Source organism: Pseudoalteromonas sp. P1-13-1a, from assembly GCF_001401875.1.
Taxonomy (GTDB): domain Bacteria; phylum Pseudomonadota; class Gammaproteobacteria; order Enterobacterales; family Alteromonadaceae; genus Pseudoalteromonas.
Window position 1 is genome coordinate 1 of sequence record NZ_LKDV01000026.1, and the last position, 57671, is coordinate 57671.

The window sequence follows — 57671 nt, forward strand, 5'->3', positions numbered from 1 at the left end:
GGAGTGGCGGAATTGGTAGACGCGCTGGATTTAGGTTCCAGTATCTTAGGATGTGAGAGTTCAAGTCTCTCCTTCCGCACCATGTTCTTAATTAGAACTAAAACTCATCCAAATTTAAAGTTGGGATATCGCCAAGCGGTAAGGCACCAGGTTTTGATCCTGGCATTCCCAGGTTCAAATCCTGGTATCCCAGCCACTTTCTAAATTATCCTGTATTTTTCCTCATTAGCATATTTGTGTATAAATTCATTTATATTAACTGGCTTGCTAAAATAATACCCTTGTAAATAATCACAATCCATTAGCGTTAATGTTTGTTTAAGATCGTTATTTTCTATTCCTTCTGCAACTACTTTACAATTAAGCCGTGTGGCTAAAAACAATGTCGACTCAACAATCGCATAATCAGCTATTTGTGTAAGCATATCTTTTATGAATGATTGATCTATTTTTATTTGGCTTACAGGCAACTCTCGCAGTAATACTAAAGACGAAAAACCAGTACCAAAGTCATCTACACTAAATTCAAACCCTCTATTATTTAAATTTTGCATCATTGTGCGAGCGGCTTCTAGGTTTGTCATCATAGCGCATTCGGTTATTTCAAATATAATCGCGTCGCTTAGTGTTGGGTCATGCTTTACTAGCTCTTCAACAAACTCGTAAAACTCTGGGCTTTCTAAATCTTTAGTTGAAAGATTCACGTGCAACTGCCCTATAAAGCCAGCTGCTTTTAACGCTTTTAAATGTTTTATTGTTTCGAGCAGTACCCATTTTGAAATATTCAATATCAGCCCACTTTGCTCTGCAATACTAATAAACACTTCAGGGCTGATAAACGAGCCATCGCTTTGCGGCCAGCGTATTAATGCCTCTGCACCATGTACCTCGTTAGCTTTAGCATCAAAAATAGGTTGCAAGTAAAGCTCAAACTCATGGTTCTGAATCGCTTGTTTAATACGCGAGGTCATATTTGAAAGCTCGTTAGCACGAGCGCTCAGCGCCTCAAAGTAATGTACGTACAGTTGGTGCGTAGCTTTGGCTTCATGCAGTGCTAAGTCAGCTTGTTTTAATAACTCATTAGCATGCGACGAATGATTAGCAAAGGTGGTTATCCCGACAGTAACGTGGACACGTAAGCTGTGCTCGTAAATGTGAAATGGATGCTTGGTTGATTTTTTTATCGCTTCAATGCATAAATCAACAGTCTCATTAGTTGAGTCATCAATAATAAGTGCAAATTCATCGCCGCCCAAACGATATAGCTTAGCTATGCCGATAATATTATGACTGAGAGTTTTCGAAAAAATGCTGAGCAACATATCCCCTACTTTATTGCCGTATGAGTCATTAACAGACTTAAAGCGGTTTAAATCTATCAGCATTAAATAAAACGAAGGCTCGTACTTAACGTGTTTGTTAAGCACTTGGAAAAACTTTTTTCGATTAGGAAGGCCGGTTAAACTGTCGTTTTCGGCAAGGGTTCGTTGGCGCTTTGCAAAGCGGTCTATTTTTAAAATACTTTTATAACTAAGCTGAATAACTAAATATACAAAAGCCCCGCCGCCAAACAAAATGAGTGATACACTCGTTGCAATAAAGCCGTCAATATCGTTATTTACAAAATAATAAAGCACATACCAATAACCCACTATAAAGCTAAAAATAAGCGCTAGTAACAAAATCCACGATACACGGTTAGTTTTTTTACAAATTTTTATTGTAGGCACAATACTAAGCGTTAATAGCAAAGCGCCAACGATGAGTATAAAAATAAAAAAATTATCCACAAACACACTACTTTTATTTGATTAGTAGTTTGAGTATGGCAAAAAAATGTAATAACGGAATAAATTAATAGCAGATGTTCTAGTTACGTCAGAAGGGGAGTGATTGGCTGTGCATTTGTGCAGTTAGCCAATCACTTAAGTTGATTTAATTAAGCTCTCCACTAATGGCATATTTTAATACCCAGTTTTTTAAAGGGCCGGTATTGTTAGCCATTTTTAAAAACTGACTACGCGCCCATTTAAGCGGCGTAATGTGATTAGAAAAACCAAAATAACACGCATCCATCATGCTCATCATTAACAGATTAGCCTTACGGCGGCTTCGCTCGTACTCTTTTAGCTTTATCGGGCAGCCAATATCATCAGCACCTTCAAGCTCCTGTGCCAGAGCAACCACATCTTGAAAACCTAAATTAACGCCCTGCCCTGCTAATGGATTAATTGTGTGTGCTGCATCACCCACTAGCACTACTCGCCCATTAGAGTAATTATTTGCATGCTGGCGAGTAAGCGGAAATACCGCATGGCTTTGTACCTCAAAATCGCCAGCAAGGGATGGAAATTTATTTAAAATATGCGCCTTAATTTGCTCAGCCGTTAATCCTTTAAACTTTTGTAAGGTGCTAGCGCTGTCGTACCAAATTAAATTTGCGTAGGGCGCCTGCATCGGTAGAAATGCTATAGGGCCTGTAGGGGTAAATTGTTGCCATGTTTTTACTTGCTGCGGCGCATCAAGCTTTATTAGTACACCCATGCAATGCTGCTGATATTGCCACCCCGTTACACCAATATTAGCTTTTGCACGTAGCTGTGATTGCCCACCATCAGCTGCTATAACTAAATCAGCAGTATAATGGGTATCGCCATAAATAAGGGTGATTGACGCACTATCTTGCTTAATAGCCGTTAAGGGAGCTGATTGCTCAATAACCTCAATGTTATAATGTGCAAACTGCTGCCAAAGGCTTGCTTGTATTAAATTGTTTTCAATTAAGTGGCCTAGGTGCGAGGTATTAATATCATCACAATCAAATAATAGGTTGTCGCCACCACGTTCAAACGCTTCTAACTGCTGATAAGGCGCTAAACGGTTTTGCCTTAAAATAGGCATAGCCCCTAGCTCATCCAGCAAGTTTTCTGAAAAACGATTAATAGCCGATACTCGAATATCTACTTGTTCACTTGCTAAAATAGCGTCGGCGTTTATCAGTTTTTTTTCTATTATTTGTACTGATTTTCCTTGCTGAGCAAGCTTTATTGCCATGGCCGCTCCGACCATCCCTGCGCCTACAACAATCACTTTGTTTTTAGTCATGTTTTTCATCATTTGGTTAATACGTGAAACTGTTTTGATTGTACCGTAACTCACAGGATGTATGCGAGAGTATATAACTATCACGCTATTAAACTGCCTATGTATTGATTTGAGATCACAAACATGAAAACTATACTTGGATCTGGGCGGGTATCCAGCTAAAATACGCGTCCTTTAAGTGAGCAACCTTGCTCCTTAATCCCGTTTTAAGCACATTTTTGTGCCACTACCGAATTGAACACGAGGCTATATTTCAATGAGCAAAAAGCTGCATATCAAAACTTGGGGTTGTCAGATGAACGAGTACGACTCTCAGAAGATGGCTGATCTTTTAGATTCAACCAACGGCTACCAGCTAACGGAAGAAGCAGCAGACGCCGACGTTATTTTACTTAATACCTGTTCAATTCGTGAAAAAGCGCAAGAAAAAGTATTTCACCAATTAGGCCGCTGGAAGTTGTTAAAAGACGACAAGCCAGATTTAATTATTGGTGTAGGTGGGTGTGTTGCCTCACAAGAAGGTGACTCTATTCGCCAGCGTGCCCCCTTTGTTGATGTTATTTTTGGCCCGCAAACTCTGCACCGTTTACCAGAAATGATTAAACAAGTGCAAGGCGACAAAGGCTCATCGGTGGTTGATATTTCGTTCCCAGAAATTGAAAAATTTGACCGCTTACCAGAGCCAAAAGCAGAAGGCCCGTCTGCATTTGTATCAATAATGGAAGGGTGTTCTAAGTACTGTACTTTTTGTGTTGTACCTTACACCCGTGGTGAAGAAGTTAGCCGCCCATTAGATGACGTATTATTAGAAGTTGCACAACTTGCTGAGCAAGGCGTACGTGAAGTAAATTTACTAGGCCAAAACGTAAATGCATACCGCGGTGAAACACACGATGGTGAAATTTGTTACTTCTCTGATTTAATTCGTTACGTAGCAGCAATTGACGGTATTGACCGTATTCGTTACACCACTTCGCACCCGGTTGAATTTACGCCAGATATTATTGATGCTTACGCCGATGTACCAGAGCTTGTAGATCACTTACACCTACCTGTGCAAAGTGGTTCAGACCGTATTCTTAATTTAATGAAACGTGGTCATACAGCGCTTGAGTACAAATCAACAATACGTAAACTACGCAAAATTCGCCCTAATTTAAGCATGTCGTCAGACTTCATTATTGGTTTCCCAGGTGAGAGCAAAGCCGACTTTGAAGCCACCATGAACCTGATTAACGACATTGGCTTTGATATGAGCTTTAGCTTTATTTACAGTGCGCGTCCAGGTACCCCTGCCGCCGACTTGCCTGATGACGTATCAGAGCAAGAGAAAAAAGAGCGCTTATACCTACTACAAAATCGCATTACGCAAATGGCACAGCAAATTAGCCGCCAAATGTTTGATACAGAGCAACGTATTTTAGTTGAAGGTCCTTCTAAAAAGAACCCAATGGAATTACGTGGCCGCACCGAAAACAACCGTGTAGTTAACTTTGTTGGCCCACACACAGTGATCGGTCAGTTTGTTGATGTACGTATCACCGAAGCGTTACCAAACTCTTTACGTGGCGATTTAATTCGTACAGAATCAGAAATGAACTTACGTCGTGATGTTGCTCCTTCAGCTATTTTAACAAAAGCGGCAAGCGTGGAGCCAAAAATCGATACAACCAACGAAATTGGCGTAGCTACTTTCGTACCGTAGTTGTATAAATTCATTGCGCCAGTAACGCTTACTGGCGCACCCGAATAGGAAGTAATTTTGAGTAATCAGTTAAAAACATTAGAGATTTATTTAGAACCTGCCGACAACAAACGCCTTTCTTCTTTATGTGGACCGTTTGACGAAAATATCAAACAAATTGAACGCCGCCTAGGTGTTGAAATAATCCACCGCGACAACTTTTTTAAAGTAACAGGTAAATTGCACTCAAGTGCCGCGGCCGTAGAAATTTTAAAAAACCTTTATGTTGATACTCAGCCTGTTCGTGGTGAAATTGGTGAAATAGAGCCCGATGACGTTCATTTAGCCATTACCGAATCAAAAGCCCTAGAACAAGACGTGCCGCAAAGTGCCTACGGCAAAGAAATGTTTATTAAAACCCGCCGTGGCGTAATTAAACCCAGAAACGATAACCAAGGTTTGTATGTTGCTAATATTTTGCACCACGACATTACCTTTGGTATTGGCCCTGCCGGTACAGGTAAAACCTACCTTGCTGTTGCCGCCGCAGTTGATGCCCTAGAGCGCCAAGAAATTCGTCGAATATTACTTACCCGCCCTGCGGTAGAGGCCGGCGAAAAACTAGGTTTTTTACCAGGCGATTTAAGCCAAAAGGTCGACCCATATCTGCGCCCGCTTTACGATGCGCTATTTGAAATGCTTGGCTTTGAAAGAGTAGAAAAACTGATTGAAAAACACATTATTGAAATTGCCCCACTTGCATACATGCGTGGACGCACATTAAATGATGCATTTATTATTTTAGATGAAAGCCAAAATACCACCGCTGAGCAAATGAAAATGTTTTTAACCCGTATAGGCTTTAACTCTAAAGCAGTAATAACGGGTGATATAACACAAGTTGATTTGCCACGCGGTGCGCGCTCAGGCCTTCGCCACGCAATAGAAGTACTTAGCGATGTTGAAGAAATTAGCTTTAACTTTTTCCAATCGCACGACATAGTTCGCCACCCTGTAGTTGGTCGTATTGTAGAAGCCTACGAGCGTAATGACGAAAGCGAGCGACTAAAGCGTATAGAAAAGCAAAAAGCCAAAGAGCAACTTGCCGCTCAACAGCCGCCGTCGACTAAAGAGTAATATTGTGAGCACCGAATTAGATTTACAAATAGCGTGTGAGTTTGACAACCTCCCAAGCGAAGAACAATTTGCACTGTGGGCCGACAAAGCCCTGAGTAAGTTTCGTGATGAGTCTGAGCTGAGCATTGTTATAAGCGATGAAGCCCAATCACAACAATTAAACAACGACTACCGTGGTAAAAATAAACCAACTAATGTGTTGTCGTTCGAATTTGAAGCACCGCCAGGCATTGATTTGCCATTAGTAGGTGATTTAATAATTTGCCCAGCCATTGTATTGGCCGAGGCAATCGAGCAAGAAAAGTCATTTCATGACCACTTTGCCCATATGGTTATTCATGGATGCTTGCATTTACTTGGATTTGACCATATAAAGAGTGAAGACGCTTTTGAGATGGAAAGCATAGAAAAGCAATTACTTGCAGAGCTAAACATAGCTGACCCATACCGGGACGAAATTTAAATTAACGGAGCATTTAGACGCAATGAGCGACGATAACTCGCAATCTAGCCAGGGTTCTTCTGGCAAAACGTGGATGGGCCGCATAGCCCAAATGTTGCAAGGGGAACCCCAGAATAGAGAAGAGCTGGTTGAAGTAATTGCCGACGCGCAAGAGCGTGACGTAATCGACCCAGAAACCAAAGAAATGATTGAAGGTGTGCTTGGTGTATCCAAGCTTAAAGTGCGCGATATAATGATCCCGCGCTCACAAATGGTCACACTTGAGGTCGACAGCCCCCTTGAAGATTTGATCCCCATGATGGTCGACTCCACCCACTCGCGTTTTCCGGTGGTGTGTGAAGACAAAGACCACGTTGAAGGTATTTTGCTCGCAAAAGACTTGCTGCCGCTTATTTTAAATAAAGATGAGCACCTACCCTCACTGCGAGAATATTTACGCCCTGCCATGGTAGTGCCTGAAAGCAAGCGCGTAGATACCCTACTAAATGAGTTTCGCCAGCAACGCTATCACATGGCAATTGTCATTGACGAATACGGCGGTGTGTCGGGCCTTGTCACCATTGAGGATATTCTTGAAATAATCGTTGGCGAAATCGAAGATGAGCACGACGAAGAAGAGGATCAACAAGACATTCGCCAACTTGCTAAGCATGTATACGTAGTACAAGCGCTCACCCCTGTTGATGACTTTAATGAGTACTTTAAAACAGGTTACAGCACCGATGAAGCCGATACCATTGGCGGCACGGTACTACACGCATTTGGCCATATGCCAAGTCGCGGCGAAACAATTGAAATAGACGACTATCAGTTCAAAGTAACTAATTCTGATAACCGTCGTATTTTACAACTGCAAGTCACCGTTCCTAAGGTTGATGAAAACGACAGTGAAGAAACTACTAACTAAACTCACCCTGTTAGTAAAAGATAAAAAAGCATGGCTCGCACTGGTTGCGGGCCTTATTTTAACTTTTGGCTACGCCCCTTACCAAATTTGGCCCATCGCATTTTTTAGCATTGCCGCCATTATTTTTTGTATCAACCCAAACAACACAGGTAAAGCGCACGCAAAAAGCGCCGCTAAATATGGCTTTATATTTGGCTTAGGCTGGTTTGGCGCAGGTATTAGCTGGGTGCATGTATCTATTGCCACCTTTGGCGGCATGCCGCTTATAGCATCGATCTCGTTAATGGCTTTACTGTGCTCATATTTAGCGCTGTTTCCAGCACTCGCGTTTTGGGCTGCAACTCGCTTTGCAAGCGGCCCTAAAAGCATGGGTGCACTGCTCATTGCCACCATAGCCATGAGTGAATATTTACGTGGGCACTTACTAACTGGCTTTCCGTGGCTAAGTTTTGGCTATACACAAACAGATGGCCCGCTCAGGCTACTTGCGCCCTTTATTGGCGAATTTGGCTTAACGCTTACCTGTGTAGCTATTGGTTTTGCCCTTTACAGGCTCACCCAAAAAGAGTTTAAAACCCCACTAATAAGCGCAGCCGCTTTAGCGTTACTCGTTATTGGCGCATTAAATACCGGTAATAATCGCTACTCTGGCAAAGAAATGTCGACCTTATTGGTGCAAGGTAATATTAAACAACACCTGCGCTTTGAACCCAGTGAGTTTTGGACCACCATGAGTAAGTACCAAGACCTAACGCGCCCACATTGGGATGCTGATCTTGTGGTATGGCCCGAAGCCGCGGTGCCCGAAATAGAAGCCCTGGCCGACACCTATTTAGCCAATTTAGACAGCGCGGCCTCGTTTAATAAAACCGCGTTAGTAACCGGTATTGTTGACTACCAGCTCGACACCAAAACCATTTACAACACCCTTATTGTGGTCGGTAATAAAGAGCACAACGACGAGCACGGCCATTACCGCTACCTAGACAAAAACCGCTACCGTAAGCACCAGTTGTTACCTATCGGCGAATTTGTACCATTTCAGGATATACTACGCCCTATAGCACCATTGTTTGATTTACCTATGTCATCGTTTACCCGTGGCGATAGAGTGCAAAACAACTTACGCGCCAATGGCTTTAACCTGCTGCCAGCCATTTGCTACGAAATCGTGTTTGCCGATTTAGTGCGCGGTAATTACCAAAGCGACTCAGACTTACTCTTTACGGTAAGTAACGATGCCTGGTTTGGCGACTCCATCGGGCCATTGCAACACATGCAAATAGCCCGCATGCGCGCATTAGAGTTACAACGCCCGCTGGTACGTGTTACCAACAATGGCGTAAGCGCCGTATACGACCCAATAAGCCACACACAGCAAACCATGCCACAGTTTGAAGCGGCGACCATGAAAGCCAATATAAAGCTTATACAAGGCGACAGCGTATACAGCCAATATGGCAATGTGTTTGTATGGGGATTTGTGTTGTTATTAGTGATTGGTGGATTTGGGGTTAGATTTAGGAAATAAAATAGGGTTGATAGCTGTGTGAAAACAGCTATTGAAAGAAAGGTGTCCTGTTGGGGTTCGCTTCGCTCTACCCAACCTACACAAATTACTTTTTAATCCAACCTATGCTTAAAATATAGCGAGTACCTTGCTCTATTTTTAATACTTGGTGCCGCTCAATATCAGGCCTGAAAAGTTTAACTCGGCTGTAATTCATAATTGGATTTTCACACAAAAACTCACCACCTTTCGCAGCATGCTTCAATACAATATTAAGCCTAAAATGTCTGCCAGTTTTAACTTTATCGGTATGCGGTTTTATTTCACTCCCCTGCGGGAATTTAATTAAGTAAGCATCAAATTTAAAAGGGAAGAGCATGTAGCACAATAACATTTTATCGTAGCCCGACTTTTGTCGGCCACGTTGCCAACTAAATAATTTATTTGCCATAAACTACACTTTCACTTGTTCTTAAAATCCCATAGAAAGAATATCAAAACCACTTAACTTTTAGTTCGGCGAAGTGCACTCTTCTTGCTTGTGGGCTCAGTAAATTACAGTGAATATCAATATAGCTACTCTTACTTGGTTCTATAAACATGTCATCGCTTTTGCCTAAACAATTTCCAACAAACTTTCCGTTTTCATCAAATGTGGACGCAATAACACCACCAGCATAAATGCTTTCGTTGCTTATATTTTTTAACTCTGCAGTAATTCTTACGCGCCCATTTTCTTTAAAAATATCAGAAAGGGTAAGTTTGTAATCATTACTTAAATCAGACGCGCTATCTAATGCTTTATTAGAAACCAGCTCTTTAAATCCACTATCCACCTCAGCAGCTATGGTAAGCGCGTATACACTGATGCCACCTAGCGTTGCTATTACAAACCCTACTCCCCAAAAAAAGCCTTTTAAAGTCTCATTAAAATTAGTACTCATTTAGTTCCTTTTTAATTTTTTACCACTGAATTTCATTAACGATGTATCCAAAGTAACTTTTTTCACCGACTAAGTTTATTCTCTTATTTCTAATTTTTTGTAGCTTGTGCGTATCTAAGTACCATCTAAATGAGCGTTCCTCGCCAGAGGATAAATCAATAAGGTTCAACCTTATACATTGCTGCTCATCATTTATAGTACAGGCACTTACATCGGTTAATAAATATTCTTTAGAGCATGGTTCCCCTAAATTATTTTCAGCATAATATAAGATGGGAACTACGCTTAAATTCCATAACGCTGTATATATTAAACAAGGGTACATCACTATCAAAAAACCTTTTACTAACTTACTGCCTTTAAAAAAGTGATTAGTCATTAAATAATTAAAGTTGTCATCACACCCATACTTTTTAAATAATGTATATATTACTGCCATGCTTAATATAGGTAATACTATCACCTCTATAATATGTAATTTTTTATTTGCAATGAAAGACGGATCGTTAAACTCGTACCACGTAATAAGTAACGCTAGATAACTCGTTAGTACGCATACAATTAATAAATATACAAAGCTTTTATGAAGCTCTTTATGCTTTACATTTAACAATTAAAGTCTCATTTAATTTTTATGGTGAAATTATCTTTTAAGTATGCTTTTAAACCCATAATACCAGCTAAGCGCTGCGACTGTGCCATGAGTTTCATCTTCAAAGTAGCGTTGATTTATAATTAGATTATCACTTGAGTGTGCTTTTAACTTTTTAGCGAATGCTAAGCCCCACTGGTAATTTGTTTTACCAATTTCGCCAAACGCTTCGCCGTTATTTGCAAAGGTAAAATATACATTGCCATTAAGCGGCTTATTTATAAGCTGTTTCTCATCAAAATAACGGTTTAGGTAGTTGTTATCCCACAGGTAGGTTGCATCAATAATTAAGTAATCTGTAAATAGCGCATGATTGCTAAGCAATACATAGCTGGCAAACAAGCCGCCAAAAGACTCACCTATTAATACGCGTTTAGTTGATGTTCGGTAATTTTTATTAATCAGTGGAATAAGTTCTTTTTCAAAAAAGGCGCTGTAGTTTGCAGCGTTGCCAATATTTTCAAACTTTTCGAGTAGCATCCCGTTAAATGTCCAATCAACATTGGTTGGGGTAAAATCTCGCTCTCTTATCGCATTTTTACTATTTGGAATGGCGACTATAATTGCTTGCTGTATTTGCTGCTCAAGCCGCTGAGTACTAAGTGCCTCGACTAGCCCGGCTACGGCTTTTAGATGTGTGTGGTCACCATCGAGCAAGTAAATAACTGGGTATACCTGGTTGGGGCTTTGATTGTAGCTTGGCGGTAAATAAACGCTAAAGCTGCGTTGTTCACCTAAAATAACGGACTTAAGCTGATAGGTTTTGGCTAAAGTAATAGGCTCTGAGGCATTTACATTTATTGTAAAAAATAAATATAAAAATATTATTGATAAGACTTTCATACATATCCTTGTATTAAATTAATAGCAAACCAAGAAGAAACGCCCTTCTTTCAACAATCAAAACACCGCTTTTATCACTATGCTATTCCTTAGCTCTTGAGGCTAACTTTTTATATATTGCATCTTTATCGCGTTTACCAATTGCGAGTACATACACCACAACTTCGTCATCAATGACTTCATAAGCAAGGCGGTACCCTGCCGTACGCAATTTTATTTTATAAACATTATCAAAGCCGCGTAGCTTTGAGGCTGGCACGTGGGGGTTATCTAAGCGCTCAGCAAGTTTCTTTTTAAACTGGCTTTTAAGTGATGGCGCGAGTTTTTCCCACTCCTTTAAGGCTGCTGGTAAAAACTTTAACTTATAAGTCATCTATATTAACTTCAACCGCTTGAGATAAATCGCCTCTGCGGCTCTCAACAACTTTAGTTAATTCATAATCATCCAATTGTTCCATTAGTTGCTCATACATTTGTGCAGGCACTAAGTACGCTGCAGGCTTATTATGATTTAATATGGCTATTGCAGCGCCATCTGCTTCATTTAAAAGCGCGGTTGGGTTTTTTTTAAGTTCTGAAATACTTGCTGAACAATCAGCTAAAACCTGTCTCATATAACACCTATAAAGAACTAAATTAAGATCTTATTTTAGCCCTTTTTTTATCTAAAGCTATATATTTTATAATTACTTATTTTCTAAGTAGTTTTTAAAGTCTCTTCTAGCGTTTGTGTATTTACAACCTGGTTCACACTGCCCTGAATAACCACTGTCGCTGATATTTTATCTTGAATGGCTTGCCTGTTTGGGTCCCAATATACTTGTAAAAAGCCTAATAAGCCCGTGGCAAAACCAGCGCCGTAACCGCCGTATCGGCCAAAGCAATCAAGCATACCTAACGGCTCACCGCTTAGTGCTACTACGCGGATATTACATACTTTTTTACCTGGTGTTTGTCCGCGCCATAATAACGAGAACAACGTAAAATAAACGGCGGCCCAACCAAAGCCAAGGCCTAGGTCTTGAATAATGCCTTTGCCCCACTGCAAAATGCTGGTGACAGGTTTGGTTTTCTCGCTTTTAGTGTCTGCTTTTTCAGTGATATTGCTTTTATGAGTTATTTCGCCCGAAATACTCTTTAGCTCTGTCTCATTATTTTTAAAATCATCTGCCGCAACGGGCTCATCATCAGATATGGCCATTAAGTGCAATAATGTGCGCGTAACTTCAATCCCTCCTACGTTTTGCATTTCAGCAAGCGCTGGCAATTGGCCAACTAAATTAGCACGAGCAACGCTTTGGCAAACATCATCGCAGTTTTTATTGTCGTCTGTTTGCGTTAAATAGGTGCGTATTATTGCTTTATCATGCACGCTTAGCTCATCGTTTTGCTGTGCTTTTTCTATTTGAGATGTTTGTATAGCGGTATCGCCTTCAAAAAAATCTATCGCTAATGAGAGCACGGTGAGTGCGCTTACAAATAAAAAGCTCGCTGCAAAAAGTTTTAGGGCTCTGCGCCAAAACGATGACATTTTTGGCAGGTATTGCTGCGCAGTGCCTTTATAAAAAGCCATGGCAGCCACAAAGGCAATTAAAGTGGCGCTTAGCTTAGCGGCCATAAATATCAAAGTGACATCAATAGTCATCGCCATTGCACGTTTGCCTGGGCTCGCTAATGGAATACCTAATAACGCTTGGTCAATTTTAAAGGCATATGGGGTGATCACGTCTTTGGTTTCAGAGTCTGATAACGCGAGTTGCTCTATCTCTTTGGTTTTCATTTTTATTTTTATGTTTTTAAAGTGGGTAAGCTATTTAACTTACGCGCTTTTTATTTTTATATCAATCCGCTTAATTAAGTGATCTATTTTGCAGATTGGTATTAGCTCAAGTTAAAAGTATTGATTTACCGGCATAAAAAAAGGGCTGCATACATGCAGCCCTTAAAATACTTTATTTATAAATAATTAAGCGGTTGGGTAATCGGTATAGCCTTGCTCTGCGCCACCAAACAAGGTGTCGGGGCTGTGGCTATTTAGCGGTTTACCTTGCTCGAAACGTGCTGGTAAATCTGGGTTAGACACAAACGGGCGGCCAAAGCCAATCATGTCGGCCCAGCCTTGTGCTAGGGCTTCATCGGCGCGCTCTTTGGTGTATTTACCTGCATAAATTAATACCCCGCTGTACGCTTTACGAATAGCCTGTTTAAACTCCACACTCATTAAAGGGGCGTCATCCCAGTCGGCTTCAGCAATATGCATATAACCTACGCCAGCATCATTTAGTGCGTGTGCCACGGCCAAATATGTTTGCTCTGGGTTATCGTCAACCGTGCCGTTAAGCGTGGTAAGTGGCGCAAGCCTTACACCTACTTTTTGACTGCCAATTGCATCACTTACTGCATTGACTACTTCAACTAAAAAGCGCAAACGGTTTTGTACACTGCCACCATATTCATCAGTACGCGCATTTGATTGCGAGTCTAAAAATTGGTTAATTAAATAGCCATTAGCGGCGTGTAGCTCTATGCCGTCAAAGCCTGCGTCTACTGCATTTATGGCCGCTTGGCGAAATTCGCCTATTACGTGTGTAATATCTTGCTTGCTCATCTCACGCGGTAACTGAGTATCTACAAAGCCAGGCTCGCCGTTAGTATCTACAAATACTTTTACGCCTTTTGCTGCAATGGCCGATGCTGATATTGGCTGCACGCCCCCTGTGTTATCGCTGTGTGTTACTCGCCCTACATGCCAAAGCTGAGCAAACATAACGCCACCAGCGTTATGTACTTTATTAGTTACTTTACTCCAGCCTGCTACTTGCTCGTTTGAATAAATACCCGGTGTCCAAGCGTAACCTTTGCCAAGTTTACTAATTTGTGTGCCTTCGCTAACTATTAACCCAGCACTTGCGCGTTGTGCGTAGTAAGTGGCCATTAAATCGTTTGCTATATCGCCGGGCTGCGTGGAGCGCGAGCGTGTCATTGGTGGCATAACAATGCGGTTTTTTAACGTTTTACCTGCAAGTTCTATTGGTGAAAAAAGTAATGTCATAATGCCTCCTAAGTTTGATGGCGCTCATAGTAACGCGTTTGAATAAATTCAAAAACAACAAAAAATGCAAAATAGTTTTGTCGAATTTGCAATAAAAAACGAACGGTTACTAATCCTCCAAAATTATATCTATTTCCTTACAAGTACCTAGTAAAACTACATTCATTAAAAAAGCATACTACGGCTAGAATATTTAATTGATACAATATAACATACCAATAAATACATATTAGTAAGTAAAATTAAATGATAAATAAACTGCCCGTCACAGTGTTATCAGGCTTTTTAGGCGCTGGTAAAACAACCGTTCTTAGCCACATTCTTAACAACCGCCAAGCTAAAAAAGTGGCTGTTATAGTTAACGATATGAGCGACATAAACATAGATGCCGCCACTATTAAAAACGATATATCGCTCAGTCACAGCGATGAAAAACTCGTAGAGATGAGTAATGGCTGTATTTGCTGCACGCTGCGTGAAGATTTACTGTTAGAGGTAAGCAAACTTGCAAAAGAAGGTCGTTTTGATCATCTCGTTATTGAGTCAACCGGTATTTCTGAGCCACTGCCTGTTGCCGAAACATTTACCTTTGCTGATGAAAATGGCGTATCGCTAGGAGATATTGCCACTCTTGATACTATGGTAACGGTGGTTGATGCGGTTAATTTTTTAACTGATTACGAGCAAGCTAACGACTTACAAGATACAGGTGAATCCCTTGGTGAAGAGGACGAGCGAAGCGTTACCGATCTACTTATTGACCAAGTTGAATTTGCCGATGTAATTTTAATAAGTAAAACCGACTTAGTCACCAAAGCACAATTAAATAAACTCACAGCTATTTTAAACACACTCAATACCCAAGCTGAAATCATCCCTATATCAGCTGGAAAAGTTGATATTAATAAAGTAATTAACACCGGCCTTTTTGACTTTGAACGCGCAAAACAAGCCCCTGGCTGGCTTAAAGAAATGCGCGGTGAGCACATCCCTGAGACTGAAGAATACGGTATTAGCAGCTTTAATTACATTGCCCATCGCCCGTTTGACCCTGAAAAGTTTTATACGTTTTTGCACGGTACTGAGCAATTTGGCAAGCTCATTCGCTCTAAAGGCTACTTTTGGCTTGCCACACGCCCGCTATTTTGCGGCCAGTGGAACCAAGCAGGCGGCATTGCCCACTATGGGTTTGCAGGCATGTTTTATAAAGCCATCCCTAAAAAAGACTGGCCAACCGATCCTGAGCTACTTGCCGATATAAACAGCAAATGGGTAGAACCCTTTGGCGATATGCGCCAAGAGCTGGTGTTTATTGGTCAATCATTAAATAAGCAAGCCATGATTAAAGCGCTAGATGACTGCCTACTGCCTGAAGATGCCGTACTTAAAGGTAAAGATTTTTGGAGAACCTACAACGATCCGTTTCCAATTTGGGAGGAATTATAATGAACGCCCTAGCTCCTTTATCAGCGCAAGTAAAACCCACCGAACCACTACATAGACGTGCAGCTATAAATAGTGATGCCAACGTGCTACCGCAAATTTATAACGAAAATATCAACATTGCGGTTTGGCAAAGAAACCTCGAAAGCACATTAACAGAGGCGGTTAATACGCTCATAAATACAAATGCATTAAAACCACTTGAACTTGCACTATCGCCCGATAATGCGTTTGATCAATTAATTAAAGCGCTAAAGCCAACAGAACAAAATTACAATGAAGCTAAAGCGCTATGTGAAGATATAGCCCTACTCATTGAAATGTTTTGCTGCTTGTTTGATTTAAAACGTGCGGGTTTAAGGCTAAAAGTGTTAAACAACCCCATGTGCCCGCGTTTTCATGTAGACAAAATTCCATGCCGACTAGTAGCAACTTATCAAGGGGTTGCAACGCAGTGGCTAAATCACAGCGATGTAGACCGCTCAAAATTGGGGGCTGGTAATTTAGGTAAGCCCGATGAAGAGTCTGGCTTATTTACATCAACCAGCCATATTAATCAGCTAAATCAAGGCGATATTGCCCTACTTAAAGGTGAATACTGGGACGAAAACGAAGGCGCAGGCTTAGTGCACCGTTCACCACCGGTCGCTGCAAACGAGCAACGCTTATTGCTCACCCTCGATTTTATTTAAAATTTGCTTCGGTGATAAACTAGTGCGCGTTTATCACCCTGGTGATTACATCATACAAGCCTTGCGTATTAACCGGTTTAGAAACAAAGTCATCCATACCTACGCTTAAACAACGCTGCTTATCATCTTCGTAGGCATTAGCAGTAATCGCCACAATAGGGACATGAGCTTTAGTGTTTACCTCATTAGCCCTAATCGTTTGGGTACATTCGTAGCCATCCATATTAGGCATTTGGCAATCCATTAAAATTAAATCAAATCGGTTGCCTTCAAGTACTTTCAGCGCTTCTATACCGTCGGTTGCCATTACTAAGTTTGCCTTAGTGGGCTCTAACATTTTTGCAATTACTTGACGATTTATGGGGTTATCTTCAACTAATAATAGTGTTTTATCGTTCAAATTTGGCAGCGACTGTTGTTGTTTAACGGGCTTTGGTTTGTTTGACTGTGCTTTAGGTGCACTCACGTAAAACTTGAGTATGCTGCCTTTGCCAGGCTCGCTATTAAGGGTAATTTCACCCTGCATTTTTTTTATTAACCCTTGGCTAATCGCTAACCCTAATCCTGTACCGCCATATTTACGTGCAACACCTACATCTGCTTGTGTAAACTCGCTAAATAACAGCGCTTGTTGATCTTTTTCAATACCAATACCGCTATCGGCTACACTTACTAAAAGTTGCCCATTTTCATAATCAAACGATAAACGCACAAAACCGCGCTCAGTAAACTTATACGCATTAGAGAGCAAATTAATAATCACTTGGTTTAAGCGAAGATCATCTACTTTTACGCAATCTGGCAGTCTGTCACTTTGCTCAACAATAAACTCGACTTGATCCGAACTTACAATAGGCGAAAACAACGATTTTATATTGGCAATAAACGGCGCAAGATTAGTAGCCCGCGGGCTTATTTCCATTGCGTTGGCTTCTATTTTAGAAAAATCTAAAATGTCGTTTAAAATTTTCAGTAAATTTTGTGCACTTTTTTGCTGTGTATTTAACAGCTCACGTTGCTCATCAGTTAATGAATTATCGCGCAGTAACACCTCTCCCATGCCCAAAATACCATTCATAGGCGTACGCAACTCGTGGCTCATGTTCGCTAAAAACTGCGATTTAGCTACATTGGCTAAATTAGCCCTATTCACCGCTTTTTTAAGCTCTGTAGTTTGCTCAGTTACTTTGCTTTCTAGCTGCTGATTAAATTCGCTAAGTTGAGTATTTAATCCTTGGTTTCTGGTATTAGATGCTTGCAGGTTTTCTATTGAACGCTGGAGAGCGTTGGCCAATAGTTCAAATTGCTGCTGCAATTGTAATACTTCATGCCAACTGGAGTCTGTATTAAACGTGTGCGTTTTGGTTTTACTAAAACTTTGCATTAACGTAGTTAAACTAGTAATTGGCTGAACTAATAAATTAGCAAGTTGGTGTATAAAAATAACCACTAAAATCATCAGTATCGCACTTAGCAAAATGGTAGGAAGCCACGCTTTTGCCACCGCCATACTTAAATGTTTACGGTTGTAAAAGGTAATAACTTGCCAATTGTTTTGCGAGTCAATATACCGAGAACTATGGTACACCTCGTTTTTAGTTGAACGAAATAAGTTTTTATCACCTAAATTACTGGTGTTAAAGCCTTGTTCGCTAAAATGGCTCAGTATTTTAAATTCATCAAGCGAGCTAAATACCACCTTTTGATGCGCATCTAGCACCACTAAGTCGCCCGTGTACTCAAATAAGTTGGGTATAAATCGCTCCAAGCGATCTAGCTTTAAAGACCCTTCTACTACACCATAAAACGTGTTGTTACGATAAATAGGCGCAGAGAGCGCTACAATAGCCTCATTACCTAGGCCGCGCCCTTGAAACACACCACTGGTGTAACCAAGTGGATGGTCCTGCGCTTGAGTAAAATATGCTCTGTCTTTAACGCTGCGCTGCGCAAGGCTAAGCCCTTTAATTAAATCGTTAGGCGAACTAAGCTCTACAAAGCCATCGGGGTTTGCATACAAGCTGGTGGTAAAACCTGGGAATAAAAACATGAGTCGCTCAAGCTGCATCTTGCTGGGGGTCCCTGCCCCTATGGCATCGCTACTCATAACAATGGCGTTTCTATGAAATGCTAAATAATCATTTAATTGCGTGCTAATAGACTCGGCTTTTTCTTCTAGTTGTGCGTTTACTTCATACTCTAAGCGCGCATGGTGGTCGTTAACTAAAATAACACTGGTTAGCAATACCACTAAAATAATAATGACACTAACCACATAGCTTAAAATTTTTGCCAGTGGCCGCCCCTGATACGCACGGCTAGCGTAAGGTACAAATACGCTAAATAAATCAACCACTGCTAAGCTTATTAGCGCATTAATTAAGTACTTTGATATGGCGACTATGAGCGTTAACCAAGCTAAGCCAATAACAAATTGGCCTATAACCCATACAAAGGGTAAACCTATACATAACCAAAATACGCTGCCCAGAGGAAGGATAGGTTTAGAGCGGCGTAAACAAAAAACATAAAGCCAACAAAGCTCGAGTAAATACACAATACTCGGCCAACAATGGCCCCACCTATAAAGTAAAAAGCCAGAAACAATGGCAAGGCTTAAGCACGCGTAACGCAGTCCAGTAAATACCAAGCTGCATAAAACAAACAATTGCCCAAACAAAAATTCGGAGCTGTCGAAAAAATACAATGGCGAGAGATTTACTAACCCGCCTAATAACCCTAATAAAACAGCGAGTGTCCACTTACTTCTTTGTGGCATTAATTAACCTTGGGGCACTTTGTTAACACTTTACATGTTAAAATTAATGTAATTTTTACATTATTACGTACAAGACAAAGGTTGTCTAGCTGCAATAAATCAGGAACAGGTAAACATTACACCCTATAAAAAACAAACAACCTTAGGTAGCAAAATTATTTAAAAGAAAAGGTGTGCAATTAGCCGGCAACACATAGGTAGGTTATTTAGCGCTTATAAACACCATCAAAAAGCGTGTTATATGTTTTTACACTTACTCTTGTTATGACTTCCACTTAAATTTAACTTAATATCTTTAAGCAGAGGTTTAGCATTCGCGATTGCTAAATAGGCATTAGCTAATGTTTCTGGTCCTGCACAATAGTCTACATCGAGAATCACCGTTGAAACATTTACTGACTGTAATTTATCCTCTAGCTCAGAAAAAGTGAGTTTCGCGTTGGAGTTGCTAGTTAAATAATTTGATTCTTTTACATAAATAGTGATTGTTTCATCTGCTAGTGCGGTAAACGGCAAGAATAAAAACAATGTGATTGTAAAAATGATCCGCATAAAGCCTCCGTGGTGTACTACGCCTAAAAGCACTAAGCAACAATTGGATTTGTGATACTATAAAAGCCGTTGCAATTGGTAAATAAGCTAAAATGCTTTACTACCCAAAAGTAGGAGAAAAATGAAACACAGAGTAACAACAAAAACACTTTTAATACTTTAAGTAAAATAAACAACTCACCGATTACTTATGTTTATAACGTTCTGTCAAACAGCTTATTATGTGTTTAATTCACTCATTCTACTTTTTATACTTTCTGTATTTATATGCTTTTTAATATAGGGCCACTGTTTTAAACTTGCTTGAAGTGATGAAATAAACCCAATGACTAAACCAAGTAAAGATGAGCACGCAACAACCACAATTGTGCTGATTTCCTTGTTTTCGCCGAGTTGAAGTAAAATTAGTATTACAAGAGCTAACATAAGCCATAAGGCTGGGTTAAACCAAGCACGCATACATAAAGGTGGTCTATCATTTTCTATTTTAGTTAACCAACTTTGGAGAATTAATTTTTCTTTATTCATTAACTAGCCTCAAAAAAACACCCAACAACTTTGTCTCGACATTTGTCGTTTTATAAATTGAAAAATGTTCATATATAATAATGCATTAATCTTAGCTCTCGAATAAGTACCTGTAAATAATAAGTTAATACAGATTCAAAAGTTACTGATGTAGGAATACCCCCAAATGAAGAAGCAGTAATATTAGATAAACAACAATCGTAATGCTTAATATTTAACGGTGTTAGTAATAGATAATTTAAAAAGGAATGTATTTTCACCCAAATGAGGAATTTGGGTGGCAGTCTTACCAGCCACATCTCGGCACACACGTCACAAACTGTGGCTGCTCCCTTCCGGGCCTGACCAGGTTCGCCTGCTAGTGTTGCGAGAGGACCAATAAGACTACCATTGAGGGCCTTGGTTGGCGCGGGAAGGATTATCTCTACTTTTGGAGTGTTATTCAAGGGATAATCAAAAAAGAAAGTGCGATTGCATACTTCATATACAATCGCGGTTAAAAACAGCCTTTAATGCCTATTAATTACGCTCTAACTCGGCTTTAATTTTACGCAGTGCTGCTTTTACTTTTTTCATGTTTTCTGGGCCCATACGTAATAGCTGTTTTTGTGCAGCCGGTAATTGCTCCCATTCAGAAAACGCATACTGATAAGTAACCGAGTCACGCAGTAGCGGTAACTCGCCTTCTGGCTCCGGTGTATCGAGTAATAACTCAATAGCATCTTCTAGGGTTTGATTAAATTCATCATCGCCGTAACCAATTTCACTGTACGCGCTGTTGATTAATGGCTTGTATTGCTCGTACATGCGCACAGCTTGGGCGGCGCTCATGCTCGTAAATACTTTTACATACGGGGTGTAGCGCTCGTAGCTATTAGGGTCAATAGTTAAAATATCTCCTTCGTTCACGCTAAATTCTTCTTCTGGCTTAACTACGGGCGTATGCTTTTTAGCAATTTTGCCTTTGGCAATGTTATCTATAAATACAACACCACGGCGAATTACATCGTCGGTGACCATTAGGCTCATTACAGAGTCGCTTAGGTATTCATCCATTTTAGCAACCACTACGGTGTCGCTTTCATCAAGGGTTGGTAATGGCTCAACTTCAGGCTCTGGCTCAGCAGGACGCTGCGCTGGAACTGCAAGTTCAGCTGGTTTTTCTGGCTTTACCGAAGGCGCTTCAACCACAGGATCGTTTTCAGGTTTAAGCTCCATTACCGGTTGCTCTTTAGGTGTTTGCTCTACCTCTGTACGAGTTTGCGGCTCATCAGTGGGCGACAGCAAAACGAACGCAGCGGCACACACTAAAATGATTAGAATAATAACGGCGAATAAAAAATTGTTTTTAGGCGGACGTTTTTGAACATCTGACGCTTCTGGTTTATCTGACATACAAACTCCATAAATTTAAATGCATATTATACCAATCCGCAATAATACTTAATCATTTTGCGGGGCTAAACGTGTCACTACCTGCGTTAAAAAATTCTCATTTAGAACAACTAAATAGCAAATTTTTTGCCTAGCTATCAACACGTTTTTCCAGCCTCAAAATAGATCACTTAATTAAGCGAATTGGTATTACTCAGAGTACCCTGAGTGGAAAAAATTCACTATTGGTAATCACTATTACTTTTAATATAGGCTTTAGTATATAAACCTACACTTACTAATTAGAACAACCAGCCATAGTAACTCAGTTATTCTTTGATTCTTCTAGCTTAAAGACTTAAAGTTGATAAATAAAGAAAAGACGTTAAGCAGTTCAAGCATCACTATGAAAATCCAGCAAGTTGACCCACATAAACCTAAAATAGCCCTATTACTTACAGGTGGTGGCGCTCGCGCTGCTTATCAAGTAGGCGTACTCAAAGCGCTTGCCCATAGTATGCCCCGCACCGCACCATTGCCCTTTAGAATTATTAACGGCACTTCTGCAGGCGCGATCAATTCTGCAGCTTTAGCCTGCTATGCCTCGTGTGCGCATTTGGCGGTACGCAAGCTTGAGTCGGTATGGAAGAACTTTTCAACGTCTATGGTCTACAAAAGCGACTTTTTAAGTGTATTTGGCCATATCGCACGCAATATATTAACCAGTTTTCAGTCTGAGCACATAAACCATCCACCTGGCAGTTTGCTAAATAACCGCCCTTTACGTGGTTTATTAAACGAAATTTTAGACCTGCACCGCATTGAACGGAATTTACACCGCAATTATTTAGAAGCGATTTCTATTACGGCTTCAAGCTATACAACCGGTGACTCCGTTGCGTTTTTTCAGTCAAACACTAATAAGCCCTGGCAACGCGCTAAGCGAGAAGGGCGCCCAATGCGCATTAATGTTGAGCATTTAATGGCATCAAGTGCTATTCCTATGGTGTTTCCAAGTGTGAATGTGTTTAACCATTATTTTGGCGATGGCTCTATTCACCAACTTTCACCACTCAGCCCATCTATTCACTTGGGCGCCGAAAAAATATTTATTATTGGTGTAGACCAGCCAAAAGAGTCTCACCCTGCAGGGTATTCGCCCCACTACCCTGGGCTTTCTGCTGTGGCTGGCCATTTACTCGATAGTGTATTTAGCGACACCATGCAAGCCGACCTTGAGCGCCTTGAGCGTGTAAATCGTACTTTGGGCCTGCTTCCGGCGCGCGACAAACATCAAGAGCTAAAACAAATAGAAACCTGTATTATTAACCCATCAAAAAACTTTAACGATATTGCCGCGCAATACTACAGCGATATGCCGTGGGCTATTAAGTTGCTGCTGCGAACAATTGGTGTGAAAAAACACTCGCAATCAAGTTTAACTAGCTATTTATTATTCGAAAAACGCTACACTCAGCACCTTATTCAAATTGGCTACGAAGATGGCATGAAAAAGCTCCCTGAAATACGCCAATTTTTAGAGCTAGACTAAAGCAGTTGTTTTATTCAAGCCCATCAAGAAGGTAATGCTCTACTCGCTCTACCCGCCTTGGTTTACCTTGCAGTACCAGTACATCGTTTGCGCACAATGTGGTGTTGGTTGAGGGGTCGTCTATTTCTTGGCCTTCTCGGCGCAAAGCTTTTACGGTCACGCGGCGTTTAGATAAGTTAAGCTCGTCTATTGTTTTATCCACCGCATAGGCTTGATCCGGCAACGCAACTACGTGTAAGTATTCTAAGCGCTCAGAGGAGGTTTCTTCGCTGTCTTTAAAATAGCCGGCGTAAAAACTTTGCATAAGCGGGTAGCGATTACGGCGCTCTTTACTCACACGGCGCACAATGCGTGTCATCGGGACACCCGACATGGACAACACATGGGAAACCAACATTAAGCTTGCCTCTAGCGACTCAGGTACCACCTCAGTAACACCGAGCTCTTTTAAGTTGTTTAATTGGCTGTCGTCGCGGGTTCTTATTAGTATTTTAACGTTTGGCGCCAGTTGCTTTATGGCATCTATAACCACGTGTGCGTGCTCAAGTTCTGTAAAGGTGATAATCACTAAGCGTGCTCGCTCTACCCCTGCGCACTTTAAAATATCTTTTTGTTTTACATAGCCAAATATTACCGGCTCACCTGCAGCTTTGCCCTCTTGTACCAAAATAGGGTTACTTTCTATGGCAACGTAATCTATGGCTTCGGGTTTTAAAAATCGCGCTATAGTTTGTCCTACGCGTGAAAAGCCGCAAATAACCACATGATCGTTATATAAAGTGCTACTTTTAGGCTCGCTTTCCCTCGCCATACTGGGGTGATCTAAAATGCCTAATTGCTTTAAAATAAGTGGGGTTTTATCAATTAAAAATGGGGTTAGTGCCATCGAAAGCACCCCTAAGGCAATTAAAAATGAGGCTTGCTCTGAATTTAATAACGCATGCTGACTTGCCAAAGCAATAAGCACAAAGCCAAATTCACCCATTTGCCACAGCATAATGCCGCACGCCAGCGAGTCTTGATTGCGCTCATGCATTAATCGGGCACTTAAAGCCAGCACGGTAATTTTTAATATTAATAAACCAAATAACGCACCGATAATTACTACCCCGTGCGAAAGCACAAATAAAATGTCGAGCTGCATTCCCACAGTGACAAAAAACAGCCCCATTAATATATCGCGAAAGGGTCTTATATCGGCCTCTAGCTGATGGCGGTAATGGCTCTCTCCTAGCATCATGCCGGCTAAAAATGCCCCAAGCGCCATAGATAAACCAAACATGTAAGTTAAAAAGCCGGCAAATAACGCCACCAAAATAGTAGTAAGTACAAACAGCTCATCGGTTCGTACCTGCGCTATTTCTTTAAATACTTTAGGCAACACCCATTTACCAATCGCCCACAGTAATAAGCACACAAACGCGCCTTTTGTTAGCGCAAATGCCAGCGCCCAACTAATACTTTGCGAGTCGCTTGAGGCAAACAATGGCAAAATAATAAGTAAGGGTACAACGGCAATATCTTGAAACAGCAATACGCCCACCGCCAGCTGGCCACGACGCTGATTTAGCTCGCCTGTTTCTTTTAATAATTTTACTACCACAGCAGTTGAAGAAAGCGCCATAATTGTGCCAATGGTAAAACTGGTGAGTAAGGAAAAATCTAAGCAATATAAAATAATAATGAAGAGCAAGCTGGTCACACCAACTTGTAACGAGCCCAGACCAAACACAATATTGCGCATAGCCATTAGCCGCGATATAGAAAATTCGAGCCCTAAACTAAACAGTAAAAATACGATGCCCAGCTCAGCAATAAACTCTATTTCGTGAGATTGAGTAAGCCAGCCAATGCCATGGCTACCGGCTAAAACACCCGTTGCTAAATACGCTAAAATAGGCGGCAAGCCAAGGCGCTTAAAAAACCATACAAAAAGTACCGCCGCCACTAATAAGCCAAAAATTTGAGCGTTTATACTTTGCAAACTCGGCCTCCAGCGTCAATAAAACTAGGAAATGAGCCTTAAATATAGCAACCATATGTTTATCAAGCAATTTTAAAATATGGCATAAAAATAGCTTGGTTATTGCAAAGTAACACCCTGGGGGAAGATTTTAATGGAAAATGTCCATATTTTGACACAACGCGTGTCTGGCCGCGGCGATTTTTTGCCGTTTTCGGCAGAACAAACACACACAAACGAAACAGCGGCAACGCACGATTTAGTAACTGAACTGCAAACAAGCCTTGTAATAGAAGATGTATTGGCTATATATGCAAAATTTGCCAAACAACTACTTAACTTTTCAGGGCTGCAGTTTCAATCAACGCTCGGTACTGCACAAACCTCAGACAGTAACATCAATGCTAGCCCATACTCTTACGATTTAGCTATTGGTCGTGAGCATTTAGGGCAGCTAATTTACTTTAGCCAATACCCTATTAGTAAGGCAATTGAAGCTAAATTACGTGCCTTGCACAGCGCCCTTGTATACCCACTGCGTAACGCAATGATGTATAGCCGAGTGTTAAAGCTTGCTACAAAAGATGCGCTCACCGGATTAAATAACCGCAGTCAATTTAATGACATTTTATCGCAAAAGCTCGAAAACTGTCGCCGTTACCAACGCCCTTTTAGTTTAATGCTGCTTGATTTAGATAACTTTAAACAAGTAAATGACAATTATGGCCACAAAGTAGGTGACGATGTATTGAAAGAGTTTTCGCAGGTACTTTGCAGTAGCATACGTGGCACCGACTCTGTGTTTAGATTTGGTGGCGATGAGTTTTCTTTAATTATTGAAGACCCCGAATTCACTACAAATAAAGTGATTGCTGAGCGCATAATGCACTTAGTCAGAAACTCAAGCTTAATGGCTAAATACAAAGTAACCACCAGCATTGGCTTTACCCTAGCCAATAGCCAAGATTGCGAAACAGAGATATTCGCTCGTGCAGACAAAGGCTTATACAAAGCCAAAGCATCAGGACGTAACTGCGCTAAAGCCTATTAATATTTACGTAGCTGAATTAATAAAAAAGCCTAGCTTCCCCCGCTAGGCTTTTTTATTGCAAAAAACTTCATTCTAAAACGTTGCACTCATAGCTAAAGCCTTACAAATTAGGTTTATTTATATCAGCTGGTTTAACTAATTTATAAATAAGCAATGCTGCACAAAAGCCAAAAAAGAAGCCACTCACTAAATTTAATAATGCCGCAATACTTGCAAGCGGTGTTAATAATACTAATACCAGTGGAATACTCACCCCTAAAATAAAAAATAACCCGCCTTTGCCTAGCCAATAAGCAAGTAATAAAACGGCCGAAACGATGCCGCCGGTTACAGCATAACCAAGCGTAATAATATTTAGCTCTAGCAATACATTGGCTATAACGGCAACTAACGCTGTTATTACCATGCCTATAGGTGCTTTATTAACTAACGATAAGCCTACATGTGGCTGTTGACTCATTTATTTACACTCCCAAAAAATACCATTTTCGTCTTTATGCTTTTCACTTACAAAATATCCCACTACTTGTACAAGTTCATCGTTATAAAATATTAACGGCACACGCCCTCTTAGCCATGGGGCTACTTTTGCATCTTTAAACCAATGTTTAAGCGTATTGCTGCCGGGTTTATTTACTGGCCTTATACGCACACTATTGCAATTAAAACGCACTATTACTTGTTCATTAGGTAATGGGGCTCGCAGGCCTTTGCCTTGTTGCTTTATTAATACGCGCCCATCATTAAGTAAAAGCTCATTACCTGTTAGCGCTTCATCAGCTAAGGGTATGTGTGGTGTTACAAAATACAAAAAACCTTGATGGCGACGTATTTGCCCCTCACTTAAATCAACTTGCATTTGCGCATCAGCCTGCGCATTTATGGCTTGATTAATTATTTGCAAAAGCTGCTTTTGTGAGGGCATGACTTGGGTAAATAAGCTAAGCCAAGCACGCACTACATTAGTTATACGCACATCGCTGTATGTGGTTATTTGGCTAACACTCAATGCTTGTTGGGCGTTTATACTTTGTTTTAAGTCAAGCTCAGTGTATTCATCAAGTAGCGCTTGTTGTTGCTGTAGTAACTCAATGCTACGCCCTGCACAGTGCTCAAACCCTCTAAAACGCTTTGCAAGTAAAGGCACTACACGTGCACGCAAAAAATTACGATCAAATCGCTCATCTGTATTTGAGTCATCTATAATATGCGTAATATTAAACTCTGTGGCAAAGTGCTCTATATCACTGCGCGTAATACTTAAAAGCGGCCTGTAGCATATTCGCCCGCTTGGTAATTCACGCAATTTTTGCATTGCGCCTAACCCTTTTAAACCAGAGCCGCGCTTTAAACGCAGTAAAAATGTTTCTATTTGATCGTTTAAATGCTGCCCTAGCAAAATAACACTGCCCACGGGGCTTAGCTCATCAAGTGCTTTGTAACGTGCCTCTCGAGCTTGCGCTTCAAGACTTGTTCGTGCTTGTGGGTTGATTGTTACATGCGCGGCATTAAACGGAACATTTAGCTCAGTACATACGTTTTGGCAAAAGCGCTGCCAGTCATTAGCGTACTGGCTTAAACCATGATTAACATAAATCGCGTTTACGTTTAACGTTGGTATTTCCTGCTTTAGTAAATGCATTACATGAAGCAACACCACCGAATCCACACCACCCGAAAGCGCCACCGTAAAGTTATACTGCTGGTGCTTAAAAAAATGCTCAAGGGCCTGTTTAACGTGCTGATAAATGGGTGAAGCTTGCATGGATACGCTTTAAATTTAATGTTTGCAGTATTTTAAAACAAAAAAGCCGCATAAGCGGCCTTTTTTAATAATAAATGCAATGATTAGCTAATTAGCAGTAACCAAACGACATTAAACGTTTGTAGCGTTGCTCTAGCATCTCTTCAAGCGATAGCGCTTGTAAGTCTGCAAGGTCGCGCTTTAAACGTGTTTTTAAGTTACGTGCCATAGCATCGTAATTGCGGTGTGCACCGCCTAAAGGCTCTTCAACTAAGTTGTTAATTAAATCAAGCTCTTTAACACGCTCTGCTGTAACACCCATGGCTTCTGCAGCTAGTGGTGCTTTGTCTGCGCTTTTCCATAAAATTGAGGCACAGCCTTCTGGCGAAATTACTGAGTACGTGCTGTATTGCAACATGTTTACTCTGTCGCCAACACCAATGGCTAATGCCCCCCCTGAGCCGCCTTCGCCAATAACCGTACAAATCGTGGGTACTTTAAGTGCCGCCATTACTTTTAGGTTACGTGCAATTGCCTCAGACTGACCGCGCTCTTCAGCGCCAACGCCTGGGTATGCCCCTGGCGTGTCGATAAAGGTCATAATTGGCATTTTAAAACGCTCAGCCATTTCCATTAAACGTAAGGCCTTGCGGTAGCCTTCTGGTTTTGGCATACCAAAGTTACGTTTAATTTTTTCAGCTGTATCGCGACCTTTTTGCTGGCCAATAACCATAACTGGCTCGCCATCTAAACGCGCTACACCGCCTAAAATAGCCGGATCGTTTGCAAAAGTACGATCGCCTGCCAACTCGTCAAATTCCGTGAAAATGCGCTCGATATAATCTCGAGTGTAAGGACGCAACGGATGACGCGCTAACTGCGATACTTGCCAAGCGCCTAAATTTGAGAATATTTCCTCTTTTTGCTTAGCGCTTTTTTCTTTTAGTTTGCTGACTTCCTCTTCTAACTCAAGGTCTAATTCGCCAGCGCGGCTTATGCTTTGTAATTCTTCAATTTTTGCTTCTAATTCTGCAATCGGAAGCTCAAAATCAAGATAATTGAGGCTCATGCTCTAAACTACCTAATCAGTTAAATTCTAGTTCTACATCTTGTGCCGCCATAAGTGATAACTTGTGAATTAAGTCGTCGCTGGGCGTAACACACCATTCGATCCCTAGGGTTAATTGGGCCAACGCATCGGGGCGCTGGTAATAAACCTTGATCGGACACGTTCCCATTTTATAAGGTTCGAGTACTTTTTGTAATTTATCGAAGAAACCTGCCTCGATTTGCACCATGTTCAGCGTCATTTTAATCGCTTTGAGGCGTTTTTCACGCGCTTGAGCAATGGTGTTTATTTCTCTGGCGGTCATTGTAATGCCACCGGAGAAGTTATCAAAGCTGACCTGTCCAGATATTACCAAGATATTGTTTACTTGAAGCATTTCTTGGTACATTTCGAACTGTTCAGGAAACAAGCGTACATCAATACGGGCGCTCTTGTCATCTAAAGTTATTAAGCCCCAACGATTTCCTTTTTTATTAATTAAGGTCCGCGCTGAAATGACTAACCCCGCCGCCGTAGAGAGTACATCACGATTAGTTGGCTGTAAATCCACCAGCTTACCGCTGGTGTAATGTCTAAGCTCGCGCCGATACTGATTTATCGGATGCCCTGTTAAATAAAGGCCTAGGGTGTCTTTTTCGCCATCAAGCCACTGGTTATCGGTAAGCGGCGTGGCTTTTATAAAGGCTTGTTCAACTTCATCAGGCTCGGTAGCCAGTAAGCCAAATAAATCGCTTTGCCCAAGTTGCTCAGCTTTGTTGTGCTGATCGGCTGCGCGCATGGCATCTTTTAAACTTGCCAGTAATGTTGCGCGCCCTGCTTGAGTTTTCTCTGGCCCTAGTTGGTCAAGTGCACCGGCGTAAATTAATTTTTCGGTTACCCGTTTATTTAAGCGTTTTAAATCTACACGGGCACAAAAATCAAATAAGTCTTTAAACGGGCCGCCTTTTGCGCGCGCTTCTAAAATGGCCTCTACCGGCGCTTCACCTACACCTTTAATAGCACCAATACCGTAAACAATTTCACCTTTGAGGTTAACCGTAAACTTAAATTCTCCGGCGTTTACATCAGGCGGTAATAAGGTGAGCTTCATGTTTTCGCATTCATCCACCAAGATCACTATTTTGTCGGTGTTATCCATATCGGCCGACATTACCGCAGCCATAAATTCTGCCGGATGGTGCGTTTTCATCCACAGCGTTTGGTACGATACCAGTGCATACGCTGCCGAGTGAGATTTATTAAAACCATAACCGGCGAATTTTTCTACCAGGTCGAAAATTTTAATTGCCAGTTCGCCGTCTATACCATTATTGCGAGCGCCTTCTTCAAAGGTTGAACGCTGCTTAGCCATTTCTTCGGGTTTTTTCTTACCCATTGCACGACGTAGCATATCGGCGCCACCAAGCGTATAACCTGCAAGTACCTGGGCAATTTGCATTACTTGTTCTTGGTACAAAATAATGCCGTAAGTAGGCTCAAGTATGGGCTTTAAGCTTTCGTGTTGATATTGGGCATCGGGGTAAGAAATTTCTTCTCGGCCAAGCTTACGGTCAATGAAGTTATCTACCATGCCTGATTGCAGCGGGCCTGGGCGGAACAAGGCTACCAATGCAATCATATCTTCAAAACAATCGGGCTTTAATCGGCGTACGAGGTCTTTCATGCCGCGCGATTCTAGCTGGAATACCGCGGTTGTTTCGGCGCGCAGCAATAGCTCTATACTTTTTTTATCATCCAGTGGAATGGTGTTTATATCAACGGGGTCTTTACCTTCGCGCTTCATTCGCTCGTTGGTCATATCTACCGCCCATTGTAAAATGGTCAGTGTACGTAAGCCCAAGAAATCGAACTTTACCAGCCCCGCTGTTTCTACGTCGTTTTTATCAAACTGGGTAACCGGAAACTTACCTTCGTCATCGCAATAAAGTGCAGCAAAGTCGGTAATGGTCGTCGGCGATATTACAACACCACCGGCGTGTTTACCGGCATTACGTGTACACCCTTCAAGGATGCGACACATGTCGATTAAATCTTTTACCTCTGAGTCGCCATCGTAGGCTTCTTGCAAACGCGGCTCTACTTCAAACGCTTTGGCAAGGGTCATCCCCGGATCGCCTGGGATCAATTTAGAAATGCGATCAACAAACCCATAAGGGTGGCCAAGTACACGGCCTACATCACGTATTACTGCTTTTGCGGCCATCGTACCAAAGGTAATAATTTGTGATACCGCGTCCCGCCCATACAATGCCGATACGTGGTCAATTACCTCATCACGCCTATCCATACAAAAGTCGACATCGAAATCGGGCATTGATACACGTTCAGGGTTTAAGAATCGCTCAAAGAGTAAGTCAAATTCCAGCGGATCTAGGTCGGTTATTTTAAGGGCATACGCCACTAATGAACCGGCACCCGAACCACGCCCTGGCCCCACTGGAATATTGTTATCTTTACTCCACTGAATAAACTCCATTACGATTAAGAAGTAGCCTGGGAAACCCATTTGGTTAATTACATCTAGCTCTACTTTTAAGCGAGCGTCGTATTCGCCCCGTTTTTCTTGTCGCTCTTGTTCATCAGGGAATAAAAACTGTAGGCGCTCTTCAAGGCCGTCTTGTGAAACTTTAACCAAAAAGTCTTCAATTTTTAACGAGCCTGTGGGGTAATCAGGCAAAAAGTACGTGCCTAATTGCACCGTTACGTTACAGCGTTTAGCTATTTCTACCGTGTTTTGCAGTGCTTCAGGAATGTCGCTAAATAGTTCCGCCATTTGCTCAGGCGTTTTTAAATATTGCTCTTGTGAAAAGCGCTTAGGGCGGCGTTTGTCATCAAGGGTGTAGCCATCAAAAATAGCCACGCGAATTTCGTGCGCTTCAAAGTTCTCAGGTTTTAAAAATACCACTTCGTTGGTAGCAACAACTGGCAGCTGCTCTTTGTGTGCCAGCTCTACCGCCATATGCAGGTAGTCTTCTTCAAGTGGGCGGTCGGTACGGATAAGCTCTAAATAGTAATGATCGCTAAAATGCTGCTTATAAAAGCTCACTACAGATTCAATAACGCCTGGGTTATTTTTTAATAAGGCTTTACCTAAGTCACCATCTTTTGCGCCTGAGAGAATAATAAGCCCTTCTTTGTGCTTAATTAGCCATTCTCGGTCAATCACTGGGCGATGAAATATATGCCCGCGTTGATACGCTTCGGATATTAATAAGGTAATATTTTTATAACCGTCGTTGTCTTTAGCTAGCAACGTAATGCGACAAGGCTCGTCTGGAAATTCTGGGCTGCGCAGCCAAAAATCAGCGCCGACAATCGGTTTAATGCCTGCACTGTGCGTGGCACCATAAAATCGTACCAAACCACAAAAGTTCATTTGATCTGTAATTGCCAGCGCTGGCATTTCGAGCTCCTGCGCTTTAGCAACAATAGGTTTTGTTTTAGCTAGGCCGTCGACCATCGAAAAGTCTGAATGAACGCGTAAATGTACAAAATCTGGAGCGGCCATTATTTATGCCTCTCCTTTTGCTTGCATTAACACACGTTGTACCGGCTTAAAGCTTTTACGGTGCTCATTTATAGCACCGTATTGCTCAAGCGCTGCAAAATGCGCTTTAGTTGGGTACCCTTTATGCCCTGCAAACCCGTATTGCGGGTAACGTTTGTCAAGCTCGAGCATTTCCTCATCACGCGCTACTTTAGCTAAAATAGAGGCTGCTGAAATCTCGGCTACTAAGCTGTCGCCTTTCACAACAGCCTGAGCAGGCATTACTAATTTAGGCAAACGGTTACCATCTACAAATACAAACTCTGGTTGTGTGCTTAGCCCTTCAACTGCGCGCGTCATTGCAAGCATCGTTGCGTGTAAAATATTTAGCTCGTCAATTTCAGTTGGGCTGCAACGACCAATAGCGTAGCACAGGGCTTTTTGTTTTATTTCTATAGCCAGTGCTTGGCGTTTTTTATCGGTAAGCTTTTTAGAGTCAGCTAAACCTGCAATCGGGTTGGCTGGGTCAAGTATTACCGCAGCGGTAACAACATCGCCGACAAGTGGGCCACGCCCTACTTCATCTACTCCGGCAACAAAGGTTACGTTAGGTCGTTCAATTTGCATTTATTAACTCCGCCACAGCTTTGGCTGCTTGTTTGCTGGCATCTAATCTAATTTGTTCGTGAATAGCTAAAAAACGTGCCTTTAGTTCTTTATTATCAGTATTTAGCATAGGTGTAAGTGCGCTTGTTAAATTAGCCACATTGCATTCACTTTGTAAAAACTCCGGCACGAGCTCTTCATCGGCTAATAAGTTTGGCAGCGAAAAATATTTAATGTTAAAGGTAAATAAAGTTTTAAAAATCCAATAGCTCATTGGCTTAATTTTATAACCTACAACCATAGGCTTTTTATATAACATGCCTTCAAGTGTGGCGGTGCCCGATGCAAGTAATATGGCATCTGCCGCTTGCATGGCTAGTTTTGACTGCCCATCAAGTAGGTTTACATTTAAGTTTGGCGCTGTGGCATTTAAAATATCACTAAATTGCGCTTTGCGTTTTTCATTTACCAATGGCACCACAATTTTAAGACTTGGGTTTTGCGCTTGTAACTGCGCTGCTGTTTTTATGTAGGTTTCGCTTAATAAACCCACTTCAGAGCCGCGGCTACCTGGCAGTAATGCCAGTACTTTGTCATCAAGGCTTAGGCCTAGTTCTGCACGCGCTTGGCTATCGTCATGCTCAAGTGCTATATCGTCAGCTAAGGTGTGCCCAACAAATGTGCACGGTACTTGGTGCTTATCGTAAAATTCTTTTTCAAACGGTAGCAAAGCAAGCACTAAGTTAGTAGCAGCACTTATCGTATGAATTCGCTTTTCACGCCATGCCCACACTGATGGGCTTACGTATTGAATGGTTTTAATGCCTGCATCTTTTAAAGGCTTTTCTACGCGTAAATTAAAATCGGGCGCATCAATGCCGATAAATACATCGGGTGGGTTATCAACAAAATGTTGTACTAACTGTTTGCGTATTTTAAGTAAACGCGGCAATCGGCCTAATACTTCAACCAGCCCCATTACAGAGAGCTCGTCCATGTCGTAAAGGGTTTTACAGCCTTGCGCCTGCATTTTGGGCCCTGCAATGCCTTCAAAAATAGCATCAGGAAAGTGCATTTTTAGTGCTTTAATTAGGCCTTCGCCTAAAATATCGCCCGACAGCTCACCGGCCACAATACCAATACGTAGTTGTTTTTTCTCTTTATTCATTCGACTTTGTTTATCAGGCGTTCATAGCGGTTAGTTTACCGTGTTTTAGAGTTTGATTAAACGCTTTAAATAGATGGTTTTTGCAACCAAAATAGACACAAGCAATTGTATGTTTTTAATACTGATGTAGCATGGTGGATATATATTAACTTTTTCTAATATGTTTATTGACAAAAATTGTGCAAACATCAATAATATTCCAAACTTTCAGTAATTACTGAAAGTTCATTATATTTAACATTGCCAATTATTGATTGCCTTGTTAATCCGTCACCCTCAAGGAGCCAAAAATGATAGATGAAACCTTTGTGGATCTATCGCGATTACAGTTTGCTGTTACCGCACTCTTCCATTTTTTATTCGTGCCTTTAACCATAGGTATGACCTGGATTTTAGTTATTATGGAATCGGTTTATGTGATGACCGGTCGCGAAATTTATCGTGATATGACTAAGTTTTGGGGAAAGTTGTTTGGTATTAACTTTGCTATTGGGGTGGCAACGGGCCTGACCATGGAATTTGAGTTTGGTACTAACTGGTCTTATTACTCGCATTACGTGGGTGACGTGTTTGGTGCGCCGCTCGCTATTGAAGGCTTAATGGCATTCTTTTTAGAATCAACCTTTGTGGGTATGTTCTTTTTAGGCTGGGATAGGCTAACTAAACGCCAACATTTGGGCGCTACATTTTTAATGGCGCTAGGTACCAATATGTCGGCGCTGTGGATTTTGATTGCTAACGGCTGGATGCAAAACCCAGTGGGGGCAGAGTTTAACTACCAGACTATGCGCATGGAAATGACTAACTTTGCTGAGCTTGTATTTAACCCTGTAGCACAAGTTAAGTTTATTCATACGGTATCGGCAGGTTACGTAGCCGCTTCTATGTTTGTGCTGGGTATTAGTAGTTGGTACATATTAAAAGGTCGCGATTTAGCCTTTGCTAAACGCTCTTTCTCGGTGGCATCGGGCTTTGGTTTAGCATCAATATTGTGTGTTATTTTATTAGGTGACGAATCAGGCTACGAAGTAGGTGAAGTTCAAAAAGTAAAATTAGCCACCATAGAAGCAGAGTGGCACACCGAAGAAGCCCCTGCTGCGTTTACCGCATTTGGTTTTCCAGACTCTGATGAGCAAGTAACCCATGCAGCAGTTAAGATTCCCTACGCATTGGGCATTATTGCTACTCGCTCTTTAGATGAGCAAGTGATTGGTATTTCTGATTTAGAGAAAAAACACGAAGTGCGTATTCGTAACGGCATGGAAGCGTACGAATATCTCGAAAAACTTAGAAATGGCGATGACAGCGAAGAAAACATCGCTAAATTTGATGCTCTTAAAGATGACTTAGGCTATGGCTTGTTGCTCAAGCGCTATACGCCTAACGTGGTAGATGCCACAGAGGAGCACATTCAAATGGCAGTAAAAGACTCCTTCCCTAAAGTGGGGCCTATGTTTTGGTCATTTAGGATTATGGTGGCCTGTGGTGTAGCCATGCTAGCAGTATTTGTATTGGCATTTTATTACAACGCCCATCGTATTATTGAGCAAAAACGTTGGTTGCTGTGGGCTGCAGTATTGAGTATTCCGCTACCATGGATTGCAATAGAATTTGGTTGGATCGTTGCCGAATATGGCCGTCAGCCTTGGGCAATATCTGAAATTTTACCGACCTTTTTAGCCACGTCGTCACTGACGGTAAATGATATTTTAATTAGCTTAACTGGATTCATTATTTTTTACACTGGCCTTGCCATTGTAGAAGGCTGGTTAATGCTGCGCTTTATTAAACAAGGCCCAAGCTCGTTGCATACCGGTAAGTATCACTTTGAGTTACCAAACAAAGCAGATAAAGACGCAGGAGAGCAATTATGATTTTTGATTATGAAACATTAAAAATGCTGTGGTGGTTGCTCATTGGCGTACTGCTAATAGGCTTTGCTATCACCGATGGCATGGATATGGGCGTAGCTATGCTGCTTCGCCTAGTGGGTAAAACAGACTCAGAGCGCCGCACGGTAATTAACACCATTGGCGCACACTGGGACGGTAACCAAGTATGGTTTATTACCGCAGGCGGCGCTTTATTTGCAGCGTGGCCTATGGTGTATGCCGCTGCATTTTCGGGCTTTTACTTTGCCATGATGCTGGTACTGTTTGCGCTATTTTTTAGACCTCTTGGCTTTGATTACCGTTCGAAAATAGACTCTAAACGCTGGCGTAATAACTGGGATTGGGGCCTATTTGCAGGCAGCGCTATACCCGCTTTAGTATTTGGTGTGGCATTTGGTAACCTATTTTTAGGGGTACCGTTTAACATTGATAACTTATTACGTGTAAGTTACCAAGGCTCGTTTTTTGGTTTACTCAATCCATTTGGCCTACTGGCTGGTTTAGTTAGTATAGCCATGTTAATTGCCCATGCGGGTATGTGGCTACAACTGCGCACAGCAGATGCGGTTGCACAGCGCTCAGCGCAATATGGGCGCTACGCCTTAGTGGTATTTATTGTATTGTTTGCAGCTGCGGGTTTTTGGGTGGCAAACATAGATGGCTACCAAATTGTGTCTATGCCTGATACGCAAAGCCACGCGGACCCGTTGGCAAAAGTCGTCAGCACAGCGCAAGGGGCATGGCTTAATAATTACAGCGAGCGCCCATGGACAATGACCTTTCCTATTTTAGGCTTTGTTATGGCACTCAGTGCACTACTTTTCTCAAAATTAAACAAGCCAGCGCTTGGGCTTATTTCAACCAGCATAATGTTAATTGGCGTTATTATGACGGCAGGTGTGTCGTTGTTTCCATTTATTATGCCATCTGTTAATAACCCTGATATTAGCTTAACTATTTGGGATGCCGTGTCGAGCCACAGAACGCTTAATATTATGTTTGTTGCTGTTGTTATATTTATTCCGTTAATACTGGCCTACACCACCTGGTGTTACGTAAAAATGTGGCGCAGAGTAACGGTAGACGAAATTGAAAATAACACGCACGGTAGCTACTAAGGAGACTAAATTATGTGGTATTTCGCTTGGATTTTAGGTGTACTTTTAGCCTGTACCTTAGGTGTTATAAATGTAATGTGGTACGAGTTTCATCAAAATAAAAACAGCATAGCTGATGATGAACAACCGATGCACGATTTACTAAACGAAGCTAACAACACAAAAGATGACGACTAACCCCCGACCAAATCGCGCGCAGCAGCAATCTCTGCGCGCTTTTTTAAAAAAGCAAAGTAAGCCTGCGGGTGCATGGTTAAAGTTAAGTATTGCGCTGGGCACATTTAACGCTATTTTAATGATTGCAGGCGCGTATTTACTGGCTCACACTATTCATAACGTTATGTTTGCAGGTGCAAGCCTTAGCCAAGTAACTCACTTACTTTGGCCGCTTGCGGGGATTATTTTACTCAGGGCTCTATTTTTAGCTATTAGCGAAAGGCTCAGTGCTTATGCGGCACTTAAAATAAAATCGGCTATGCGCCAAACCTTATTAACCAAATTGACGCAACTTGGCCCAAGTTATATTGAACAACACGGCCAAGGCGCTACACTCAACACCTTACACGATGGCGTTGAAGCACTGCACGATTACTACGCTAAATATTTACCTGGCGTTGCTTACAGCGCGCTTATTCCGCTAGCAATATTAGTGGTTATATTCCCTACCGATTATAAGGCTGGCTTAATCTTTTTATTAACCGCCCCGCTTATTCCATTTTTTATGATTTTAGTTGGTCATAAGGCTGAAGCACTTAATCAACAGCGATGGAAACAACTTGCCGTACTTGGTAATTACTTTTTTGACCGCGTACAGGGGTTAACACAACTTAAATTGTTTAACGCAACGCAAAAAGAGCTTAAACAAATAGCCAACATTTCTGATGACTTTAGGCACGCCACACTCAGTGTTTTAAAAATTGCCTTTTTATCATCATTCGCACTGGAATTTTTAGCCACTATTAGTGTGGCACTGGTGGCGGTAATTATTGGTTTTAGGCTGTTTTTTGGCACGCTTGATTTTGCAACTGGCTTTGTTGTTTTACTACTCGCTCCAGAGTTTTATTTACCCCTGCGCCAATTAGGCAGCCACTACCATGCCCGTTTGCAAGGTATTAGTGCCGCAGCCGATATGATCGCTATTTTAAATGCCCCACTTCCTGAACAATCACAGCAAAATGAAACAACGTTTGCGGCGCCTTTAAACTCAATAAGCATAAACAACTTAAACTTTACTTATCCCAATAGTCATGAAGGCATCAAAAATATAAACCTTACGTTACCCGGTAAAGGGTTAGTCGCTTTAGTGGGCGCAAGTGGCTCAGGTAAAAGTACTTTATTTGATTGTTTATTAGGGTTTCACCCACAGGTGATTGAGCAGATAAGTATTAATAATAAACCACTTGATGCGACAAGCATTAATACATTACAAAATTCAATCGCGTGGATACCCCAAACACCCACGCTATTTTATCAAAGCATTAGCGATAATATAAAAATAGCCAAACCAGATGCTACACAATTAGAAATTGAGCAAGCAGCGCGCCAAGCTGGCGCTTTAGATTTTATAAACACATTACCAAATGGCTTTAATACATTGATAGGTGAGCAAGGTGAAGGGCTTTCTGGCGGGCAAAAACAACGTATAGCCCTTGCTCGGGCGTTTTTAAAACAAGCCCCTATTTTAGTGCTTGATGAACCCACAGCCCACCTTGATAGCCAAACCGAACAGCTTATTCAGCAGGCTATAACACATTACGCTAAAAACCATTTAGTGTTGGTTATTGCTCATCGGCTAAATACGGTGAAAAACGCGAATAACATCCTTGTTATGCAAAATGGCGAAATAGCACAGCAAGGCACCTACAGCCAACTTGAGCAGCAACAAGGCGCATTTAAATCACTCCTTAATTTGCAAGCGCAAGGAGCAAACAATGACTAATTTTATTAGGCTATTAACGCTTTGCCGCCCGCATTATAAAGCCATGCTACTGGGTACTTTTTTAGCAACGCTAACGGTACTTGCAAACGTGGGCTTATTAGCCATATCGGGGTGGTTTTTAGCCTCAATGGCGGCAGCGGGTATTGCTGGCGTACACATGAACTACTTTACCCCTGCAGGAACCATTCGGTTTTTAGCGATTGTACGAACTGCATCACGCTATGGTGAGCGCCTAGTAACGCATAACGCGACATTTTTACTACTTAGTGAAATACGCGTTAATATGTTTGCCACGCTAAGCAAGCTAAATAATGTAGATTTAGCAATGAGTCGCAGCGCCGATTTAGTTAACCGCTTACAAAATGACGTAGATGCGCTTGATAAGTTTTACTTAAACATATTACTGCCAATGCTGGTGGCGCTCTTGAGTGTGCCAATTATCATGGTATTTATGGTGGCTTATAATGCCAACGTTGCGCTAATTTGTTTTATCGGCATTTTATTAATTGGTGTTGTTTTACCAGCTCTATTAAGTGCTAAATTAAATAAAAATAGTCATAAAGAAACACAGCTCAGTGCACAACTTAGATCAGAGCTTTCTGACACCCTAACAGGCCTTAGAGAACTGAGTATTTATCAAGCTCGTGCAGGGCAAATTTCAAAATGCAATGAACTCAACGAGCAGTATAACCAACAACTTTTTAGTCGTCATAAAGCACTAGCAAATAGCGACGGTTTAAGTTTGCTGGTGGTACAACTCGCTATGCTTGGCGCAATAGTCACTATTGTACCTTTGGTTTATAGCGGCGCTATGGTAAATGTTGAGCTGGCTATGCTAAGCCTATTTGTATTAGCAAGCTTTGAAAGTGTTTTACTGCTCCCTAACGCGTTTATAGAGCTGCCCAATGTACTCAAAGCTGCTGAGCGCCTATTTACACTTGAAGATAAAGTTACAGCCCAAGAAGCTAATAGCGCTAAGTTAATTGAGATACAGTTTGATAAAAACAATACAACTTTAGCGCTTAATAACATTGCCTATAAATACCAAGAGCACACCGCTTTAACTAATATCAGCTTTACCCTTAAAGCACAGCAAAAAGTAGCGATTGTAGGCAGAAGCGGCAGTGGTAAAAGCACATTGGTTAATTTACTCACCGGTTTATGGCCAGTGCAGCAAGGCAGCATTAGGCTAAGTGATGAAAATAACGCAGAAGATCTTCACGCACTAAGCAGCAACACCCGCGCAAACGTTATTAATATACTCGCGCAGCAGCACCATATTTTTGATGGCACACTTAGTGAAAATTTACGCTATGCAAAGCCAAGCGCCACAAAAGAAGAAATGCTTGAAGCCATTAGCCTTGCCCAGCTGGCGCCTTGGTTTAATGCGCTACAAGATGGTTTAAAAACACGTTTAGGCACAGGCGGAAGAAGCGTTTCTCAAGGCCAATCTAGGCGTATAGCCATTGCGCAAGCTTTATTACAAAACCCAGCCATTTTAGTCCTTGATGAGCCTACTGAAGGACTTGATAATCAATCTAAGCAAACGGTAATGAAAGCTATTATGCAGGTAATGAGTAACGCAAGTGTACTCACCATTACCCACGACCCAGCTCTTTTAGCGCAAATGGATAATATTATTTGGCTAGAAAATGGCAGCTTAATAGCACAAGGTACTCATAAAGCGCTTAGCGAAAAGTATACCGATTACGTTGCCTTAACTACTCGGTTTTAAAACGCTGATTGATACATCGATAACGCCGACTTTAGGGTCGGCAATTTTTTTAAACATACCTAGCGATAAATCAATAACCCGCCCTCTAACGTACGGACCTCTGTCGTTTATTCTTACGATTACCGATTTATTATTTGCCAAGTTTTTAACCTTCACTTTTGTACCAAAGGGTAAATCTAAATGCGCAGCTGTGGATGCGTTTTGGCTAAATGTTTCACCGTTTGCCGTTGTACGGCCATGGTATTTATTAGCGTAATAAGAGGCTTTACCTAACTGAGTACGCTCGCCATTGGCAGAGGTAACTATAGGTTGGCTGCTACACGCAGCTAAAATTGACAAAAAACTGAGGGTAAAAATTAACTTAGTAAAAGACATAACTGCGCTTTAATTATAAAAATTCGCGCAAAGGTTAACCTTACGTGGCTGAGTGTGTACTGAATTAAAGCGTGTTTCAGGCAATAAAAAACCACCGTCGATTACTCTAAGGTGGTTTTTTAAAAGCATAAAACGCTTATCTTACGATTCCGCGCTCAGAACTTTTCACAAAATCAATCATAGTTTGTACAGCAGGGTACTTAGCGGCATCTTCGCTGAGCGAGGCAATTGCTTCATCCACACTTAAGCTCTTACGATAAAACGCTTTATAAGCGCGGCGTACAGCCATAATTTCATCGCTTTCGAAGCCACGACGCTTCATACCTTCTTTATTGGTCGCTGCAGGGCCTGCAGGCATACCAATGGTGGTTACAAATGGTGGTACATCTTTATTAACACCTGAGTACATGCCAATAAAGGCATGATCACCAATTTTACAAAACTGATGCACACCTGAGTTACCACCTAAAATAACCCAATCGCCTACATGCACATGGCCTGCAACACTTGCATTGTTAGCAAATATAACGTTGTTACCAATTACAGCGTCGTGTGCAACGTGGGTATACGCCATAAATAAGTTGTTGCTACCAATTTTAGTAACACCTTGATCCTGAATAGTACCACGGTGAATCGTTGCGCACTCACGAATAACGTTATTGTCGCCTATGATAAGCGTGGTTGGTTCGTTGTTATATTTTTTGTCTTGGCAGGCTTCGCCCACTGACGCAAATTGAAAAATATGATTGCCTGAGCCAATTGTAGACGGCCCTTTAATAACAACGTGAGACTCAATAATACAGTCATCACCGATCACAACATCATTGCCAATATAGCTATATGGACCAACTGAGACATTGTTGCCTAGTTTAGCGCCAGGTTCGATTATTGCTGTAGAATGGATCACTATTAAAACTCTCTTCTCGCACACATAATTTCGGCACTACATACTACTTTGCCGTCGACTCTTGCTTCAGCGGCAAATTTCCATATATTGCGACGCTCTTTTAAAAACTCTACATGTAAATGCATAGTATCGCCTGGTACTACAGGCTGCTTAAAACGCGCATTATCTACTGCAGCAAATAAGTAAAGCTCATTATCGCCACGGTTTTCAACGGTTTTAAAACCAAGTAAACCAGTTGCTTGCGCCATTGCCTCTAATATTAGCACACCTGGGAAAATTGGCTGGTTTGGAAAGTGACCAGTAAAAATCGGCTCATTAACTGTTACGTTTTTAACCGCATGTAGTTTTTCACCTGGTGTAAAATCAATAACACGATCAACTAAAAGCATCGGGTAACGATGGGGTAATAAACTTAAAATTTCTTGAATATCAAGGCTATTTAATTCGTTTGCCAAAATAGCATCCTTATTTGTGTTCAACGTTTATGACTTAGCCAATGCTTCAAGCGCTTTAAGACGAGCTTTCATGTCTGAAAGATTACGCAAGTGAGCAATTGATTTACGCCATTCTTTATTAGTTGTATGGGGCATACCAGATGAGTAAATACCCGGCTCGGTGATCGATTTAGTCACCATACTCATGCCGGTAATTATAACACCATCACATACTGACATGTGACCATTAATTGCTGTCATCCCGCCAATTTGGCAGTTTTTGCCTATGGTGACACTGCCAGCCAGTACAGTACAACCTGCAATGGCAGTACCCGAGTTAACTTCAACGTTGTGTGCTATTTGACATTGGTTATCAATGATTACATTGCTATGTATAATCGTGTTATCAAGTGCGCCACGGTCAATTGTTGTGCTTGCGCCCACTTCAACCTTGTCACCAATAATCACAGAGCCTAGCTGCGGTATTTTAACCCACTGCCCGCGCTCGTTTGCATAGCCAAATCCGTCACTGCCAACCACTGTATTTGCTTGGAACAAACAATCAGCGCCAATTTCAACATCGTGATAAATAGTTACACTCGGCCAAAGCTTTGTGCCAGAACCTATTTTAACACGTTCGCCAATAAAACTGTTCGGACCAATTTGTGCATTATCACCAATAACAGCGCCGGCTTCTATCACTGCATTTGCACCAATGGCTGCGCTAGCACTTACCGTTGCACTTGGGTGAATAGTGGCACTGGCATGAATACCCTGCTGCGCCGATTGCGGGGTTGTATCCATAAATTGTGCAAGCTTTGCGTAACTTACATACGGATTGCCAACAATGATTTTTGCGCCATTAAAATACGGCGCATCGGCTTCGCTAAGAATAACTGCGCTGGCTTGCGTGGTTTCAAGCTGAGTGCGATATTTTGAGTTCGCTAAAAATGCAATATGCCCAGAACGGGCATTTGCAAGTGTAGCTATTTTTGTAATTTCTAAAGCGCCATCACCTTGAAGCTCGGCGCCTAGAAGTTCCGCAATATGCGAAAGCGTATAATTTTGCATAGAGTGATTATTTCTTACTAACTGCTGATACAACTTTGCTTGAAAGATCAGTTACTTCTTTAGGGTTAAAGTAAATAGTTGTGTCTTTAACTTTAACTTCATCGAAGTCGCCGTCTTTAGCAATTTCTTCAATTGTTTTAATGATTAAACCTTGAACTTTAGCAAGCTCTTGGTTTTGACGTGCTTTAATTTCTTGCTCTAAAGGACGGCCTTTTTCAGCAAGGTTTTTTTGCATGCCTTGGATTTTATCGCGTAATGCATCTTTTTGAGCTTGGCTCATAGTAGTGCTTTCACGCTTAAATTTTTCTGCTTCAAAGCGGATATCGCCTTGTAGTTTTTCCAGCTCTTGACGACGCTCAGCAAACTCAGTTTGTAAAGACTGCTCAATTTTAGCCATTTGAGGAATTTGCTTGTAGATCTCTTGCATATCAACAATGCCTACTTTGTGAGCGAAAGCACTTGCAGAGGTGCCCATCATCAATGTTGCTAACACGGCTACTGCTGTTGATTTAAATAATTTTTTCACAAAAAACTCCTTTAGAAAGTGTTACTAATATTAAAGCTGATGGTCTTTGTATCGTCATCTTCTTCTTTTTGCAATGGATACGCAAAACTAATCAGCATTGGACCCATTGGAGAGATCCATTGTAAAGATAAACCGGTCGATACCCTAAAGCGCATTGGATCAGAGTAATCGTCTAACTTAGCACGCTCATCTGGCGCTAAGTTTTGGAAACGGTCAACGTTAAATTCAGTATCCCATACGTTTGCAGCATCTACAAAGAAACTGGTACGTACAGAGCTGGTGTTTTCTTCATCTAAGAACGGCGTAGGTACAATTAGCTCCATACCTGCAACCGCTTTTGCATTACCACCAATACGCCCTTGCGGTACTAAAATATCAAACTCTTCTGAGCCACCAATACTACCGGTTGTCGTCCCATCAGCATTTGGAGTACCTGGAATTGATAAAGGAATACGCGATACAGCACGAGGTAATATTGTATTACGGTCAAAGCCACGTAGTTCCATTTCAGTTATACGGAAGTACTCTTGAAACGGCAGTGTTTGCTCATAGCCATTAGTCGACCCATAGCCATTACCGTAACCAAGCGCTGCACGTGTTGAGAACACCCAACGGTGGTCATTAGAAATAGGCCAATAAAAGCGAGAATCGTAGTTCAGTTTAAAGTACTGAAGATCTGAATTAGGCGTTGTGGCTGTTAAATTTAATGTTTGGCGCGAACCCGCTGTTGGGAATAAACCACGGTTAACGGTAATACGCGACCAACCAACGCTTAGCTCATATTTAGTAAAGTCAAAGCCAGCATCTGGGTTTTCTTCATCTAAGAAGGTTTCGCGAAGTACACGTGTTTGCTCGTATTCAGCAATTTCTGATAGTTCTTCTTGAATCCAACGTACACCAAAGTTAACACGGTTCACCGCATCAATTGGGAAGCCAATGTTGGTACCAATACCATAACTTGTTGACTTATAATCTACTAAGCTAAATTTACTGGCATCGTAGTTGTTGTAGAAAACACTGCTGCCTTGCGATACGCCATCTGGCGTAAAGTAAGGGTCGGTATACGACAAGCTAATGCTTTCTGAACCTGTCGAGGTATTTAGGTTTAAGCCAATTTGGTTACCCGTACCTAAAAAGTTAGATTCGGTGACACCAATATTAAACTGTAAACCTGCATATGAACCATACGCTAAGCCCGCATTAAAGCTACCTGCCGATTGCTCTTTTACCGTAAAGTCTACATCAACTTGGTCATCCACACCTGGGACTGGCACTACGTTAAAATCAACAGTTTCCATGTACGGTAAACGTTGGATTTGCAGTTTTGAGCGCTCAAGGTTTTGATTAGATAACCATGCACCTTCAAGTTGTGTCATTTCGCGGCGAACTACTTCATCAGCGGTATTTTGGTTACCACCCACAATAATACGGCGAACGTATACACGTTTACCCGGATTTACCGACAGCGTAAGTTGCACTTCTTGTTTTTCATCGTCAATTTCTGGAATTGTACGAACTTCGGCATTGGCATAACCAAAGCGCGCTAAATAGCTTTTTATAAATTCTTCAGATGAAGTGACTACAGAGCCGTTATACAGCTCACCAGCGCGAAGTGGAATAACGCTTTTGATTAGCTCTTCTCGGCCAAGTAAATCACCAATAAAGTCAAAACCTTTAACCGTATATTTAACACCTTCAGTTAAGTTAGCTGTTACATACACTGACTCTCGCTCTGGGCTTACTGATACTTGCGTTGAATCAATATTAAAACGTAAGTAACCACGGTCCAGATAAAAACTACGGATTTTTTCTAAATCGCCTTCAATGGTTTGTTTTTGGTAACGGTCGCTACCCATAAACTGCCACCATGGTAAATCTTGTTGCGATTCAGCAAGCTTTAAAAGTTCTTCGTTAGAGAATAATTCGTTACCCACTAAGTTGATTTGACGAATAGAGGCGGCTTCGCCTTCGTCAAATTCTAGCTTAAGCTTTACACGGTTACGTGGCAGCTTAGTTACGCTAATATCAACGGTGGCGTTGTATTTACCAATACTGTGGAAAAACTCAACTAAGCCCTTTTCGATATTATCGATAACAGTTTTATCAAGTGGTTCACCTTGGCGAATATCTTGCTGATCGAGTGATTCGTTAAGCTGCTCATCTTTTATATCTTTATTGCCTTCAAACTCAATAAAGCTAATAGTAGGACGCTCAGTAACTTTGAAAATAACGTTATTACCATCGCGTAACGCTTTGATGTTGTCAAAGTGACCTGAACGATAAAGTGACTTTATTGTTTTTGAAATCGTATAGTCATCAACGTTATCGCCCACATTGATAGGAACATGCGTAAGTGCTGCACCAAGTGCTACACGTTGCAAGCCTTCAATTTTTAAATCTTCAACAATAAAGGAGTTTTGGCCTAGGGCTGCAAAGCTTGCACCCAATAAACTTGAAACTGCCAAATGTTTTTTTATAGCCATTTTATTATCTTTATCCTTTACAACTGTATTACCGCTTAACATCAAAACTAATAATTAGTGATGCTTACAATCGTGTTCTAATTAGTAATTGTCACGCTGTAACTACAAACGCGATACATCATTGAACAAAGCGAAACATGTTAAAAATATGAGCAGCAAGGCGCCCACTTTAAAACCAAATTCTTGTGTCTTTTCAGAGACCGGCTTTTTACGGAAAAGTTCAATTATGTAATACATTAAGTGTCCGCCATCAAGCACTGGCAGAGGCAATAAATTAAATACACCCAAGTTAACGCTTATTAGCGCTAAAAAGCTTAAAAAGGCAACTAGTCCGTAGCTTACGCTAGTTCCTGCCCCAACTGCAATGCCCACAGGACCACTTAAATTTTTAACCGAAACCTGACCTGTAATTAAATTACCAATCATGTCAAAGCTAAGCGTTATAAGGCGCCAAGTCTCTTGAGTACCACGAGCAATACTATCAAGCGGACCAAAGCTTCGGGTCTCAACATAGCCCTCAGGCCAAGGCTGAACAACCGGCGCAACGCCTAAAAACCCTTGCTCAACACCTTGTTCATTAATACGCGATTTAGGCGTTACTATTACGCTATTTATACTATCTTGTCTTTTTACACTAAATTGTAAAGATTTGTTAGCCGATTGCGTAATAAGATTAACTAATTGCTGCCAATCGCTTATTGTTTCACCATTTACGGCGATAATCGTATCGTTAACTTGTAAATTTGCCACTTCGGCAGCAGAGTTTTTAGTAATAGCCGCAATCGTTAATGTGGCTTGGGGTCTAAAGGGGACAATACCTAACGAACTCAGTGGTGGCACATCTTGTTTATCAAGCTTCCAACCTTCGACGTTGAGTATTTTTGTTTGCTCTTGGTAGTTCTGATTACGCACAACAACGGGCACGCTTTGTTCACCTAAGCTCGACATAAGTGCAAACGTTGCATCTTGCCAAGTAGTAATATCATCACCGCCAATTTTAATAATTTGCTCTGAGGGCATAATGCCCGCCTGCTCTGCACGGCTTCCCTCGGTAATGCTACCTACCACAGGTTTTACCGACTGTACGCCCACCATATACATAGTAGCAAGCGCTACAATGGCGAATAAAAAGTTTGCCAACGGCCCGGCGGCAACAATCGCTATACGCGCCTGAACAGATTTAGCGTTAAATGATAAATGACGCTCACTTTGAGGTACTTCATCAACACGCTCATCAAGCATTTTAACGTAGCCACCCAGTGGGATAGCAGCTATTACATATTCTGTATTATACTTATCGTGCCATTTTATAAGTGGTTTACCGAAGCCAATTGAAAAGCGCAGTACTTTAACGCCCATCTTACGGGCAACCCAGAAGTGTCCATATTCATGAATAGCAACTAAAATACCTAACGCTAAAATAAACGAGCCAAGGTTCCAAAAAAAATCTAACATATTAATGAATCACTTTTGTTACTAGCTGCGCCGCACGTTCACGGGCTAATTTGTCACACTCTAAAATATCTTCCAAACTTTGTACGTTCGTAAATGTCGCATCGTCGAGTGTTTGTGCATTAATTTTATAAATGTCAGTAAAGCCAATTTGACCTTTTAAAAATGCCGCAACAGCAATTTCGTTTGCCGCGTTAACGGTGGTAGTTGCACCTTGCCCGGCACTGCACGCGTTAATAGCGAGTTGTAAATTTGGATAACGGTCGAAGTCGGGCTTAGTAAACGAAAAATCACAAAGATCCGAGAAGTTTAGTGGCTTAACGCCAGCATCTATCCGCTCAGGATAAGCAAGCGCATGCGCTATAGGCGTGCGCATATCAGGGTTACCCATTTGCGCTAAAATAGAGCCATCATGGTATTGCACCATAGAATGAATAATACTTTGCGGGTGGATCACCACATCAATATCGCGGGTGTCACAATTAAACAGCCATTTAGCTTCAATAAATTCAAGCCCTTTGTTCATCATGGTGGCTGAATCTACCGATATTTTTTGCCCCATAGACCAATTTGGATGCGCGACGGCTTCACTTACTGTTACCGCTTTTAAGGTGTTTATATCGCGCGTTAAAAATGGACCACCGGAGCCGGTAAGTAAAAGTTTGCTTACGCCATTTTTTTGTAAATTTTGATCAGCATTTGCGTTTTGAAGTGAGTGAGGTAAGCACTGAAAAATAGCGTTGTGCTCGCTATCAATGGGTAACAATGTGGCTTTGTGCTGTTTTACCTTATCAATAAACAATTGCCCTGACATAACCAACGATTCTTTGTTGGCCAGGAGTACTTTTTTACCGGCCTCAACAGCACTAAGTGTAGGCAGTAAACCGGCAGCGCCCACAATAGCCGACATAACGGTATCTACATCAGGGTGGGCGCATAAATCGCTCATAGCCTGCTGTGAATGCATTACTAAGGTTTGGCATGGCGTATTATTTAAATAAGACGATAGTTGCTCTGCAGCGCTTTGTGTAGCCATAACTGCATATAACGGCTCATGCTCAATACACAGTTCAGCCATTTTTTTTGCATTGTTGCCTGCTGTTAAAGCAAATACGTTAAATAACGTTTTATTTCTTGCGACTACGTCTAATGTACTTAAACCGATTGAACCTGTGGCGCCTAAAATAACAAGTTGTTGCTGTTGGCTCATAAACTCAAGGTCCATGCATAACACATTACAAACATAGGTGCTGCAGCAGTTAAGCTGTCGATTCTGTCTAAAATACCGCCGTGCCCAGGTAAACAGCGGCCGCTGTCTTTTAGGCCTGCTTCACGTTTAAACATACTTTCGAGCAAGTCACCAACAGCCGAAAATAAAGCAATAAATGCGGTCATTAAGGCATAAATAGGCCATACAGCAAAATCAACACCGGTAAAGTGGCAAAATGCTAAAACAAATATAATTGATGCAACCACACCGCCAGCTAGACCTTCGATGGTTTTGTTTGGGCTTACCTTTGGCATTAATTTGTGCTTACCAAAACTTTTACCTGTAAAGTAAGCCCCTACATCGGCACTCCACACAATACCCAGTACAACTAAAATCAGTACCGAGCCAAAATGCGTTGATTCAGCGTATTGGGCGCTGCGTAAGGTGTTAAGTGCTAGCCACAGAGGAACCAAGGTAAGCAACCCTGCAATACCACGCATTACTAAGCCTTCGTTCCATGCTTTAGCCATAGCTGGGTAGCGCCAAATTAAATAACTGGCCACAATCCACCATGCAAACGAGAGCGTAAACAGGTAATTAGCATCACCAACCAACTGGCCGTTTTGCCACAAAGACTCTATTGGCCAATGTAAATTTAATAGCGCCAATAAGGCGGCGATTAACACAACAAATGCGCCGCGCTTTAATTTTCCACACAGACCCATAAATGCAGACCACTCCCACGCGCCAAGTAAAACAATAATACCGGCGAAATAACTAAATAAAGTTAGTGGAGTATAAAAAACCAAGGCTAGCGCTAACGGCGCTAATACAACCGAGGTTAAAATTCGTTGTTTTAACAAAATTGTGACCCTTATTCTATTTTAGGTTTGAGCGAGTAATTGTTTTATTTGTTCGCCCGTACAACCAAAACGTCTTTCTCTGGCAACGTAGCACGCAATGGCCTCTGCAAATGCGGCTTCGTTAAAATCAGGCCAAAGAGTGTCGGTAAAGTAAAGTTCCGCGTATGCAGCTTGCCATAGTAAAAAGTTACTAATACGAACATCACCACCCGTGCGAATTAATAAATCCGGCTCGGCTTGGTCTGCCATGCTCATATGCTGTGCTATGCGCTCTTCTGTAACATCCTCAGCCTTGAGTTGTCCGTTTTCAACTTGTAATGCAAGTTGCTTTGCTGCATTTACCATATCCCATCTACCGCCATAATTAGCGGCTACATTTAAATGCAAACCGGTGTTATCTGCTGTTAGCTCATGCGCAGCGTTTACTTTGCTACGTAAACTTTCAGAGAATCGTGATAAATCTCCAATAATGGTCAGTTTTACATTATTTTTATGAAGCTTTTTGACTTCCTTTGTTAAAACAAACAAAAAAAGCTCCATTAACGTGTTTACTTCGTCTTCGGGGCGGCGCCAGTTTTCACTACTAAAAGCAAATAAGGTTAACGATTGTATCCCTAATTTAGTACAAAACTGAACAGATTGACGAACTGCGTCCACGCCTTTTTTATGCCCGAACACACGAGGTCTATTTCTAGCTTGTGCCCAACGCCCGTTACCATCCATGATGATGGCAACATGTTTAGGTAAGCATTGCTGTGAAATTGTGTCAGCGTCTAGAACCATAAATATTGAGTATTCCATAAAAAAACGCCGCCTAGTATACCCTAGACGGCGTTTCAAAACTAATATATTTCATAACCTACATTGAGGTTATTTAGCTGCTTAGATTTCCATCAACTCAGCTTCTTTAGCAGTTAACTGCGTATCCATTTCTTTAATGAATTTATCTGTAAGCTTTTGAATTGTATCTTCTGCTTGACGCGCTTCATCTTCAGAAATTTCTTTATCTTTTAATAACGATTTAATATCGCCGTTAGCATCACGACGAATATTACGCACAGCAACACGGCCGCTTTCTACTTCGCCACGTACAATTTTAATTAAATCTTTACGACGCTCTTCTGTAAGCGGAGGAAGTGGTACGCGAATTACTGTACCTGCAGACATTGGGTTTAAACCTAAGTCAGACGCCATAATTGCTTTTTCTACAGCTTGCGCTAAAGACTTATCGAATACGCCAATAGCCAGAGTACGAGAGTCTTCGATTGTTACATTAGCCACTTGGTTAAGCGGTGTATCAGCACCGTAGTACGATACCATGATACCGTCTAATATTGCCGGATGAGCACGGCCCGTACGGATTTTTGATAATTGACTACCTAGTGCTGCTACACTTTTTTGCATGCGCTCTTGCGCATCTTTTTGAATATCGTTAATCACGGTTTAATCCTAATTATTTGATTACTTCATCTGAGGCTTGTGAAGAGATAAGCGTGCCTTCTTCTTCACCCATAATTACGCGTTTTAACGCGCCTGATTTATTCATGTTAAATACGCTCAATGGCATATTATGATCGCGAGCGAGTGTAAACGCCGCTAAATCCATTACTTTTAGTTCTTTATCAATAATTTCATTGTAGCTTAAATGACGATAAAGCGTGGCATCTGGGTTTTTAACCGGATCATCACTGAATACGCCATCAACCTTAGTGGCTTTAATTACCGTGTCGGCTTCAATTTCAATACCGCGTAAACACGCAGCAGAGTCAGTGGTAAAGAACGGGTTACCTGTGCCTGCTGAAAAAATAACAACGCGGCCAGATTTCAATAAGCTAATTGCTTCGGCCCAGTTATATGCGTCACACACGCCGTTTAGTGGAATTGCCGACATTAAACGACAATTAACAAATGCACGGTGTAGCGCATCACGCATTGCAAGGCCATTCATTACCGTTGCAAGCATACCCATGTGATCGCCCACTACGCGGTTCATGCCAGCCTCAGCTAGCGAGCCACCACGTAAAAAGTTACCACCGCCGATAACCAAACCCACTTCTACGTCAAGCTCTACCAGCTCTTTAATCTCTTGAGCCATACGATCTAATACTTTAGGGTCGATGCCGAAGCCTTCGTCTCCCATTAAAGCTTCACCACTTAATTTAAGAAGAACACGTCTAAAAATAGGTTTACGATTGATAGTCATAGTATTGGGGCCAACTTTTTATTGAATTATGGGTAAAAAATAACCGCGCTTATGATAAACATAAAAGCGCGGTTATTTTAAAGAATTTCTAAGCGTGACGCAAAAGCAAATAGTACTTTAATGGCATCTAATTTCCTTATACATCACAAATAGTTAATCTTACTCGCCTTTAGCAGCTGCAATTTGAGCAGCAACTTCAGCAGCAAAATCTTCTTCTTTCTTCTCGATACCTTCACCAACTTCTACACGTGCGAAGCTAGTAACTGTTGCGTTTTTCTCTTTAAGAATTTCGCCAACAGATTTCTTAGGCTCCATGATGAAAGCTTGACCAGTAAGAGAAACCTCACCAGTAAATTTCTTCATGCGGCCAACAACCATTTTTTCAGCGATTTCAGCAGGCTTACCTTCGTTCATCGCGATGTCGATTTGTACTTGCTTTTCTTTTTCAACAACGTCAGCAGGTACATCTTCAGGCGTTAAGTACTCTGGGTTTGACGCAGCAACGTGCATTGCAATGTGCTTAAGAGTCTCTTCATCAGCAACACCTGCAACAACAACACCGATACGCTCACCGTGACGGTATTCAACAAGTGTTTCACCCGTGATGTACTGAAGGCGACGTACGTTAATGTTTTCGCCAATCTTAGTTACTAGCTCAACACGGTCTTCTTCAAACTTAGCTTGTAAGTCTTCGATAGTGATTGTTTCAGCGATAGCAGCGTCAGCAACTTTGTTAGCAAATGCTAAGAAGCTTTCGTCTTTTGCTACGAAGTCAGTTTGACAGTTAACTTCTACAAGTACTGCAACACCATCGTTTTTCTTGATGATGATAGTACCTTCAGCAGCAATGTTACCTGCTTTTTTAGCAGCCTTTGCAGCACCGCTCTTACGCATGTTTTCAATCGCTAACTCGATGTCGCCATCAGTTTCAGTTAACGCTTTTTTACAATCCATCATGCCAGCGCCAGTACGCTCGCGTAATTCTTTAACTAGGGCAGTAGTTACAGCCATTAGTAAATCCTCAAATCAGGTATTAGATAAGCGGGTAAACCGCTCTACAAGAATAGCAAGTCTTCACCTTAAAAAGATGAAGACTTGATGACAGCTAATTACTCAGCTTCTACAAAGTCGTCTTTCTCAGCTTGAGCAACGATGTTGTTCTCACGACCTTCAGTGATAGCAGCTGCAACAGAGCTAGTGTAAAGGTTGATTGCACGGATAGCATCATCGTTACCAGGTACGATGTAATCAACACCGTCTGGGTTAGAGTTAGTATCAACGATTGCAACAACTGGAATACCTAGGTTGTTAGCTTCACGGATAGCAATGTGCTCGTGATCAGCATCGATAACGAAGATAGCATCTGGAAGGCCACCCATGTTTTTGATACCGCCAAGGCTCTTTTCAAGCTTTTCCATTTCGCGAGTAAGCATTAACGCTTCTTTCTTAGTTAACTTCTCGAAAGTACCGTCTTGGCTTTGCGCTTCAAGGTCTTTAAGACGCTTGATTGACTGACGAACTGTTTTCCAGTTAGTTAACATACCACCTAACCAGCGGTGGTTAACGAAGAACTGGTCGCTTTGTAAAGCAGCTTCTTTAACTGCTTCGCTTGCTGCGCGCTTAGTACCAACGAAAAGAACTTTACCTTTGTTTGCAGCAGCACTTGATAAAAACTTAAGTGCGTCGTTGAACATTGGTACTGTTTGCTCAAGGTTGATGATATGTACACGGTTACGTGCGCCGAAGATGAAAGGCTTCATCTTAGGGTTCCAGTAACGTGCTTGGTGACCAAAGTGAACACCAGCTTGAAGCATATCGCGCATTGAAACGTTTGCCATTTTGTAAATCCTCTATGTAGTTTAGGGTTAGGCCTCCACATATCCCATAGCACCAACACCGAAGTATTTAAACTTCAAATGCACCCAAGTGTATGTGACGATACGTGTGTGTGTTAAAATAAAATTGTGTTTGCCTTAAATACAAAAAATCATTTAAGAATTTATTTGTAAAAAGACGGCGCGCTTTATACCATATTAAAATTAAATACTCAACGTCGCGTGCAAAATTTGTGCGACGATAAATGTTAAAAAATGCAACTTTGGAGCCTCAATGAGCGCTGTGATCAAGACCCCTGAAGAAATTGAAAAAATGCGTGTAGCCGGGCGTTTAGCGGCAGACGTACTTGAAATGATTGAACCACATGTAGTGCCGGGTGTGACTACTGATGAGCTAAATACAATTTGTCATGATTATATTGTAAATGTGCAAGATGCTATCCCTGCGCCGTTAAATTACCACGGTTTTCCTAAGTCGGTATGTACCTCTGTAAATCATGTAATTTGTCATGGCATTCCAAATGACAAACCGTTAAAAGATGGCGATAGCGTCAACATTGATGTCACCGTAATTAAAGATGGATACCATGGCGATACCTCTAAAATGTTTCATGTAGGTACACCTAATATTCAAGGTAAGCGTCTTGCACAAGTAACACAAGAAAGCTTATACCTTGCTATAAAAATGGTAAAACCTGGTGTGCGTTTAGGCGATATTGGTGAAGCAATCCAAAAATACGCTGAGAGCTTTAATTACTCTATTGTACGTGAATACTGCGGCCACGGTATAGGTAGCGAATTCCACGAAGAGCCACAAGTAATGCACTACGGTAAAGCAGGTACAGGCGAAACCCTTAAAGCGGGTATGTGTTTAACAATAGAGCCAATGGTTAACGCAGGTAAGCGCCAGTGTAAACTTTTAAAAGATGAGTGGACTGTTGTTACACGCGACCGTAGTTTGTCTGCACAGTGGGAACATACCTTATTAGTGACTGAAAATGGTGTTGAAATTTTAACGCTGCGATCGGATGATACTATCGACAGGATTATCGAACACTAATAACAAAACCACAGCATATGATAAGTACAGCTTGTTATATGTGAAAGGTTCAATAAGGAGCCAGCCCACGTGGCATTACCCAACAAAGTAAAAAAGTTGCTTAGCGATGCTGAGCAGCTGAGCGATTATCGCGATTGTTCTAGCTATTTTTATAAGTGGTTACATAACGAATTCTCTAAGCAACCAGTTGGTAATTTAATTAATGCCCGGGCAGAGTTTATAGACCGCCTGCTAATTAAACTGTTTCATGTTTACGATTTAGCTCATGAACCTGATCTAGCCCTTATTGCTGTGGGCGGTTACGGGCGTGGCGAGTTACACCCCTACTCCGACATTGACTTTTTATTGCTCGTTACGCAACCGCCTAGCGAGCAAATCTGCGAAAAAATAGGCCAGTTTGTTACCATGCTTTGGGATCTCAACCTTGAGATAGGACACAGTGTGCGTACCATTGAACAAGCCATAGAGCAAAAGCGTGAAGACGTTACCTTTGCTACCAGCTTGCTTGAAAGTCGCCTTATTTTTGGTAACCACATTGAGTTTGAAAAACTCAAAACACATATTATCGAGACCCCCGTTTGGCGCTCCGGCGAATTTTTTGTGGCCAAAGTACAAGAGCAAAACTTACGTCATAAAAAATGCCATGGCACAGCGTATAACCTAGAGCCAAACATTAAAGAAAACCCAGGTGGACTGCGCGACTTGCAAACCATTATTTGGGTTGCTAAAAAGCACTTTAGAGCCGAAACCTTACAAGAGCTTATTAACCACGGCTACTTAACGCATGAAGAGTTTCAGGAGCTTTCAGAATGCCTAGAAAACCTTTGGAATATTCGCTTTGCATTGCATTTAGCCGCTGGGCGCTCAGAAAACCGCTTACTGTTTGACCATCAACCCAACGCCGCAGAAATACTCGGGTTTGGAAGTGATGGTAAAGCGTCAGTTGAGCGTATGATGAAACGCTTATTTAGAATAATGAGCCGCGTACGCGAGCTTAATCAAATGCTGTTATCTTACTTTGAAGAAAGTATCATGCCAGAGAGCAGCGAAGCACCGGTAATAGAGTTAGACAAAGACTTTGAACGTGTTGGCCACCAAATTAGGGTTAAAAACCCATCGGTATTTTTTAGACGCGATCAACTGTTTGTTTTGTTTGAGCATATTGCCGACAACCCCGAAATTACGCATATTTACCCAAGTACTATTCGTACCATTAGGCAAGTACGCAGGCGCCTATTAGGTGATTTACAAGATTATGCGGCATGCCGCGAAGCATTTATGCGTATTGTAAAACACCCAAACGGCATGGGCCGCGCATTTACGCTCATGCACAAGCACGGCATGTTGGCCGCCTATTTACCACAGTGGCGTAATATATTTGGGCAAATGCAGTTTGATTTATTTCATGCCTACACGGTAGATGAGCACACCCATAAATTAATCAATAATATTTACCAATATTTTGATAAATCTAAAGTGAGCGAGTTTCCTATTTGTAGTGAAATAGTAACCCGTATGGATAAGCCCGAGCTGCTTTATTTAGCGGGTATTTTTCATGATATTGCGAAAGGCCGTGGGGGCGATCATTCAGAGCTTGGATCGGTTGATGCTATTGCTTTTTCTAAATTGCATGGTTTCCCCTCATCTGATGGCAAGCTTATTTCGTGGCTCGTTGGTAACCATTTACTTATGTCGGTTACAGCACAACGTAAAGATATAAATGACCCAGGTGTAATTAAAGACTTTGCATCACGGGTAAAAAATGAGCGCCAGCTCGACTACCTCTATTGTTTAACCGTTGCCGATATACGCGCTACCAACGATAATTTATGGAATGATTGGAAAAACACGTTACTGCGCGAACTCTACCTGCATACTCAGCGCGCATTGCGCCTAGGGCTTGAAAACCCAATGGATCAACGCGACCAAATACGCGATAAAAAACACCAAGCTAAACAGCGCTTACTTAATTTGGGCTACCTAGAAAACCAAATTGATTTAATTTGGAGCCGCTTTAAAGCCAATTACTTTACTGCCTTTAGCGAGCAGCAAATATCATGGCAAAGTGAACACCTATTAAAATGCGCAGACTTGAGCCTACCCAGTGTCATTGTTTCTGATAAAGCAATGCATGGTGGCACGCAAGTGTTTGCTTATAGCCCCTACTCTGGGCCGTTATTCGCTCGCTTAGTTAGCGTAATTGGTTCTAAAAAAGCGCAAATACAACACGCGCAGGTGCTTACAACTAAAGATGGCTACGCCC

51 protein-coding genes, 1 tRNA gene and 1 other RNA gene (1 of these 53 running past the window's edge) are annotated in these 57671 nt (G+C 41.6%); 17 read left to right on the forward strand and 36 right to left on the reverse strand.

Annotation, left to right across the window (positions count from 1 at the left end; translation table 11 throughout):
* Positions 1–121 precede the first annotated feature (121 nt).
* Positions 122–196: transfer RNA gene (locus tag AN391_RS14845), tRNA-Gln, on the forward strand.
* A 4-nt stretch (positions 197–200) separates the two neighbouring features.
* Here AN391_RS14845 and AN391_RS14850 read toward each other — a convergent pair.
* The gene (locus tag AN391_RS14850) at positions 201–1790 is read right to left on the reverse strand and encodes a bifunctional diguanylate cyclase/phosphodiesterase (RefSeq protein ID WP_055016127.1); all 1590 of its coding nucleotides are present in this window, start codon (positions 1788–1790) and stop codon (positions 201–203) included.
* Positions 1791–1935: 145 nt separating this feature from the next.
* Entirely contained in the window at positions 1936–3117 is a 1182-nt protein-coding gene (locus AN391_RS14855) for an FAD-dependent monooxygenase (RefSeq protein WP_055016176.1), read from the reverse strand.
* A 244-nt stretch (positions 3118–3361) separates the two neighbouring features.
* Between AN391_RS14855 and miaB the strand changes: the two genes are divergently transcribed.
* From miaB to lnt, 5 genes are read left to right on the forward strand one after another with little or no spacing between them, the layout of a single operon-like run.
* The gene (gene miaB / locus AN391_RS14860; RefSeq protein WP_055016128.1) at positions 3362–4810 is read left to right on the forward strand and encodes a tRNA (N6-isopentenyl adenosine(37)-C2)-methylthiotransferase MiaB; all 1449 of its coding nucleotides are present in this window, start codon (positions 3362–3364) and stop codon (positions 4808–4810) included.
* 57 nt (positions 4811–4867) lie between these two features.
* Positions 4868–5926, forward strand: a complete 1059-nt coding sequence (locus AN391_RS14865; RefSeq protein ID WP_055016129.1) for a PhoH family protein — start codon at positions 4868–4870, stop codon at positions 5924–5926.
* Between the two features lie 4 nt (positions 5927–5930).
* Positions 5931–6389, forward strand: a complete 459-nt coding sequence (ybeY, locus tag AN391_RS14870; protein WP_024033864.1) for an rRNA maturation RNase YbeY — start codon at positions 5931–5933, stop codon at positions 6387–6389.
* 22 nt (positions 6390–6411) lie between these two features.
* Entirely contained in the window at positions 6412–7296 is an 885-nt protein-coding gene (gene corC, locus AN391_RS14875; protein WP_004589463.1) for a CNNM family magnesium/cobalt transport protein CorC, read from the forward strand.
* Complete coding sequence (gene lnt, locus AN391_RS14880) at positions 7277–8827, forward strand: apolipoprotein N-acyltransferase (protein WP_200910099.1); 1551 nt, start codon at positions 7277–7279, stop codon at positions 8825–8827. Before corC ends, lnt begins: the two co-directional genes overlap by 20 nt.
* An 85-nt stretch (positions 8828–8912) precedes the next feature.
* On the opposite strand, the gene AN391_RS14885 is transcribed toward lnt, so the two are convergent.
* The 8 genes from AN391_RS14885 to AN391_RS14920 all read right to left on the reverse strand — a co-directional run bounded on the left by AN391_RS14885 (position 8913) and on the right by AN391_RS14920 (position 14297).
* Entirely contained in the window at positions 8913–9257 is a 345-nt protein-coding gene (locus tag AN391_RS14885; protein WP_055016131.1) for a hypothetical protein, read from the reverse strand.
* A 43-nt stretch (positions 9258–9300) separates the two neighbouring features.
* A complete protein-coding gene (locus AN391_RS14890) occupies positions 9301–9750 on the reverse strand; it encodes a hypothetical protein (protein WP_055016132.1) in 450 nt (149 codons plus the stop codon).
* A gap of 19 nt (positions 9751–9769) precedes the next feature.
* Positions 9770–10363 (reverse strand): hypothetical protein, encoded by a 594-nt coding sequence (locus AN391_RS14895; RefSeq protein WP_055016133.1) that lies wholly within the window; start codon positions 10361–10363, stop codon positions 9770–9772.
* Positions 10364–10393: 30 nt separating this feature from the next.
* Positions 10394–11245, reverse strand: a complete 852-nt coding sequence (locus tag AN391_RS14900) for an alpha/beta hydrolase (RefSeq protein ID WP_055016134.1) — start codon at positions 11243–11245, stop codon at positions 10394–10396.
* Positions 11246–11327: 82 nt separating this feature from the next.
* Positions 11328–11618, reverse strand: a complete 291-nt coding sequence (locus tag AN391_RS14905; protein WP_055016135.1) for a type II toxin-antitoxin system RelE/ParE family toxin — start codon at positions 11616–11618, stop codon at positions 11328–11330.
* A complete protein-coding gene (locus AN391_RS14910) occupies positions 11608–11859 on the reverse strand; it encodes a type II toxin-antitoxin system Phd/YefM family antitoxin (RefSeq protein WP_055016136.1) in 252 nt (83 codons plus the stop codon). Before AN391_RS14910 ends, AN391_RS14905 begins: the two co-directional genes overlap by 11 nt.
* Positions 11860–11942: 83 nt before the next feature.
* Positions 11943–13025, reverse strand: a complete 1083-nt coding sequence (locus AN391_RS14915; protein WP_055016137.1) for an RDD family protein — start codon at positions 13023–13025, stop codon at positions 11943–11945.
* 186 nt (positions 13026–13211) lie between these two features.
* Complete coding sequence (locus AN391_RS14920; protein ID WP_055016138.1) at positions 13212–14297, reverse strand: alkene reductase; 1086 nt, start codon at positions 14295–14297, stop codon at positions 13212–13214.
* Between the two features lie 246 nt (positions 14298–14543).
* Between AN391_RS14920 and zigA the strand changes: the two genes are divergently transcribed.
* Positions 14544–15743: a zinc metallochaperone GTPase ZigA gene (gene zigA / locus AN391_RS14925; protein WP_055016139.1), complete on the forward strand. Its 1200-nt coding sequence runs from the start codon at positions 14544–14546 to the stop codon at positions 15741–15743.
* Positions 15743–16432, forward strand: a complete 690-nt coding sequence (locus tag AN391_RS14930; protein WP_055016140.1) for a DUF1826 domain-containing protein — start codon at positions 15743–15745, stop codon at positions 16430–16432. The genes zigA and AN391_RS14930 overlap by 1 nt, the downstream gene beginning before the upstream one ends.
* A 19-nt stretch (positions 16433–16451) precedes the next feature.
* Here AN391_RS14930 and AN391_RS14935 read toward each other — a convergent pair whose 3' ends face one another.
* From AN391_RS14935 to AN391_RS14950, 5 genes are all read right to left on the reverse strand, one after another.
* Complete coding sequence (locus AN391_RS14935; protein ID WP_055016141.1) at positions 16452–19211, reverse strand: response regulator; 2760 nt, start codon at positions 19209–19211, stop codon at positions 16452–16454.
* A 237-nt stretch (positions 19212–19448) separates the two neighbouring features.
* A complete protein-coding gene (locus AN391_RS14940; protein WP_055016142.1) occupies positions 19449–19763 on the reverse strand; it encodes a hypothetical protein in 315 nt (104 codons plus the stop codon).
* 219 nt (positions 19764–19982) lie between these two features.
* Positions 19983–20291 (reverse strand): hypothetical protein, encoded by a 309-nt coding sequence (locus AN391_RS14945; RefSeq protein ID WP_055016143.1) that lies wholly within the window; start codon positions 20289–20291, stop codon positions 19983–19985.
* Between the two features lie 284 nt (positions 20292–20575).
* An RNA gene (ffs, locus tag AN391_RS20430) (signal recognition particle sRNA small type) lies at positions 20576–20672 on the reverse strand.
* A gap of 138 nt (positions 20673–20810) precedes the next feature.
* A complete protein-coding gene (locus AN391_RS14950) occupies positions 20811–21686 on the reverse strand; it encodes a DUF3014 domain-containing protein (RefSeq protein ID WP_055016144.1) in 876 nt (291 codons plus the stop codon).
* A 385-nt stretch (positions 21687–22071) separates the two neighbouring features.
* On the opposite strand from AN391_RS14950, the gene AN391_RS14955 reads away from it, so the two are divergent.
* A complete protein-coding gene (locus AN391_RS14955) occupies positions 22072–23217 on the forward strand; it encodes a patatin-like phospholipase family protein (RefSeq protein ID WP_055016145.1) in 1146 nt (381 codons plus the stop codon).
* Positions 23218–23227: 10 nt separating this feature from the next.
* Here the strand turns inward: AN391_RS14955 and AN391_RS14960 are convergent, their stop codons facing one another.
* Positions 23228–25201, reverse strand: a complete 1974-nt coding sequence (locus tag AN391_RS14960; RefSeq protein ID WP_055016146.1) for a monovalent cation:proton antiporter-2 (CPA2) family protein — start codon at positions 25199–25201, stop codon at positions 23228–23230.
* 133 nt (positions 25202–25334) lie between these two features.
* Between AN391_RS14960 and AN391_RS14965 the strand changes: the two genes are divergently transcribed.
* Positions 25335–26231: a GGDEF domain-containing protein gene (locus AN391_RS14965; protein ID WP_055016147.1), complete on the forward strand. Its 897-nt coding sequence runs from the start codon at positions 25335–25337 to the stop codon at positions 26229–26231.
* Positions 26232–26331: 100 nt separating this feature from the next.
* On the opposite strand, the gene AN391_RS14970 is transcribed toward AN391_RS14965, so the two are convergent.
* The 6 genes from AN391_RS14970 to lpxB form a co-directional block, all read right to left on the reverse strand.
* Entirely contained in the window at positions 26332–26691 is a 360-nt protein-coding gene (locus tag AN391_RS14970; protein WP_055016148.1) for a hypothetical protein, read from the reverse strand.
* A complete protein-coding gene (gene tilS, locus AN391_RS14975; protein WP_055016149.1) occupies positions 26692–27996 on the reverse strand; it encodes a tRNA lysidine(34) synthetase TilS in 1305 nt (434 codons plus the stop codon). It abuts the gene before it with no gap.
* Between the two features lie 91 nt (positions 27997–28087).
* Positions 28088–29044 carry an acetyl-CoA carboxylase carboxyl transferase subunit alpha gene (gene accA, locus AN391_RS14980; RefSeq protein ID WP_055016150.1) on the reverse strand — a complete coding sequence of 319 codons (957 nt, stop codon included), beginning with the start codon at positions 29042–29044 and terminating at the stop codon, positions 28088–28090.
* 16 nt (positions 29045–29060) lie between these two features.
* Positions 29061–32552 (reverse strand): DNA polymerase III subunit alpha, encoded by a 3492-nt coding sequence (dnaE, locus tag AN391_RS14985; RefSeq protein WP_055016151.1) that lies wholly within the window; start codon positions 32550–32552, stop codon positions 29061–29063.
* 3 nt (positions 32553–32555) lie between these two features.
* On the reverse strand, positions 32556–33158 hold the full coding sequence (rnhB, locus tag AN391_RS14990; protein WP_055016152.1) for a ribonuclease HII: 603 nt from the start codon (positions 33156–33158) through the stop codon (positions 32556–32558).
* Positions 33148–34305, reverse strand: a complete 1158-nt coding sequence (lpxB, locus tag AN391_RS14995; RefSeq protein WP_055016153.1) for a lipid-A-disaccharide synthase — start codon at positions 34303–34305, stop codon at positions 33148–33150. Before lpxB ends, rnhB begins: the two co-directional genes overlap by 11 nt.
* A gap of 290 nt (positions 34306–34595) precedes the next feature.
* Here lpxB and AN391_RS15000 point away from each other — a divergent pair, with 290 nt between their 5' ends.
* Genes AN391_RS15000 through cydC form a run of 5 tightly spaced genes read left to right on the forward strand, consistent with a single transcriptional unit; the run spans position 34596 to position 40989 of the window.
* Positions 34596–36179: a cytochrome ubiquinol oxidase subunit I gene (locus tag AN391_RS15000; RefSeq protein WP_055016154.1), complete on the forward strand. Its 1584-nt coding sequence runs from the start codon at positions 34596–34598 to the stop codon at positions 36177–36179.
* A complete protein-coding gene (gene cydB / locus AN391_RS15005; RefSeq protein WP_055016155.1) occupies positions 36176–37315 on the forward strand; it encodes a cytochrome d ubiquinol oxidase subunit II in 1140 nt (379 codons plus the stop codon). Before AN391_RS15000 ends, cydB begins: the two co-directional genes overlap by 4 nt.
* 12 nt (positions 37316–37327) lie before the next feature.
* Positions 37328–37492 carry a cytochrome bd-I oxidase subunit CydX gene (gene cydX / locus AN391_RS15010; protein WP_004586934.1) on the forward strand — a complete coding sequence of 55 codons (165 nt, stop codon included), beginning with the start codon at positions 37328–37330 and terminating at the stop codon, positions 37490–37492.
* A complete protein-coding gene (gene cydD, locus AN391_RS15015; protein ID WP_055016156.1) occupies positions 37482–39254 on the forward strand; it encodes a thiol reductant ABC exporter subunit CydD in 1773 nt (590 codons plus the stop codon). Before cydX ends, cydD begins: the two co-directional genes overlap by 11 nt.
* The gene (cydC, locus tag AN391_RS15020; RefSeq protein ID WP_055016157.1) at positions 39247–40989 is read left to right on the forward strand and encodes a thiol reductant ABC exporter subunit CydC; all 1743 of its coding nucleotides are present in this window, start codon (positions 39247–39249) and stop codon (positions 40987–40989) included. The genes cydD and cydC overlap by 8 nt, the downstream gene beginning before the upstream one ends.
* Here the strand turns inward: cydC and AN391_RS15025 are convergent.
* From AN391_RS15025 to rpsB, 14 genes are all read right to left on the reverse strand, one after another.
* Positions 40972–41364, reverse strand: a complete 393-nt coding sequence (locus AN391_RS15025) for a septal ring lytic transglycosylase RlpA family protein (RefSeq protein WP_055016158.1) — start codon at positions 41362–41364, stop codon at positions 40972–40974. The genes cydC and AN391_RS15025 overlap by 18 nt on opposite strands.
* Before the next feature lie 136 nt (positions 41365–41500).
* The gene (gene lpxA, locus AN391_RS15030) at positions 41501–42271 is read right to left on the reverse strand and encodes an acyl-ACP--UDP-N-acetylglucosamine O-acyltransferase (protein ID WP_055016159.1); all 771 of its coding nucleotides are present in this window, start codon (positions 42269–42271) and stop codon (positions 41501–41503) included.
* A gap of 2 nt (positions 42272–42273) precedes the next feature.
* Positions 42274–42726: a 3-hydroxyacyl-ACP dehydratase FabZ gene (fabZ, locus tag AN391_RS15035; protein ID WP_055016160.1), complete on the reverse strand. Its 453-nt coding sequence runs from the start codon at positions 42724–42726 to the stop codon at positions 42274–42276.
* Between the two features lie 27 nt (positions 42727–42753).
* Complete coding sequence (gene lpxD, locus AN391_RS15040) at positions 42754–43776, reverse strand: UDP-3-O-(3-hydroxymyristoyl)glucosamine N-acyltransferase (RefSeq protein WP_055016161.1); 1023 nt, start codon at positions 43774–43776, stop codon at positions 42754–42756.
* A 7-nt stretch (positions 43777–43783) separates the two neighbouring features.
* A complete protein-coding gene (locus AN391_RS15045; RefSeq protein WP_055016162.1) occupies positions 43784–44302 on the reverse strand; it encodes an OmpH family outer membrane protein in 519 nt (172 codons plus the stop codon).
* 11 nt (positions 44303–44313) lie between these two features.
* The gene (gene bamA / locus AN391_RS15050) at positions 44314–46785 is read right to left on the reverse strand and encodes an outer membrane protein assembly factor BamA (RefSeq protein WP_055016177.1); all 2472 of its coding nucleotides are present in this window, start codon (positions 46783–46785) and stop codon (positions 44314–44316) included.
* A 102-nt stretch (positions 46786–46887) separates the two neighbouring features.
* The gene (gene rseP, locus AN391_RS15055) at positions 46888–48240 is read right to left on the reverse strand and encodes a sigma E protease regulator RseP (protein ID WP_055016163.1); all 1353 of its coding nucleotides are present in this window, start codon (positions 48238–48240) and stop codon (positions 46888–46890) included.
* A 1-nt stretch (position 48241) separates the two neighbouring features.
* Positions 48242–49447: a 1-deoxy-D-xylulose-5-phosphate reductoisomerase gene (ispC, locus tag AN391_RS15060; protein WP_055016164.1), complete on the reverse strand. Its 1206-nt coding sequence runs from the start codon at positions 49445–49447 to the stop codon at positions 48242–48244.
* Positions 49444–50310: a phosphatidate cytidylyltransferase gene (locus AN391_RS15065; protein WP_055016165.1), complete on the reverse strand. Its 867-nt coding sequence runs from the start codon at positions 50308–50310 to the stop codon at positions 49444–49446. Before AN391_RS15065 ends, ispC begins: the two co-directional genes overlap by 4 nt.
* A gap of 21 nt (positions 50311–50331) precedes the next feature.
* Positions 50332–51111 carry an isoprenyl transferase gene (locus AN391_RS15070; protein ID WP_055016166.1) on the reverse strand — a complete coding sequence of 260 codons (780 nt, stop codon included), beginning with the start codon at positions 51109–51111 and terminating at the stop codon, positions 50332–50334.
* An 81-nt stretch (positions 51112–51192) separates the two neighbouring features.
* A complete protein-coding gene (gene frr, locus AN391_RS15075) occupies positions 51193–51750 on the reverse strand; it encodes a ribosome recycling factor (RefSeq protein ID WP_055016167.1) in 558 nt (185 codons plus the stop codon).
* A gap of 13 nt (positions 51751–51763) precedes the next feature.
* A complete protein-coding gene (gene pyrH, locus AN391_RS15080; protein ID WP_055016168.1) occupies positions 51764–52513 on the reverse strand; it encodes a UMP kinase in 750 nt (249 codons plus the stop codon).
* A gap of 159 nt (positions 52514–52672) precedes the next feature.
* Entirely contained in the window at positions 52673–53524 is an 852-nt protein-coding gene (gene tsf / locus AN391_RS15085) for a translation elongation factor Ts (protein WP_055016169.1), read from the reverse strand.
* A 98-nt stretch (positions 53525–53622) separates the two neighbouring features.
* On the reverse strand, positions 53623–54351 hold the full coding sequence (gene rpsB, locus AN391_RS15090; protein ID WP_004586918.1) for a 30S ribosomal protein S2: 729 nt from the start codon (positions 54349–54351) through the stop codon (positions 53623–53625).
* Between the two features lie 238 nt (positions 54352–54589).
* On the opposite strand from rpsB, the gene map reads away from it, so the two are divergent.
* Together map and glnD are read left to right on the forward strand one after the other, a co-directional pair.
* A complete protein-coding gene (gene map / locus AN391_RS15095; protein WP_268795581.1) occupies positions 54590–55408 on the forward strand; it encodes a type I methionyl aminopeptidase in 819 nt (272 codons plus the stop codon).
* A gap of 69 nt (positions 55409–55477) precedes the next feature.
* Positions 55478–57671 carry the 5' portion of a [protein-PII] uridylyltransferase gene (gene glnD / locus AN391_RS15100; RefSeq protein WP_055016170.1) on the forward strand. 425 nt of this gene lie beyond the right edge of the window, so only the first 2194 of its 2619 coding nucleotides appear in the window; its start codon is at positions 55478–55480; its stop codon lies beyond the right edge, outside the window.

Coding starts and splice junctions, on each gene's coding strand:
- AN391_RS14855 (WP_055016176.1), bottom strand. CDS start 3,117: ATGATGAAAAACATGACTAAAAACAAAGTGATTGTTGTAGGCGCAGGG.
- AN391_RS14965 (WP_055016147.1), top strand. CDS start 25,335: ATGGAAAATGTCCATATTTTGACACAACGCGTGTCTGGCCGCGGCGAT.
- AN391_RS15070 (WP_055016166.1), bottom strand. CDS start 51,111: ATGGAATACTCAATATTTATGGTTCTAGACGCTGACACAATTTCACAG.
- accA (WP_055016150.1), bottom strand. CDS start 29,044: ATGAGCCTCAATTATCTTGATTTTGAGCTTCCGATTGCAGAATTAGAA.
- cydB (WP_055016155.1), top strand. CDS start 36,176: ATGATTTTTGATTATGAAACATTAAAAATGCTGTGGTGGTTGCTCATT.
- AN391_RS14930 (WP_055016140.1), top strand. CDS start 15,743: ATGAACGCCCTAGCTCCTTTATCAGCGCAAGTAAAACCCACCGAACCA.
- rpsB (WP_004586918.1), bottom strand. CDS start 54,351: ATGGCAAACGTTTCAATGCGCGATATGCTTCAAGCTGGTGTTCACTTT.
- rseP (WP_055016163.1), bottom strand. CDS start 48,240: ATGTTAGATTTTTTTTGGAACCTTGGCTCGTTTATTTTAGCGTTAGGT.
- AN391_RS14935 (WP_055016141.1), bottom strand. CDS start 19,211: ATGCCACAAAGAAGTAAGTGGACACTCGCTGTTTTATTAGGGTTATTA.
- cydD (WP_055016156.1), top strand. CDS start 37,482: ATGACGACTAACCCCCGACCAAATCGCGCGCAGCAGCAATCTCTGCGC.
- AN391_RS14955 (WP_055016145.1), top strand. CDS start 22,072: ATGAAAATCCAGCAAGTTGACCCACATAAACCTAAAATAGCCCTATTA.
- zigA (WP_055016139.1), top strand. CDS start 14,544: ATGATAAATAAACTGCCCGTCACAGTGTTATCAGGCTTTTTAGGCGCT.
- ispC (WP_055016164.1), bottom strand. CDS start 49,447: ATGAGCCAACAGCAACAACTTGTTATTTTAGGCGCCACAGGTTCAATC.
- AN391_RS15000 (WP_055016154.1), top strand. CDS start 34,596: ATGATAGATGAAACCTTTGTGGATCTATCGCGATTACAGTTTGCTGTT.
- AN391_RS14890 (WP_055016132.1), bottom strand. CDS start 9,750: ATGAGTACTAATTTTAATGAGACTTTAAAAGGCTTTTTTTGGGGAGTA.
- AN391_RS14915 (WP_055016137.1), bottom strand. CDS start 13,025: ATGAAAACCAAAGAGATAGAGCAACTCGCGTTATCAGACTCTGAAACC.
- AN391_RS14885 (WP_055016131.1), bottom strand. CDS start 9,257: ATGGCAAATAAATTATTTAGTTGGCAACGTGGCCGACAAAAGTCGGGC.
- lpxB (WP_055016153.1), bottom strand. CDS start 34,305: ATGAATAAAGAGAAAAAACAACTACGTATTGGTATTGTGGCCGGTGAG.
- AN391_RS14950 (WP_055016144.1), bottom strand. CDS start 21,686: ATGTCAGATAAACCAGAAGCGTCAGATGTTCAAAAACGTCCGCCTAAA.
- tilS (WP_055016149.1), bottom strand. CDS start 27,996: ATGCAAGCTTCACCCATTTATCAGCACGTTAAACAGGCCCTTGAGCAT.
- AN391_RS14920 (WP_055016138.1), bottom strand. CDS start 14,297: ATGACATTACTTTTTTCACCAATAGAACTTGCAGGTAAAACGTTAAAA.
- corC (WP_004589463.1), top strand. CDS start 6,412: ATGAGCGACGATAACTCGCAATCTAGCCAGGGTTCTTCTGGCAAAACG.
- AN391_RS14970 (WP_055016148.1), bottom strand. CDS start 26,691: ATGAGTCAACAGCCACATGTAGGCTTATCGTTAGTTAATAAAGCACCT.
- tsf (WP_055016169.1), bottom strand. CDS start 53,524: ATGGCTGTAACTACTGCCCTAGTTAAAGAATTACGCGAGCGTACTGGC.
- lpxD (WP_055016161.1), bottom strand. CDS start 43,776: ATGCAAAATTATACGCTTTCGCATATTGCGGAACTTCTAGGCGCCGAG.
- pyrH (WP_055016168.1), bottom strand. CDS start 52,513: ATGACTATCAATCGTAAACCTATTTTTAGACGTGTTCTTCTTAAATTA.
- AN391_RS14900 (WP_055016134.1), bottom strand. CDS start 11,245: ATGAAAGTCTTATCAATAATATTTTTATATTTATTTTTTACAATAAAT.
- AN391_RS14940 (WP_055016142.1), bottom strand. CDS start 19,763: ATGCGGATCATTTTTACAATCACATTGTTTTTATTCTTGCCGTTTACC.
- bamA (WP_055016177.1), bottom strand. CDS start 46,785: ATGGCTATAAAAAAACATTTGGCAGTTTCAAGTTTATTGGGTGCAAGC.
- AN391_RS15025 (WP_055016158.1), bottom strand. CDS start 41,364: ATGTCTTTTACTAAGTTAATTTTTACCCTCAGTTTTTTGTCAATTTTA.
- cydX (WP_004586934.1), top strand. CDS start 37,328: ATGTGGTATTTCGCTTGGATTTTAGGTGTACTTTTAGCCTGTACCTTA.
- rnhB (WP_055016152.1), bottom strand. CDS start 33,158: ATGCAAATTGAACGACCTAACGTAACCTTTGTTGCCGGAGTAGATGAA.
- AN391_RS14910 (WP_055016136.1), bottom strand. CDS start 11,859: ATGAGACAGGTTTTAGCTGATTGTTCAGCAAGTATTTCAGAACTTAAA.
- cydC (WP_055016157.1), top strand. CDS start 39,247: ATGACTAATTTTATTAGGCTATTAACGCTTTGCCGCCCGCATTATAAA.
- miaB (WP_055016128.1), top strand. CDS start 3,362: ATGAGCAAAAAGCTGCATATCAAAACTTGGGGTTGTCAGATGAACGAG.
- dnaE (WP_055016151.1), bottom strand. CDS start 32,552: ATGGCCGCTCCAGATTTTGTACATTTACGCGTTCATTCAGACTTTTCG.
- AN391_RS14905 (WP_055016135.1), bottom strand. CDS start 11,618: ATGACTTATAAGTTAAAGTTTTTACCAGCAGCCTTAAAGGAGTGGGAA.
- AN391_RS14945 (WP_055016143.1), bottom strand. CDS start 20,291: ATGAATAAAGAAAAATTAATTCTCCAAAGTTGGTTAACTAAAATAGAA.